52 protein-coding genes and 3 tRNA genes are annotated in these 55179 nt (G+C 68.7%); 9 read left to right on the plus strand and 46 right to left on the minus strand.

The genetic code is table 11. The features are described from left to right. The 16 genes from C693_RS0117540 to queA all read right to left on the minus strand — a co-directional run. A partial coding sequence (locus tag C693_RS0117540; protein WP_026107525.1) for an Hpt domain-containing protein occupies window positions 1-693 on the minus strand: 693 nt, incomplete at its 3' end. Between the two features lie 94 nt (window positions 694-787). Then, window positions 788-1432, minus strand: coding sequence for a protein phosphatase CheZ (locus C693_RS0117545; protein ID WP_017463591.1), 645 nt, complete (start codon window positions 1430-1432; stop codon window positions 788-790). Continuing rightward, window positions 1429-1836, minus strand: coding sequence for a chemotaxis response regulator CheY (cheY, locus tag C693_RS0117550; RefSeq protein WP_017463592.1), 408 nt, complete (start codon window positions 1834-1836; stop codon window positions 1429-1431). Before cheY ends, C693_RS0117545 begins: the two co-directional genes overlap by 4 nt. A 60-nt stretch (window positions 1837-1896) precedes the next feature. Beyond that, window positions 1897-2631, minus strand: coding sequence for an RNA polymerase sigma factor FliA (locus tag C693_RS0117555; protein WP_017463593.1), 735 nt, complete (start codon window positions 2629-2631; stop codon window positions 1897-1899). A gap of 1 nt (window position 2632) precedes the next feature. Next, window positions 2633-3625, minus strand: a complete 993-nt coding sequence (locus C693_RS0117560; protein ID WP_017463594.1) for a MinD/ParA family protein — start codon at window positions 3623-3625, stop codon at window positions 2633-2635. Next, window positions 3622-5235, minus strand: a complete 1614-nt coding sequence (gene flhF / locus C693_RS0117565; protein WP_017463595.1) for a flagellar biosynthesis protein FlhF — start codon at window positions 5233-5235, stop codon at window positions 3622-3624. Before flhF ends, C693_RS0117560 begins: the two co-directional genes overlap by 4 nt. Before the next feature lie 199 nt (window positions 5236-5434). Further along, on the minus strand, window positions 5435-7522 hold the full coding sequence (gene flhA, locus C693_RS0117575) for a flagellar biosynthesis protein FlhA (RefSeq protein ID WP_017463597.1): 2088 nt from the start codon (window positions 7520-7522) through the stop codon (window positions 5435-5437). Window positions 7523-7532: 10 nt separating this feature from the next. Beyond that, window positions 7533-8672, minus strand: a complete 1140-nt coding sequence (gene flhB / locus C693_RS0117580) for a flagellar biosynthesis protein FlhB (RefSeq protein ID WP_017463598.1) — start codon at window positions 8670-8672, stop codon at window positions 7533-7535. Further along, complete coding sequence (fliR, locus tag C693_RS0117585) at window positions 8669-9445, minus strand: flagellar biosynthetic protein FliR (protein ID WP_017463599.1); 777 nt, start codon at window positions 9443-9445, stop codon at window positions 8669-8671. The genes flhB and fliR overlap by 4 nt, the downstream gene beginning before the upstream one ends. Beyond that, window positions 9442-9711: a flagellar biosynthesis protein FliQ gene (gene fliQ, locus C693_RS0117590; RefSeq protein ID WP_017463600.1), complete on the minus strand. Its 270-nt coding sequence runs from the start codon at window positions 9709-9711 to the stop codon at window positions 9442-9444. The genes fliR and fliQ overlap by 4 nt, the downstream gene beginning before the upstream one ends. A 118-nt stretch (window positions 9712-9829) precedes the next feature. Next, on the minus strand, window positions 9830-10666 hold the full coding sequence (gene fliP / locus C693_RS0117595) for a flagellar type III secretion system pore protein FliP (RefSeq protein WP_017463601.1): 837 nt from the start codon (window positions 10664-10666) through the stop codon (window positions 9830-9832). Beyond that, window positions 10663-11064, minus strand: a complete 402-nt coding sequence (gene fliO, locus C693_RS0117600) for a flagellar biosynthetic protein FliO (RefSeq protein WP_017463602.1) — start codon at window positions 11062-11064, stop codon at window positions 10663-10665. Before fliO ends, fliP begins: the two co-directional genes overlap by 4 nt. Before the next feature lie 13 nt (window positions 11065-11077). After that, a complete protein-coding gene (gene fliN / locus C693_RS0117605) occupies window positions 11078-11350 on the minus strand; it encodes a flagellar motor switch protein FliN (RefSeq protein WP_236886551.1) in 273 nt (90 codons plus the stop codon). A gap of 53 nt (window positions 11351-11403) precedes the next feature. Further along, a complete protein-coding gene (gene fliM / locus C693_RS0117610; RefSeq protein WP_017463604.1) occupies window positions 11404-12420 on the minus strand; it encodes a flagellar motor switch protein FliM in 1017 nt (338 codons plus the stop codon). A gap of 16 nt (window positions 12421-12436) precedes the next feature. Continuing rightward, on the minus strand, window positions 12437-12937 hold the full coding sequence (locus tag C693_RS0117615; RefSeq protein ID WP_017463605.1) for a flagellar basal body-associated FliL family protein: 501 nt from the start codon (window positions 12935-12937) through the stop codon (window positions 12437-12439). A 212-nt stretch (window positions 12938-13149) separates the two neighbouring features. After that, window positions 13150-14193 carry a tRNA preQ1(34) S-adenosylmethionine ribosyltransferase-isomerase QueA gene (queA, locus tag C693_RS0117620; RefSeq protein WP_017463606.1) on the minus strand — a complete coding sequence of 348 codons (1044 nt, stop codon included), beginning with the start codon at window positions 14191-14193 and terminating at the stop codon, window positions 13150-13152. 115 nt (window positions 14194-14308) lie between these two features. Here queA and C693_RS0117625 point away from each other — a divergent pair, with 115 nt between their 5' ends. Further along, window positions 14309-15649 carry an MATE family efflux transporter gene (locus tag C693_RS0117625; RefSeq protein WP_017463607.1) on the plus strand — a complete coding sequence of 447 codons (1341 nt, stop codon included), beginning with the start codon at window positions 14309-14311 and terminating at the stop codon, window positions 15647-15649. Window positions 15650-15698: 49 nt separating this feature from the next. On the opposite strand, the gene C693_RS0117630 is transcribed toward C693_RS0117625, so the two are convergent. The 8 genes from C693_RS0117630 to C693_RS0117680 form a co-directional block, all read right to left on the minus strand. Further along, entirely contained in the window at window positions 15699-16919 is a 1221-nt protein-coding gene (locus C693_RS0117630; protein WP_017463608.1) for an RtcB family protein, read from the minus strand. A gap of 150 nt (window positions 16920-17069) precedes the next feature. Continuing rightward, complete coding sequence (locus C693_RS0117635) at window positions 17070-18194, minus strand: slipin family protein (RefSeq protein WP_017463609.1); 1125 nt, start codon at window positions 18192-18194, stop codon at window positions 17070-17072. Window positions 18195-18609: 415 nt separating this feature from the next. Beyond that, a tRNA-Leu gene (locus C693_RS0117640) sits at window positions 18610-18685 on the minus strand. A 729-nt stretch (window positions 18686-19414) separates the two neighbouring features. Further along, window positions 19415-20017 carry a response regulator transcription factor gene (locus C693_RS0117660; RefSeq protein ID WP_017463612.1) on the minus strand — a complete coding sequence of 201 codons (603 nt, stop codon included), beginning with the start codon at window positions 20015-20017 and terminating at the stop codon, window positions 19415-19417. Next, complete coding sequence (locus C693_RS0117665) at window positions 20014-21243, minus strand: sensor histidine kinase (protein ID WP_017463613.1); 1230 nt, start codon at window positions 21241-21243, stop codon at window positions 20014-20016. The genes C693_RS0117660 and C693_RS0117665 overlap by 4 nt, the downstream gene beginning before the upstream one ends. Further along, complete coding sequence (locus tag C693_RS0117670; RefSeq protein ID WP_083868355.1) at window positions 21240-22457, minus strand: sensor histidine kinase; 1218 nt, start codon at window positions 22455-22457, stop codon at window positions 21240-21242. Before C693_RS0117670 ends, C693_RS0117665 begins: the two co-directional genes overlap by 4 nt. A 41-nt stretch (window positions 22458-22498) precedes the next feature. Next, window positions 22499-23260: an ABC transporter permease gene (locus C693_RS0117675; RefSeq protein WP_017463615.1), complete on the minus strand. Its 762-nt coding sequence runs from the start codon at window positions 23258-23260 to the stop codon at window positions 22499-22501. Then, window positions 23260-24165 carry an ABC transporter ATP-binding protein gene (locus C693_RS0117680; RefSeq protein WP_017463616.1) on the minus strand — a complete coding sequence of 302 codons (906 nt, stop codon included), beginning with the start codon at window positions 24163-24165 and terminating at the stop codon, window positions 23260-23262. The genes C693_RS0117675 and C693_RS0117680 overlap by 1 nt, the downstream gene beginning before the upstream one ends. A gap of 293 nt (window positions 24166-24458) precedes the next feature. Between C693_RS0117680 and C693_RS0117685 the strand changes: the two genes are divergently transcribed. Continuing rightward, entirely contained in the window at window positions 24459-25958 is a 1500-nt protein-coding gene (locus C693_RS0117685) for an aminotransferase class III-fold pyridoxal phosphate-dependent enzyme (RefSeq protein ID WP_017463617.1), read from the plus strand. A gap of 54 nt (window positions 25959-26012) precedes the next feature. On the opposite strand, the gene C693_RS0117690 is transcribed toward C693_RS0117685, so the two are convergent. Continuing rightward, window positions 26013-27290 carry an MFS transporter gene (locus C693_RS0117690; protein WP_017463618.1) on the minus strand — a complete coding sequence of 426 codons (1278 nt, stop codon included), beginning with the start codon at window positions 27288-27290 and terminating at the stop codon, window positions 26013-26015. 176 nt (window positions 27291-27466) lie between these two features. Here C693_RS0117690 and C693_RS0117695 point away from each other — a divergent pair, with 176 nt between their 5' ends. The 3 genes from C693_RS0117695 to C693_RS22145 all read left to right on the plus strand — a co-directional run bounded on the left by C693_RS0117695 (window position 27467) and on the right by C693_RS22145 (window position 31525). Further along, complete coding sequence (locus C693_RS0117695; protein WP_017463619.1) at window positions 27467-27784, plus strand: PsiF family protein; 318 nt, start codon at window positions 27467-27469, stop codon at window positions 27782-27784. Between the two features lie 101 nt (window positions 27785-27885). Beyond that, a complete protein-coding gene (upp, locus tag C693_RS0117700) occupies window positions 27886-28530 on the plus strand; it encodes a uracil phosphoribosyltransferase (RefSeq protein WP_017463620.1) in 645 nt (214 codons plus the stop codon). A gap of 175 nt (window positions 28531-28705) precedes the next feature. Further along, window positions 28706-31525: a lamin tail domain-containing protein gene (locus C693_RS22145; protein ID WP_083868356.1), complete on the plus strand. Its 2820-nt coding sequence runs from the start codon at window positions 28706-28708 to the stop codon at window positions 31523-31525. Window positions 31526-31608: 83 nt separating this feature from the next. Here C693_RS22145 and pip read toward each other — a convergent pair whose 3' ends face one another. The 3 genes from pip to C693_RS0117720 are packed head-to-tail and all read right to left on the minus strand — an operon-like array spanning window position 31609 to window position 34253. Continuing rightward, window positions 31609-32586: a prolyl aminopeptidase gene (gene pip / locus C693_RS0117710; RefSeq protein ID WP_017463621.1), complete on the minus strand. Its 978-nt coding sequence runs from the start codon at window positions 32584-32586 to the stop codon at window positions 31609-31611. Window positions 32587-32646: 60 nt separating this feature from the next. Then, complete coding sequence (locus C693_RS23870; protein WP_017463622.1) at window positions 32647-32814, minus strand: hypothetical protein; 168 nt, start codon at window positions 32812-32814, stop codon at window positions 32647-32649. Between the two features lie 41 nt (window positions 32815-32855). Next, window positions 32856-34253 carry an FAD-binding oxidoreductase gene (locus C693_RS0117720; RefSeq protein WP_017463623.1) on the minus strand — a complete coding sequence of 466 codons (1398 nt, stop codon included), beginning with the start codon at window positions 34251-34253 and terminating at the stop codon, window positions 32856-32858. A gap of 122 nt (window positions 34254-34375) precedes the next feature. On the opposite strand from C693_RS0117720, the gene serA reads away from it, so the two are divergent. Next, on the plus strand, window positions 34376-35608 hold the full coding sequence (gene serA, locus C693_RS0117725) for a phosphoglycerate dehydrogenase (RefSeq protein ID WP_017463624.1): 1233 nt from the start codon (window positions 34376-34378) through the stop codon (window positions 35606-35608). 197 nt (window positions 35609-35805) lie between these two features. Further along, complete coding sequence (locus C693_RS0117730) at window positions 35806-37407, plus strand: methyl-accepting chemotaxis protein (protein WP_017463625.1); 1602 nt, start codon at window positions 35806-35808, stop codon at window positions 37405-37407. Window positions 37408-37468: 61 nt separating this feature from the next. On the opposite strand, the gene C693_RS0117735 is transcribed toward C693_RS0117730, so the two are convergent. From C693_RS0117735 to C693_RS0117795, 13 genes are all read right to left on the minus strand, one after another. Further along, window positions 37469-37545 (minus strand) — tRNA-Pro (locus C693_RS0117735). A gap of 51 nt (window positions 37546-37596) precedes the next feature. Then, on the minus strand, window positions 37597-37953 hold the full coding sequence (locus C693_RS0117740; RefSeq protein ID WP_017463626.1) for a MerR family transcriptional regulator: 357 nt from the start codon (window positions 37951-37953) through the stop codon (window positions 37597-37599). Next, the gene (ihfA, locus tag C693_RS0117745) at window positions 37934-38233 is read right to left on the minus strand and encodes an integration host factor subunit alpha (RefSeq protein ID WP_017463627.1); all 300 of its coding nucleotides are present in this window, start codon (window positions 38231-38233) and stop codon (window positions 37934-37936) included. Before ihfA ends, C693_RS0117740 begins: the two co-directional genes overlap by 20 nt. A gap of 1 nt (window position 38234) precedes the next feature. Beyond that, entirely contained in the window at window positions 38235-40613 is a 2379-nt protein-coding gene (pheT, locus tag C693_RS0117750) for a phenylalanine--tRNA ligase subunit beta (protein ID WP_017463628.1), read from the minus strand. A 21-nt stretch (window positions 40614-40634) separates the two neighbouring features. Further along, window positions 40635-41630, minus strand: a complete 996-nt coding sequence (gene pheS / locus C693_RS0117755) for a phenylalanine--tRNA ligase subunit alpha (protein WP_017463629.1) — start codon at window positions 41628-41630, stop codon at window positions 40635-40637. A 103-nt stretch (window positions 41631-41733) separates the two neighbouring features. Next, entirely contained in the window at window positions 41734-42093 is a 360-nt protein-coding gene (gene rplT, locus C693_RS0117760; protein ID WP_017463630.1) for a 50S ribosomal protein L20, read from the minus strand. Window positions 42094-42108: 15 nt separating this feature from the next. Further along, the gene (gene rpmI, locus C693_RS0117765) at window positions 42109-42306 is read right to left on the minus strand and encodes a 50S ribosomal protein L35 (RefSeq protein ID WP_017463631.1); all 198 of its coding nucleotides are present in this window, start codon (window positions 42304-42306) and stop codon (window positions 42109-42111) included. A gap of 258 nt (window positions 42307-42564) precedes the next feature. Further along, a complete protein-coding gene (gene infC / locus C693_RS0117770; protein ID WP_338390727.1) occupies window positions 42565-43092 on the minus strand; it encodes a translation initiation factor IF-3 in 528 nt (175 codons plus the stop codon). A 45-nt stretch (window positions 43093-43137) separates the two neighbouring features. Further along, window positions 43138-45039, minus strand: coding sequence for a threonine--tRNA ligase (gene thrS, locus C693_RS0117775; RefSeq protein ID WP_017463633.1), 1902 nt, complete (start codon window positions 45037-45039; stop codon window positions 43138-43140). 248 nt (window positions 45040-45287) lie between these two features. After that, window positions 45288-46625, minus strand: a complete 1338-nt coding sequence (locus C693_RS0117780) for a porin (protein WP_017463634.1) — start codon at window positions 46623-46625, stop codon at window positions 45288-45290. Between the two features lie 157 nt (window positions 46626-46782). Then, window positions 46783-47703: a glycine betaine ABC transporter substrate-binding protein gene (locus C693_RS0117785; RefSeq protein WP_017463635.1), complete on the minus strand. Its 921-nt coding sequence runs from the start codon at window positions 47701-47703 to the stop codon at window positions 46783-46785. A gap of 16 nt (window positions 47704-47719) precedes the next feature. Continuing rightward, the gene (locus tag C693_RS0117790) at window positions 47720-48580 is read right to left on the minus strand and encodes an ABC transporter permease (protein WP_017463636.1); all 861 of its coding nucleotides are present in this window, start codon (window positions 48578-48580) and stop codon (window positions 47720-47722) included. Next, window positions 48577-49803, minus strand: a complete 1227-nt coding sequence (locus C693_RS0117795) for a quaternary amine ABC transporter ATP-binding protein (protein ID WP_017463637.1) — start codon at window positions 49801-49803, stop codon at window positions 48577-48579. Before C693_RS0117795 ends, C693_RS0117790 begins: the two co-directional genes overlap by 4 nt. A 293-nt stretch (window positions 49804-50096) precedes the next feature. On the opposite strand from C693_RS0117795, the gene C693_RS0117800 reads away from it, so the two are divergent. Next, a complete protein-coding gene (locus C693_RS0117800; protein WP_017463638.1) occupies window positions 50097-51104 on the plus strand; it encodes an NAD-dependent epimerase in 1008 nt (335 codons plus the stop codon). Between the two features lie 22 nt (window positions 51105-51126). Here C693_RS0117800 and C693_RS0117805 read toward each other — a convergent pair whose 3' ends face one another. From C693_RS0117805 to uvrB, 3 genes are all read right to left on the minus strand, one after another. After that, entirely contained in the window at window positions 51127-51576 is a 450-nt protein-coding gene (locus tag C693_RS0117805) for a CopD family protein (RefSeq protein ID WP_017463639.1), read from the minus strand. A 121-nt stretch (window positions 51577-51697) separates the two neighbouring features. Then, a tRNA-Val gene (locus tag C693_RS0117810) sits at window positions 51698-51772 on the minus strand. A gap of 70 nt (window positions 51773-51842) precedes the next feature. Next, complete coding sequence (gene uvrB, locus C693_RS0117815; protein ID WP_017463640.1) at window positions 51843-53873, minus strand: excinuclease ABC subunit UvrB; 2031 nt, start codon at window positions 53871-53873, stop codon at window positions 51843-51845. Window positions 53874-54029: 156 nt separating this feature from the next. On the opposite strand from uvrB, the gene C693_RS0117820 reads away from it, so the two are divergent. Then, a complete protein-coding gene (locus C693_RS0117820) occupies window positions 54030-54602 on the plus strand; it encodes a GspH/FimT family pseudopilin (protein ID WP_017463641.1) in 573 nt (190 codons plus the stop codon). Window positions 54603-54691: 89 nt separating this feature from the next. On the opposite strand, the gene C693_RS24060 is transcribed toward C693_RS0117820, so the two are convergent. Together C693_RS24060 and C693_RS24120 are read right to left on the minus strand one after the other, a co-directional pair. Further along, entirely contained in the window at window positions 54692-54892 is a 201-nt protein-coding gene (locus tag C693_RS24060) for a hypothetical protein (RefSeq protein ID WP_198506899.1), read from the minus strand. Continuing rightward, the coding region (locus C693_RS24120) for a hypothetical protein (RefSeq protein ID WP_206740663.1) at window positions 54889-55179 on the minus strand (291 nt) is incomplete at its 5' end. The genes C693_RS24120 and C693_RS24060, both read right to left, overlap by 4 nt.

Raw genomic sequence — 55179 nt, forward strand, 5'->3', positions numbered from 1 at the left:
CGAATCGAGCAGCGCCTCGAACTCGTCGTCGTTGATCGCGCCGGAGGCGGTCGCCGGGGCCGCGGCAGCGGCGGGCGGTTGCCCCCCCGGGACGGCGCCACCGTGCAACTGGTCCAGCAGGGCTTCGAACTCGTCATCGCCGATGCTGCCGGACGGCGCGGCAGCGACCGGTTCGGGCGTCACCGCGCCGGGCGCGGCAGTGCCATAAAGCGAATCGAGCAGGGCCTCGAACTCGCTGTCGTCGATGGTGCCGTCACCCGCCTGCGGCGGCGGCGCGACCGGCTTGGGCGTGGGCGCCGGGGCGGGCTTCGCGGTGCCGGGCGTCAGACGCGCCAGCAGGTCGGCCGGCGGCATGTCCATCGATTGGCCCGCGGCCAGCGCGGCCATCATCGCCTGCAGCAGGTCCAGCGCCTCGAGCAGCGCGTCCATCCGCGGCGGATCGATCAGCAGCGCGCCATTGCGGGCGGCGTTGAGCAGATCCTCGGCGTGATGGCACAGCTGCACCATCGGCTCGACACTGAGGAAGCCGGCGCCGCCCTTGACGGTGTGGAACGCGCGGAACACCGCGTTGAGCAGCTCGGCATCCTGCGGCGTCGACTCCAGGTCCACCAGCTGCTCGCCGAGACGCTCGACCAGCTCACCGGCTTCGACCAGGAAGTCGTCGCGCAATTCGGCATCGAAGGAGGGATCCATCTAGATCTCCCTCCCCGACGGGCGCATCGCTTCGCCCCCCGCCGTGGCGGCGGTCGGACGTCGCGGCAAGGGCGGCATCGGCATCATGTGCGCCTCAGAAGCCGAATTCGCTGAGCAGGCGGTCGGCCTCGTCCTGGCTGTTGATCTTCTCGACCGCTTCTTCGGTCTCGCGCCCGGACAGCGCACCGGTGAGCCGCACCAGTTCGATCATGGCCGACTCCACCGAGCTGATGAATCCGACCACTTTCTTGATGCGCTGGCCGGAAAGATCCTGCCAGGACTGCGCCATCACCATGTCGTTGAGACCGGCCGTGCAGTGCTCGGCGAACTCGGTAGCCTGTTGCGCCAGCGCCACCACCGGCGCGGGCGAGGACTCGCCGGAGGCCTCCAGCATGGCCTTGGCGCCGCTGGCCAGCGACTCGGCCTCCGGGCGCATGCGCTCGGCGAAGTCGATGGTGCGGTGGGCCGCCTGCGAGCTCATCTCCAGCACGTCCTGCAGGTGCTTGCGCGCGTCGGTGACGTTGTCCGGATAGCCGTCCTGCACCAGGTCGCCGCCGAGGCGGCTGACCGCGTCGTGCAGGTCGCGGGCGAGCACGCCCAGCGCGCGGAACAGTTTCTGCTCGCGCTGGCGCACGAGGGAGTCGAGCGCGTGTTCGAACGCAGGGCCGTCCGGGCTGGTCAGCAGCTGGTGCAGCTCGTCCGGCAGGGTCTCGCGGGTCAGGGAAAGTTGGGCGCTCATGCGGCTGCTCCTGCGGCAGCCAGCCGCTCGAAGATCTTGGTGAGTTTTTCCTCCAGCGTGGCGGCGGTGAACGGCTTGACGATGTAGCCGTTCACGCCGGCCTGCGCGGCGGCGATGATCTGGTCGCGGTTGTTTTCCGCCGTGACCATCAGCACCGGCATGGTCTTGAGCGTGGGCTCGGCGCGGATCGCGCGCAGCAGGTCGATGCCGGTCATGTTCGGCATGTTCCAGTCGGTCACCACCATGTCGAATGGCTGGGCCTTGAGCATCGCGATGGCCGCCTCGCCGTCGTCGGCTTCCTGGATCAGGTTGCCGGCGAAGCCGAGTTCCACGAGGAGGTTCCTCACGATGCGCCGCATGGTGGAAAAGTCGTCCACCACCAGGATTTTCATGTTCTTGTTCAAGCCCGTCTCCACTTGCACGCCTCGCGGTCGTGCGCCAGCCCTAGTGTTTCCGTGCGTTGCTCAGTCGTCGTCCCGCCATCCGGTCATGCGCGCGCGCAACCGGATGATGGCCTGGCCGTGGATCTGGCAGACCCGCGACTCGGTGACGCCAAGCACCGCGCCAATCTCTTTCAGGTTGAGTTCCTGCTCGTAGTACAGCGACATCACCAGTTGCTCGCGTTCCGGCAGGGTGGTGATCGCATCGATCAACGCCTGGCGCATGCCCTGCTGCTCCAGTCCCTCCGCCGGACCGAGGCCACTGGCATCGGCCACGTCCATCGCCGGGCTTCCGTCGCCGTCATCCGGCGCCGTGAGGCTCAGCAACCGGGCGCTGGCGGCATCGGCCAGCACCTGGTGGTACTCGTCGGCGGTCATGCCCAGTCGCTTCATGACCTCCGCATCGTCGGCGTCCGCACCGGTCTCGATCTCGACCTGGCGCACCACGTCGGCGACTTCACGCGCCTTGCGGTGAACCGAGCGCGGGGTCCAGTCGGTCCGTCGCAACTCGTCGAGCATCGCGCCACGGATGCGGATACCCGCATACGTCTCGAAGCTGGCCGAGCGATCCGTCGCGTAATTACGCGCCGCCTCCAGCAGGCCGATCATGCCCGCCTGGATGAGATCGCCCACGTCGACGCTCGGGGGTAGTCGCCCCATCAGGTGATAGGCGATGCGCCTGACCAGCGGCGCATGCGTTTTCACCAGTTCGTCGGCGCTTTGCCGTTGAAGTTGCAGATATTCCGTTGCCACGCTCATCTCACCACCCCGTCGCCGGTGCAGCCTGACCACTGAAGAAAGCGATGCGGCCGAGCCCCTGACGATCGGGTTCTGCCCATGTATCGGCCGCACCTGCCAATTGCTTGAATGCCTGTGACGAACGGCTGCCCGGCGCCATGTCCACCACCGCGTTCTGGCGGCGGATGGCCTGGCGCAGACGCTCGTCCTGCGGCACCCAACCCATGAAATCCAGCATCACATCGAGGAACCGGTCGGTCACCCGGGCGAGCTTCTGGTGCAGCGCGCGGGCCTCGCCCAGGTTGCGCACCATGTTGGCCACCATGTGCAGCCGCTTCACCCCGAAATCCCGGCTGAGCACCTTGGCCATCGCATAGGCGTCGGTGATCGAGGCCGGCTCGTCGCACACCACCAGCAGCACGTCGTCGGCCGCGGCGGCGAACATCGACACCGAATCGGAAATGCCGGCGGCGGTGTCCACCAGCAGGAAATCCGGTACCTGCGGCAGCTCGTCGAAGGCGCGGATCACCGCCGCCTGCTCGCCCGAGCCCATCTGCGCCAGCCGGCGCGCGCCGGAGCCGGCGGGGATCACCTTCAGCCCGTGCGGCGCCTCCATCACCAGGTCCTGCAGGCTGCACTGGCCGTCGAGCATGTGGCCGAGGTGGCGCGAGGGCGCCAGGCCGAGCAGCACGTCGACGTTGGCCAGGCCCACGTCGGCGTCCAGCAGCAGCGTGTCGCGCCCCATCATCGCCAGGGTCATGCCCAGGTTCACCGCCACGGTGGTCTTGCCCACGCCGCCCTTGCCGCCGCATACGGCGATGGTGCGGCAGCGGTGGCCGGAAGTGCGCCGATCGAGATTGGCCGCCTGCGTCCCGACACCATGGTCGGGGGTGACGATGCCGGTGTCGGTGATCGACGAAACCATCTGCTTGAGTCCCCAGGCCTGATTCATGGAAGGCGCGTGCGCAACCGCCGCGGCGCCGGAAAAGTCGTTGAGGGTGGACAACGCGCTCATGCGTGGGCCACCTGGAAACCGAAGCGCTCGGCCAGCATGCCGTCGTCCAGCGGTGGCGCGACGGTCTTCAGCGCGTGTGCGGCGCGCAGCACCAGCACGCGGGCGTCGGCCACGGCGAGGTCCTCCGGCACGCGCTGGCCGTCGGTGGTGTAGTCCAGCGGCAGCCTGTGGCGGATCAGCACCGACAGCGCACCACCGAGGTTCGGCGCCTCGTCGAGCTTGGTCAGCACCACGCTGGCCGGCTCCAGCGGCATGTAGGCGCGCACCGATTCCTCCAGCGACTGCGACTGCGAATTGGCCGCCAGCACCAGCGAGATGCGCAGCGCGATGCCGTCGCTGTGGGCGACCTCGTTGAGCACGTCCATCTGCTGCTCCAGCCGCGGATCGGTGCCGGACACGCCGGCGGTGTCGATCAGCACGGTGTGCTTGCCCTTCAACATCTCCAGCACCTGGCGCAGGCTCGCCGCGTCGTCGGCCGGGTACACGCGCACGCCCATCAGGCGGCCGTAGTGCTCCAGCTGGGCGGCGGCGCCGATGCGGTAGTGGTCGGTGCTGACCAGCGCCACGTTGGCGGCGCCGTGACGCACTACCGCCCTGGCGGCGAGTTTGGCAATCGTCGTGGTCTTGCCCACGCCGGTCGGACCGACCAGGGCGGTCATCCCGCCATCGCTGTCGCCGCGACCGCTGATCGCCACGCTGCGGCTGAGCATGCCCAGCGGCAGGTAGCGCGCCTGTTCGGCGCTGATCTGTTCGGGCAGGTCGTCGGCGAGCTTGCGGGCGACGTCGGCATCGATGCCCAGGCGGGTGAGTTCACGCAGCACGCGGGCGCGCAGCGGGTGGCGGCGCTCCATGTCGTTCCAGGCCAGGCTGGACAGCTGCATTTCCAGCATCTCGCGCAGGAAGCCCAGCTCGGCGCGCATGCGCGCGGTGTCCTGCATGGCGCGCTCGATCGCCGGGTGCACGGTCGGGGCCTCGTTCGCGGCGGCCTTCGCCTCGGCCGGCGCGGGGGCGGGGACCGGAGCCGGGGCCGACGGGATCGCCGCGGCAGGCTTCGGCGCCGGCGCAGTCTCCGCGGTCACCGGGGCGGCGCTGCGACGCGCCACCGGCATGGCGATGCGCGCCGGGGCGTTCGAGGCGTTCGAGGCATTCGATGCGGGCGCGGCCGGCGGAACCGGGGCGCGGCGGACCGCCTGCGACAGGGCCACGGTGTCCTCCGCTACATCCTCACCATAGGGACGCGTCGGCGCCGCCGGCCGGGATGCCGGCTGCAGCCGATCGGCCGGCGCAGCGGCGGCGGGCGTTGCCTCGGCGGTCGGCTCCGGGGTGTCCTGCAGCAGGCGACGGCCGAGGCGACCGTGACGGGCGGCCGGCACGTGTTCGGCCGGCGTCGGCAGTTTGACTTCCGGCGTCGGCGCCACGTCGCCGGACGGCGGCGCGCCGTGACGGGCGGCCTCGCGCACCAGCGCCTCGTCGTAGTCCAGCGCGGCGATGATCTCGATGCCTTCGGGCAGGCGGCGGGTCGACAGGATCACCGCATCCGGGCCCTGCTCCTCGCGCACCAGGCGCATGGCCTGGCGCATGTCCGCGGCGACGAAACGTTTGATCTTCATGCGTGCTTGCTCCGCGGCGAAGGCCGAAGGACCGGCGCCGGCGCACGGGTGGCGGCGCGGCGAACCGGGGTGTCGGTCAGGACGAGGATCCCGGCGGGATGACCCGCCACGCGGTGCCAGTCCTGCGCGGCCGGACCGCGGTGACCCGCGTTCGGCTCGCTCGTGACGTCTCGGTCAGTGCTCATGTCGGATTCCTCGCTCAGCGTCCCAGCGCCTGCACCAGCCGCACCCGGCGGTTGTCAGGCACCTCGTTGTAAGCGAGTACGTGCAGGTTCTGTGCCACGTGGCGGGTGAAGCGCGCGAGCCACGGCCGCAGCGGCGGCGAAACGAGCAGCACGGCCGGTTCGCCGCTCATTTCCTGCTTGCGCGCGGCCTCGGCCACGCCCTGCTGCAGGCGGTCGGCCAGGCCCGGCTCCACCGCGGCGCCGGTGCCGCCGCTGCCGGTGAGCGACTGGGTGAGGATCTGCTCCAGTTCCGGCGCCAGCGTGATGACCGGCACCTCGGTGCCCAGCCCGGTGATCTCCTGCACGATCTGCCGGCCCAGGGTGACGCGGACGGCGGAGGTGAGGACGCCGGGATCCTGACTCTGGCTGGCGTGCTCCGCCAACGATTCGACGATCGAGCGCATGTTGCGGATCGGCACCCGCTCGGCCAGCAGGTTCTGCAGCACCTTGACCACCGTGCCCAGCGGCAGGCGCTTGGGCACCAGGTCTTCCACCAGCTTCGGCGCGCTCTGCGCCAGACGGTCGAGCAGCTGCTGCACGTCCTGGTGGCTGAGCAGCTCGTGGGCGTGGTTGCCCAGGATATGCGACAGGTGGGTGGCGACCACGGTGGCCGGATCGACCACCGTGTAGCCGAGCGACTGCGCGTTGTCGCGCTGGCCCTGCTCGATCCACACCGCCTCCAGCCCGAACGCCGGGTCGCGGGTGGCGATGCCGGGCACCTGCCCGTGCACCTGGCCGGGGTTGATCGCGAGCAGGCGCTCGGTGTGCACCTCGGCCTCGCCCATCGGCACGCCCATCAGGGTGATGCGGTAGGTGTTGGGGCCCAGGTCCAGGTTGTCGCGGATGTGCACCGGCGGCACCAGGAAGCCCAGTTCCTGCGAGAGCTTGCGGCGCACCGACTTGATCCGCCCCATCAGCTCGCCGCCCTGGTGGGTGTCCACCAGCGGGATCAGACGGTAGCCCACTTCCAGGCCCAGCGGATCGACGCTGGCCACATCCTCCCAACCCAGCTCCAGGCGCTCGGCGGGGGCGGCCGGGGCCGGCACCTCGGCGGCCTGCTGCGCCACGCGGGCGGCGGCATCGCGCTCGCGCCGGAGCATCAGCCACGCCGCCGCGCCGCAGGTGCAGGCGAGCAGCAGGAAGGCGATGTTCGGCATGCCCGGCACCAGGCCCATGACGCCCAGCACCGCGCCGGCCACCGCCAGCGCGCGCGGCTGGCCGAAGATCTGCGACACCAGCTGCTTGCCCATGTCCTGCGCCTTGGACACGCGGGTGACGATCACCGCGGCGGCGATCGACAGCATCAGCGAGGGCACCTGCGCCACCAGGCCGTCGCCGATGGTCAGCAGGGTGTAGGTCCTGGCCGCCTCGCTGGCCGACAGGCCGTGCTGCAGCACGCCGACGAAGAAGCCGCCGACGATGTTGATGATCAGGATCAGGATGCCGGCGGTGGCGTCGCCGCGGACGAACTTCGACGCACCGTCCATCGAACCGTAGAAGTCCGCCTCCTCGCGCACTTCCTGGCGGCGCTCGCGCGCCTGCTCCTGGGTCAAGAGGCCGGCGTTGAGGTCGGCGTCGATCGCCATCTGCTTGCCGGGCATCGCGTCCAGGGTGAAGCGGGCCGTCACTTCCGACACGCGGGTGGCGCCCTTGGTGACCACCACGAAGTTGATGATGGTGAGGATCGCGAACACCACCAGGCCGACCGCGAAGTTGCCGCCGATGACGAACTCGCCGAACGCCTCGATCACCTTGCCGGCGGCGCCGGGGCCGTCGTGGCCATGCATCAGCACCACGCGGGTGGAGGCGATGTTCAGCGCCAGGCGCAGCAGCGTGGCCATCAGCACCACGGTCGGAAAGGCCGCGAACTCCAGCGGCCGCATCACGTAGATCACCGCCAGCAGGATCACCAGCGACAGCGCGATGTTGAAGCTGAACAGCATGTCCAGCAGGAACGGCGGCAGCGGCAGCATGATCATCGCCAGCGCCGCCAGCAGGATCACCGGTGCCCCTATGCCACGTCGTCCGATCTGCTTGAGGTTATCGAGTGCGACGGTGGCCATGCGCGTATCCCTAGAGCTTGTATGGACCCATCAGGTCCGGATCGATGTCCGGCTGGGGCGGCTTCGGCGGGGCGTCGCCCCGCGTGGTTGCCGTCTTCAGCTGGTAGACGTAGGCCAGGATCTGCGCCACCGCGACATACAGCGACGCGGGGATTTCCCGGCCCAGCTCGGTCGTTGCATACAAAGCGCGTGCCAACGGCGGCGCCTCGACCAGCGGAATGCGGTGACCGCTCGCCACGGCGCGGATCTGCTGGGCCATCACGTCCACGCCCTTGGCGATCACGCGGGGCGCGCCGAAGCGGTTTTCGTCGTATTTCAGGGCCACCGCGAAGTGGGTCGGGTTGGTCACCACGACGTCGGCGGTGGGCAGGTCCTGCATCATCCGGCGCTGCGCCATCTGGTACTGCACCTGGCGGATGCGGCCCTTGAGCTCGGGGTTGCCCTCGGTCTCCTTGGCCTCGTCCTTCAGCTCCTGCTTGGTCATGCGCAGGCGCTTGTTGTGGTCGAAGCGCTGGTACAGCGCGTCGAAGCCGCCGATCAGTCCCAGGATCACTCCGAAGGTGAGCGCGGCGCGGCCCAGCAGGCCGATCGCGGAGGCGATGCCGAAGCCGACGTCACCACGGCCGGTCGTCAATAATTCGCCTTCCCAGTGACGTAAAAGCAGCACCAGCGCGAAACCGATCAGCGCCAGCTTGACCAGCGCCTTGCCCAGTTCCACCAGGCCTCGCATGGCGAAGATCCGGCCCAGGCCGGCGATCGGGTCCATCCGCTCGAACTTCGGCTGCAGCGCCTCGGCGCTGAAGTTGAGGCCACCGAGCAGGATCGGGCCGGCCACCGTGGCCAGCACCGTGGCGATCGCCACCGGCGCGAACATCGCCAGCGCCTCGCTCAACGCCTCGTGCAGCGCCCGGCCGGGCAAGGCTTCGGAGAACAGCGCGTCGCGGCTGTAATGCAGGCCCAGGCCATAGATCGCGCGGGCATGGCCCATCGCCGACGGCGCGGTGGCCATCAGCGCGGCCACGCCGGCCAGCACCACCAGGGCGCCGGACAGGTCGCGCGATCGCGGAACGTCGCCTTTTTCGCGCGCTTCCTTGAGGCGTTTTTCGGAAGGTTGTTCGGTGCGGTCTTCGGCGCTGCTCTCTTCGCTCACGGCGCGCCCCTCGCCAGATCGCCCATCAGCGACCAGGCCTTGTCGGTCAACGATTCGAAGGCACCGGGCAGGCTGCGCAGCGACAGCCACAGCACCACCATGCCCAGCGTGACGGTGATCGGAAACCCCACCGCGAACAGGTTCATCGACGGCGCGGCGCGGCTGATCGCGGCAAAGCCGATGTTCACCACCAGCAGCGAGGTCACCGCCGGCAGCGCCACGCGCACGGCGCCAGCGAACAGCTGGGTGCCGAACATCACCACCGCATGCAGCGCGTCGGGCCCCAGGATGCCGTGCCCCGGCGGTAGCGTGCGGAAGCTCTCGGCCAGCAGCGCGACCAGCTGCAGGTGGCCGTTCATCGCCAGGAAGATCAGGGTCACCAGGATCATGTAGAGCTGGCTCAGCGATGGCGTGCTGCCGCCGCCCTCGGGGTTCACCACCTCGGAGAAGCCCAGGCTCATGCTCTGCGCCACCAGCTGGCCGCCGAAGGTCACCGCCTCGAACACCAGCCGCAGCACGAAGCCGATCGCCGCGCCGATCAGCACCTGGCCGACCATCGTGCCCACGCCCGCGGCGGACAGCGGATCGACCGCGGCCGGCGACAGCGGCGAAAGCACCAGCGTGAGCATCACGGTGACGCCGACACGGATGCGCGCCGGCAACATGGGGTTACCGAACACCGGCGCCACCAGCACCAGCCCGCCGACCCGGCCCAGCGCCCACAGCAGCGAGCCGACCCACTGCTGCAGCTGGGCCAGGTCGACCTCGGTCACTTGATCGCCCCGGGCAGGCCGGTGATCAGGTCATGCGTGAAGCGCACCAGGGTGCGCAGCATCCACGGGCCGGTGATCAGCGCCACCGCGGCCATCGCGATCAGCTTCGGAATGAAGCTCAGCGTCATCTCGTTGATCTGGGTGGCGGCCTGGATCACACCGATCAGCAGGCCGACGGCCAGCGCGGTGAGCAGCAGCGGTGCGGCGACCAGCATGGCGACGTACAGCGCGTGCTGGCCGAACTGGATGACCGATTCGGGCGTCATGGCAGCTTCGCTCCTTCTCCCCTGGCCACGCCGGGGAAGAGGGTTGGAGAGAGGGGGAGGCCTTTGGAGAGCATCGCCCGCGAGCGGGCTCCTACGGGGCGTCGATGGCGGGCGGGCGTCATGTGTAGAAGCTCCCCGCCAGGGTGCCGATGAGCAGCGTCCAGCCGTCGACCAGCACGAACAGCATGATCTTGAAGGGCAGCGAGATGATCATCGGCGAGACCATCATCATGCCCATCGACATCAGCACGCTGGCCACCACCAGGTCGATGATCAGGAACGGAATGAACAGCAGGAAGCCCATCTGGAAGGCGGTCTTGAGCTCCGAGGTGACGAACGCCGGCATCGCCACGCGCAGCGGCACGGCGTCCTTGCTGGCGTAGGGCTGGTCGCCGGCCAGATGGGTGAACATCTGCAGGTCGGCGTCACGGGTCTGGTCGAGCATGAAGCGCTTGAACGGCGCGGTGGCCGCCGGCAGCGCCTGCTCGGCGGTGAGCTGGCCGTCCATGTACGGCTTCACGCCGTCGACGTAGGACTTGTTCAGCACCGGCGACATCACGAACAGGGTCAGGAACAGCGCCAGTCCGAGCAGCACCTGGTTCGGCGGCGTGGACTGGGTGCCCAGCGCCTGGCGCAGGAAGCCGAGCACGATGATGATCCGGGTGAACGAGGTCATCATCAGCAGCACCGCCGGCAGCAGGGTCAGCACCGTCATCAGTGCCAGCACCTGCAGCGACAGCGTCCAGTTCTGGCCGCCGCCCGGAGCGGTCTTCACGGTGAGCACCGGGATGCCGGCGCCCGTGGCGGACGGCAGGGTCGGCATGCTGATCGCCGACGTCGAGGGGGCCGCGGCCGGTGCGGACTGCGGCGCGGCGTGGCCGACCAGCGGCAGCAGGGCCAGGACCAGCAGCAGCACCAGCTGCGAGAGACGGAGGGAGAGGCGCGACGCGATCATGGCGTGCGCTTCCAGCGATGGAGCAGCTCGGCGAAGCCGGGCACCGGGGCGGCCGGCGTGGCGGCCTCTTCCGGCGGCGGCAGTTCGCCGTCGAACACGTGCAGGGTGCGCAACCCGCCCGGGCCGGCCCCGACCAGCAGGCGCTTGCCGTGGGCCTCGAGCAGCAGCACGCGGTCGCGAGCACCGACTGCCAGCGTCTCCACGCAGCGGATGCGCCGGCCGCCGGGCACGGTACGCGCCTGCAGGCGCTTGCTGAGCCAGCCGGCGGCGAAGATCAGGCCGATGATGCCGGCCAGGCTGAGCACCACGCGCAACAGCTCGGCGCCGACATTGAAGTCGGTGGCGGTGTTGGCGGCGGCAGCCGCTGCCGGAGCGGCCTGGGCAAGGAGGGCGAGCACGATGCGGTCCGCCTCAGCGCAGCTTGCGCACGCGCTCGGCGGGGCTGATCACGTCGGTCAGGCGGATGCCGAACTTCTCGTTGATCACCACCACCTCGCCGTGGGCGACCAGGGTGCCGTTGACGAACACGTCCAGCGGCTCGCCGGCGGCGCGGTCCAGCTCCACCACCGAGCCCTGGTTGAGCTGCAGCAGGTTGCGGATGCTGATGCGGGTGCGGCCGACCTCCATCGCCAACGTGACCGGCACGTCGAGGATCATGTCGAGGTTGACGTCGTGGTGGTCCATGTTTTCCAGCGGAACGCGCTCGGCGGCGGCCTGGGCGGCTTCGGGCGTGGTGCTCATGACGGGTTCTGCTCCATGGAGAAATCACTGTTCAGGCGCGCCTCGCGGCGGCCGGCGGGGGCTTGGAAACGCACGGCCTTGTGGCCGTTGGTCTGGCCGTAGCGGCCGCGGAAGATCGGCACGTCCTCGGCGAATACGGTGGTCAGGTCAGGCATCTGCACCGGGATCACGTCGCCCGGGCGCAGTTGCAGGAAGTCGCCGATCGCCAGCTCGGTCTCCAGCAGCAGCGAGGTGATCTCGACCTCGGCGTCGAGGATTTCCTCGTGCAGGGTCTCGCTCCAGCGGTCGTCGCGGTCGACGCGGTCGCTCTGCACGCCGGCGTCGAGCAGGGTGCGGATCGGCTCGACCATGGCGTACGGCAGGGTCAGGTGGATCTCGCCGCCGCCGCCGTCCAGCTCCACGTGGAAGCGCGACACCACCACCGTCTCGGTGGGGCTGACGATGTTGGCGAACTGCGGGTTGATCTCGGAGTTGAGGTACTCGAACTCCAGCGGCAGCACCGGCGCCCAGGCCTCGACCATGGCGGCGAACAGCTCGACCAGCATGATCTGGATCACGCGGTTCTCGGTGGCGGTGAAGTCGCGACCCTCGATGCGCGCATGGAAGCGTCCGTCGCCACCGAAGAAGTTGTCGATCACGGTGAACACCAGCCGCGGCTCCATCACCACCAGCGCGGTGCCGCGCAGCGGCTTGATCCGCACCAGGTTGAGGTTGCTGGGCACGGCCAGGCCGTGCACGTACTCGGCGAACTTGACCATCTTCACGCCCAGCACCGAGACCTCGCAGGTCTTGCGCAGCACGTTGAACACGCCGGTGCGGAAGTAGCGCGCGAAACGGTCGTTGACCATCTCCAGCGTCGGCAGGCGGCCGCGCACGATGCGGTCCTGCTGGGTGAAGTCGTACTGGATGACGGCATCGCGCGGCATCGGCTCGTCGGTCTCGGTCTCGACCGCGCCGCCCTCCACGCCGTTGAGGAGGGCATCGATCTCGTCCTGGGAAAGCAGGTCGCTCATCGCCGGTCTCCGTCGATCACTGCATCACGAAACTGGTGAAGTACAGGGCGTCGATACCCGGCTTGCCGGTGCGCTCCTGCACGATCTTCTGCACCGCGGCCAGCGCCTGCGCCTGCAGCTTTTCCTTGCCGGCCGCATCGATCAGGCTCGTGTAGCTCTGGCCGCTGAACAGCAGCAGCAGCTGATTGCGGATCACCGGCTGGGCCTCCTTGGCAGCGTCCAGGGCGGACTGCTCGTGGCTCATCAGGGTCACGCCCACCTGCAGGTAGCGCGCGGACTGGTCGTCGCGGAAATTGACCACGAAGGCCGGATCCAGCGGCAGGAACAGCTCGGGCTTCTTCTTCTCGGCGGCCTGCTCGGCGGACTTGTCCGCCGGCGCGTGCTTGGGTCCGAAGGCGGCGTACAACCCGGCGCCCGCGCCACCGAGCACCAGCAAGGCGACGATGATGAGGATGATCAGCCGGCCGCGCTTCGGCTTGGGCGGAGCGCTGGCAGATTCGGGTGCGTCGTTGTCCATGTAGCCCTCGGATGGATGCGGATGTGACGGGTCCCGCGCCGGGCGGGACATTCCGAGGGGGAATTAGCAAACGGCGTGCCATGCGGACCGAACCGCACGGGAATGCGCCATGGCGGCGGTCGCGGCAGTTTCTTGACGCCCGCCGGAAAGCCCGCGCGTCGACTTCGCGACGGCATCGTGCCGAACCCGACGGGTCCGGCGTCAGCGTTCCGTCAGCGCAGCGCTTCGGGCACCGGCGGCAGGATCAGCATGGCATCGCCGTAGGAGAAGAAGCGGTAGCGCTCGGCGACCGCGTGGCGATAGGCCGCCAGCATGAACTCGCGCCCGGCCAGCGCCGACACCAGCATCAGCAGGGTCGACTGCGGCAGGTGGAAATTGGTGATCAACCCGTCGATGCTGGAAAAGCGGTAGCCGGGGAAGATGAAGATCTGGGTCTCGCCGGCGAACGGGTGCAGCTCGCCGTCCACGCTGGCGCTTTCCAGTGCCCGCACCACGGTGGTGCCGACCGCGATCACCCGGCCGCCGGCCGCCCGCGTGCGACGTACCTGTTCCACCAGGTGGGCGCCGACATTGAGCCACTCGCGGTGCATCTGGTGGTCCTTGATGTCGTCGGCCCGCACCGGCTGGAACGTGCCTGCGCCCACATGAAGCGTCACGTAGCCGGACTGCACGCCCATGTCGCGCAGGCGCGCGAGCATCTCCTCGTCGAAGTGCAGGCCGGCCGTCGGCGCGGCCACGGCACCCGGCTCGCGGGCGTAGACGGTCTGGTAGCGCTCCAGGTCGCTGTCGTCGGCACCGCGCTCGATGTACGGCGGCAGCGGCATCTCGCCGAGCTTGTGCAACAGCTTCTCCAGCGGCTCGTGCGATTCGAAGCGCAGCCGGAAGAACGCATCTTCGCGGCCCAGCACCACCGCGTGGCTGCCATCGCCGAGCTCGATCCGCCCTCCCTCCTTCGGCTTCTTGCTCACGCCCAGCTGCACCACCGCCTCGTGCGCACCGGTGACCCGCTCGATCAGGATCTCCACCGCGCCGCCGGTGTCCTTGCGCCCGTACAGCCGCGCCGGCAGCACGCGGGTGTCGTTGAACACCAGCAGGTCGCCCGGGCGCAGGAAGTCGGGCAGCTCGCGGAACATCCGGTCCGTCATCGTGCCGACGGCCGCGTCCAGGTGCAGCAGGCGGCTGGCCGAACGCTCCGGCAACGGTGCCTGGGCAATCAGCTCGGACGGGAGATGGAAATCGAAATCGGACTTCTTCACGGCTGGCTTCGCAACGACCCCGCGCGGCGCGGGAAAGCGGCGATTATCCCGCACCGGGCCGTGAGGGGCACGTCCGCGTGGAACAATGGCCACTCCGCCTGCCACCGTCCACCGCATGTCCCGATGGCTTTCCGACTGGCGCGACCGTCCGACCCATCGAAAGGTGTGGGCGCTGGCCGCGCCGATGATCGCTTCCAACCTCACCGTGCCGCTGGTGGCGCTGGTGGACAGTACCGTGGCCGGCCACCTCGCCCACGCCGGCCAGCTCGGCGCGGTGGCGGTGGGCAGCGCGGTGTACGGGCTGCCGATCTGGATCTTCGGCTTCCTGCGGATGGGCACCATCGGCTTCGCCGCCCAGGCCGGTGGGCGCCGCGACGGCGATGCGCTGCGCCAGTTGCTGGCGCAGGCCCTGGCGCTGGCGGCCGGCCTGGCGCTGGCCACGTGGCTGCTCGCGCTGCCCCTGCTCGGCCCGCTGCTGCACCTGATGAAGCCCTCCGCCACGCTGGGCGTGCTGGCGCGCGACTACCTGCACATCCGCCTGCTCGGCTTGCCCGCCGCGCTGATGAACGCGGCGCTGGCCGGCTGGTTCCTGGGCATGCACCGGCCACGGCTGGCACTGCGGGTGACGGTGCTGACCAACCTCGCGAACATCGTGCTGAACCTCATCTTCGTGCTGGGGCTGCGCTGGGGCGTACCCGGTATCGCGGCCGCTTCGGCCTGTGGCGAGTGGCTGGGCACGCTGGCCGGGCTGGCCGCGATTCGCGGCCAGCTGACACGCTTCCCTGGCCAGCTGCATCCGTCGGTGCTGCGTCGCTGGGCCGCCTGGCGGCCGCTGCTCGGGGTCAACCGCGACATCCTGGTCCGCAGCCTGGCGCTGCAGGGCGTGTTCTTCGCCGTCACCGTGCTGGGCACGCGGCTGGGCGACACGGTGGTTGCCGCCAATGCGCTGCTGCTGAACGGGTTGATGGTCGCCGCCTTCGCGCTGGACGGGCTGGCCAATGCGGTGGAAGCGCTGGCCGGCCACGCCGTGGGCGCCAGCGACGGGTCTGCGCTGCGCCGCGCGCTGGTGGTCGCCGGCGGCTGGTCGCTGCTCGGCAGCCTGGCGTTCGCCGTGCTCTTCGCCGTCGGCGGGCGCCTGTTCGTCGACCTGCAGACCGACATCGCGCCGGTCCGTGCGGTGGCCTACGCCTACCTGCCCTACCTCGCGGTGCTGCCGCTGGTCGGGGTGTGGAGTTATCTGCTCGACGGGCTGTTCGTCGGCGCCACCCGTGCCCGCGAGATGCGCGACACCATGCTGTTCGCCGGCGCGGCGTTTCTGGCGATGGCGGTTGTCCTGCATCCGCTGGGCAACCACGGGCTGTGGCTGGCGTTCCTCGGCTTCATGGCGGTGCGGGCCGGCGCGATGGCGTGGATGGCCCGGCGCATCGCGCGCCGCGGTGGCTGGGTCGCCGCGTAAAAAAACGCCGCCCCTCGCGGGACGGCGTCCGGTCTTGCCCGTGGGCCGGTCAGCCCTTCACGCACAGCACCTGGCGCAGCGTGTGCACCACCTCGACCAGGTCGGTCTGGGCGGCCATCACCGCGTCGATCGACTTGTACGCCGCCGGCGACTCGTCGATCACCGCCGCGTCCTTGCGGCATTCCACGTGCGCCGTGGCCTCGCGGTGCTGGGCCAGGGTGATCTGCTGACGCGCGGCGGTACGGCTCATCACGCGGCCGGCGCCGTGGCTGCAGCTGTGGAAGCTGTCCGGGTTGCCCTTGCCGCGCACGATGTAGCTGCGCGTGCCCATCGAGCCCGGGATGATGCCGAGCTCCCCTTCGCGGGCGCTTACCGCGCCCTTGCGGGTGACCAGCAACTCCTGCCCGCCGTGCGTCTCCTTCTGCACGTAGTTGTGATGGCAGTTCACCGCCATCGCGGCGAGCTGGAACTTCGGCAGGCGGTGGCGCATCTCGGCCAGCACGCGGGCCATCATGGCCTCGCGGTTGGCGCGGGCGTAGTCCTGCGCCCAGGACACTGCCTCGACGTAGTCGTCGAACAGCGGCTCGCCCTCCATGAAGAAGGCGAGATCCTTGTCCGGCACGTGGTAGCCCAGCACGCGCTTGCCCAGCTCCTGCCGGGCCTGCTCGATGAAGTAGCTGCCGATCAGGTTGCCGGTGCCGCGCGAACCGGAGTGCAGCATCACCCACACGGCGTCCGACTCATCGAGGCAGACCTCGATGAAGTGGTTGCCGCCGCCGAGCGTGCCCAGCTGCCTATCGACCTTGTCGGTACGGATCTTGCGGTGCTTCGCCTTGACCATTTCCAGTCGCGCGGCCAGGCCCGACTCGACCAGCCGCGTGTGGATGCTGTCCGGCAGGCGGTGGTGATCGCCGCCGCGGCCGTTGCCGACCGGCACGCCGCGCTCGATGCTCGAACGCAGCTGGGCCAGGTTGTCCGGCAGGTCCTTGGCGCTCAGCGTGGTACGCACCGCGGCCATGCCGCAGCCGATGTCCACGCCGACCGCCGCCGGGATGATCGCGCCCTGGGTCGGCACCACCGATCCCACGGTGGCACCCTTGCCCAGGTGCACGTCCGGCATCACCGCGACCCACGGCCCGACGAAGGGCAGCGTGGCGATGTTCCGCAGCTGCTGCCTGGCCTGGTCTTCCAGCGGCACGCCGTGCACCCAGCCCTTGATCGGCGTGGTGCTGCCTTCGGCGTGGAGCCATTCGTAGTGTTGATTGCTCATCTTTTCCATTCCTTCGGTGAAGCAAGGCGCCTCCTCACCGTCATCCCAGCGCACGCTGGGATCCAGTGCCTGTCCCGTCAAGCTCGGGAGAAAGTCGCTGGGCCCCAGCGTTCGCTGGGGCGACGGCAAGGAAGCGCTCCGCCATGTGGCCTACGTCTTCAGACTCACCAACTGCTTCAGCACGCCGTCCAGGCCACCGAACACGGTCAGCTTGTCGATCTTCTCGGTGACCTTTTCCAGCGCCTCGAGCTCCTTCAGGCGCATCAGCACCGGGCTCTCCTCGATCAGGCGGGCGGTGTTGAGCAGCGAACGCGTGGCGTTCGACTCCTCGCGACGACGGATCACGTTGGCCTGGGCCGCCTTCTCCGCCTGCACCACGCTGTTGAGGATGTCCTTCATCTCGCCCGGCAGGATCACGTCCTTCACCCCGACACCGAGTACCTCGATGCCCAGCTCGACCACGCGACCACGCGCGTAGGCAAAGATGTCCGCGTCCAGCGAGGCCTTGTCGCCGAGCAGCTCGTCCAGCGTCTTGGCCGAGACCGCCTTGCGCAGGCCGTACTGCAGTTCGCGGTAGACGTAGTCGCCGTACTTGGCCACCTTGGTGCGCGCGGCGACCGGATCGGTCACGCGCAGGCTGGCGGCCAGGTTCACCCGCAGGCTCACCTTGTCGCGGGTCAGCAATTCCTGGCCCGACACCTCCAGCGACTGCACGCGCAGGTCGATCACCTCCAGCGAGACATTCCTGCGGAAGTTCCAGAACGCGTACGCGCCGGGCGCCAGCGTCTCGACCAGGGTGCTGTCGACGAACAGCAGGCCGGCCGACTCGGTCGGCACGTCCACCGTCACCGCCACCTTGGCCAGCACGCCCAACTGACGCAGGCGCTCGGCCACGCGCGGATCCACCCGCAGCGAGTCGACCAGCGATACCGTCACCACCTCGACCGCCACCAGGCCCTTCCAGTACAGCCTCCGGGTGCCCGGTGCCAGCACGTCTTCCAGCTTGCCGTTCTTCAGCACCAGACCGACCTGGTCGGTGCCGATGTCGGCGAGCACGAAGTGCTCGGCCAGCGGGCCATCGATCCGCGCCATCAGCACCTCGGCATCGCTGCCGGCGTACTCCGGGCGGACCAGTGGGTGCACGGTCACGGCCACGCGGTTGCGCGGGTCGAACACCCGGTACACGCCGGGCGCCAGCACGCGCTCGAAGCGACGGTTGCGGTACAGCAGGCCGCGCTCGCCGTCGCCGACCACGATCTGCTTGATCCAGAACATGGGGAAACTCCTTCTTCATTGACGGTTTCGATCCGCGGACAAAATCCTCCCGGCGGCAGCGGATCGAGTCGCCACCGGGATTATCTTTATCGGGGCAAAAACCACCCCTTCCCTTGCGGGATGAAAATCGCCGAGTTGATCCCGTCGGCGATTATTCGAATTAGGCGGAAACGCCCCTTGACGCGAACGGGACGGAGCTATCGCGCTGTCCACGGAGAGCCGACGCGGGAGAACCGGCCCGGCGATGTGCTGCCGATGCCCGGGTCCCGGCGGCCGTCCGCTTCGAGGGCGGCGGCCCGGTCCCGCCCCCGCTGCCCCGCACGAACCGGCTGCCTTCCTGGCGGCCGGCCCGTGCGGGGCACGGGGCGTTTCCTGGTCGGGACTTGCGTCCCTGGTGTCATGACGTGACAAGTCATGCTTGGAGCGGGAGTCGAACCCGCGACACTCGGTATCTGAAACCGATGCTCTACCCGACTGAGCTATCCAGTAGCTGACGTTGCCGGAATCGAACCGGATGCAGCCTGCGCTGCTGCCCTCCCCTGGACCAACGTCATCGTGGAACACCGTCCGCCGGCCCTCGGCATACGCATCACGGCAGCGCCGCGCGCACCGGGCGGGCCTTGGGAACCCGCACCGCTGAAGGCTTTTGAGTCGATGCTTCGCATGACCGGCTGTCGCCAACCGGCCATTCGTGCAGGTCGCAAGCGACCCTGTCCGTGGGAATCCATTTCAAGCACAGCCCGCGCCGAAGCATCGGGACGCAGCGCACCTGCGCCGGTAGCAGCCGTGCCCCTGCCCCGGCTGGATACAGCCGGATGCTTCAGGGCGAGATGGATGACCTCAAAACTTTTCGGGGCATGAAGATCCCTTTCGAACGCCACAAACAAAACGCCCCCGGGTGGGAACCCGAGGGCGTTCGCTTGAGCCTCGGGAGATCGGGGTGACCGATCTCCGCAGGCGGGATCAGTCGAGGTGGGGCAGACGCCCTTCGAACCAGCGGCGCAGCGGCAGCGCGCACACGCCCGCATCGCGCTTCAGGAGCGATGTGCTTGGCATATGGGCGATGAGGCAATACGCGTTCATGGCTCGACTCGAAGAAAAGGGAATTACCGCCCACAAGGGGTCGGAGGCCGCGAAGATTACGCGCGGCATTTCGTCATTGCAAGCACTTTTTTCGATTAATTTTCGGGACGCCGATTAATCGACCGAAAAAGCGGGCATTACAGCCAGCCTTTCTGCCGTGCCAGACGATACGCCTCGATGCGATTGCCGACACCGAGCTTGCCGATCGCCTCGGACAGGTAATTGCGCACGGTGCCGTGCGACAGGTGCAGCTGGGTGGCGATGTCGCTGGCACTCTGGCCTTCGCCGGCCAGGCGCAGCACCTGGCGCTCGCGATCGTTGAGCGGATCGGCCTCCGACCAGGCGTCCAGCGCCAGTTGCGGATCGATCGAGCGCCCGCCGCGATGGACCATGCGCAGCGCCTCGGCCAGGTTCTCCGCCGGCGCGTCCTTCAGCAGGTAGCCGGACACGCCCGCCTCCAGCGCGCGACGCAGGAAGCCGGGGCGGGCGAAGGTGGTGACGATGATCACCTTGATCGGCAGCTCGTGACGCTGGATGCGCTGGGCCAGCTCCAGCCCGGTGAGCCCGGGCATCTCGATGTCGGTGACCAGCACGTCCGGCTTCAGCCGCTGGAGCTCGCGCCAGGCCGCCTCGCCGTCCGGCGCGCTGCCCAGCACCTCGATGTCGCTTTCCAGGTTGAGCAGCGCCGAGAGCGCGCCGCGCACCATCGCCTGGTCCTCGGCCAGCATCACGCGGATCATGCGGCGCTCCCGGCCGCGTGACGGCGCGTGCCAGCATCGGCTGGCGGTTGTGCGGAGATCGCCATCGGTACGGCAACGGTGATCGTGGTGCCTTTGCGCAGCGGGGAATCGATGACCAGGCTCCCGCCCAGGGCACGCATCCGCTCGCGCATGCCACTGATGCCGTTGCCATGCGCGGCCAGCCCGCCGCAACCGTTGTCGCTGATCCGCATCCTGAATTCGCCTTCCTCGCTGGAGATCTCGATGCGCGCCTCGGTGGCGCGCGCGTGTCGGTGGATGTTGGTGACTGCCTCGCGCAGCACCAGCGCGAGCGGCGCCTCGACCTCGCGTGGCAGCGCCAGCGATTCGGGCGTACCGCCGCCGAGCAGGATGCCGGACGCCTCAAGCATCAGGCGCGCGGAAATCAGTTCGGCGGCCAGGTCGCCACGACGCATGCCGGTGACCGCGGCGCGCACCTCGCCCAGCGCATGGCGGGCCACGCGCTCGACCTCTTCCATCTCGCGCTGCGCCGCGTTCGCATCACGCAGGGCCAGCTTGCGCGCCAGCTCCGACTTGATCGCCACCAGCGACAGCGTATGGCCGAGCAGGTCGTGCAGATCACGGCCGATGCGCTCGCGCTCGGCCAGCGTGGCCAGCCGGCGCACCTCCTCCTGCGACAGCCGCAGCTCGGCGTCGCGGCGCACGCCACGCATGTAGATGAAGTTGCTGAAGCCGCCGAACAGCGAGGTCATGGGCACCACCAGCAGCAGGCTCTTGTGGCCGTCGATCAGCAGCACCTCGGGCACGGCAAGCAGCGACGCCACCGCCACCGCGAGCAGCCACAACCGCCAGGAAGGATGAAACGCCAGGTTGATGCTGGCGATCATCAGATAGATGAAGGCGGCGCTGTTGAGCGGCCACAGCAAGAGGCCGATCGCCACCAGCCCGGCGGCGTTCACCACCATCTGCCGTACCGGCATGATGTACATGCGGATGTAGAAGAACAGGTAGAACACCAGCGAGAGCAGGGTCGGACCCATCCAGTGCCAGCTGAAGCCTTTCTCCAGGGGGAGCATGATCACCGCGATGAACGAAAACAGCTGCAACCCGGCCTGCCAGCGCAGGTAGGTGGGTGAGCGCAGCTGGCCGAGCAGCGACTCGGGATCGGGCCGGAACAGGCGGTGGAAGGCCCCGGCGAAAGGCCTTTGCCGGACGCACGGCGCCACGGAATGCATCGGCGTGCTCATGCGGCACTCCTGCCCGCGGCGGGGAGAGACACGACGGCCGCGGCCTCTGCCTCGCCCTGTTCCGGCGCAACGATCGGCTCGACCGCCGGCGCGCGCACCCGGATGGTGAGATGGGTGCCGCGCCCGCGCGGCGAATCGATCGCCAGTTGCCCGCCCAGCGAACGCACCCGCTCACGCATGCCGCGCAGACCGTTGCCGTCCTCGGCGATGCCGCCGCGGCCGTTGTCGCAGATCTCCATCACCACGTCGCCGTGGTCGCAGCGCAGACGGATCCGCGCCTCGCTGGCGCGGGCATGCCGCACGATGTTGGTCGAAGCCTCGCGGATCACCAGCGCCAGGTGGCGTTCCACGTCTTCGGGCAATGCCGACACGCCCAGCTCGTAATCCAGGTGCACCCGCGACGAGGCCAGCAACAGGCGCGCCGAGGCCAGCTCCGCGGCAAGGTCGGTGGCGCGGATGCCGGTCACCGCCGCACGCACCTCGGCCAGCGCGTGCCGGGCCACCGCCTCGGCCTCGCTCATCTCGCGCCGCGCCGCCTCGCTGTCGCGGTCGAACAACTTGCGCGACAGCTCCAGCTTCAGCGTGATCAGCGACAGCGTGTGACCGAGCAGATCGTGCAGGTCGCGACCGATCCGCTCGCGCTCGGCAGTGGCGGCAAGCCGGCGCACCTCTTCGTGCGACAGGCGCAGCTCGGCATCCTTCTCGCTGCTGGTCGTCTCGGCGTTGATGATCAGGCCGATGATGTAGGTGACGATCGGCATCGTGAACGTGGCCTGCCATGGGTAGTGCAGCAGCCAGGCCTCGGCAAGCAAGGCCACGTTGAGCCCGGCGAGGGCCAGCATGTAGGTGCGGAACGACATCCGGCAGACGCGCAGCATCACGCAGCCGAACACGAAGTAGGTCAGGCCGCTGGGATACCAGGGCAGCAGCACCATGCACAGCACCAGCATCCCCGCCGCGTAGATGGGCGAAGCGCGGCGCGAGGCGATGCAGCACATGCCGTACAGCGCCAGGAACACCGGGTAGGACAGCAGCGTGAGCAATACCCAGCGCAGGTTCCACGCGTCGCGGTCGAACACCGGGGTGATGAAGATCCAGGCCGACCACAGCAGGTGCACCGCATCGGTCCACGGCGACTTGCCGCGAGACACGCTTTCGGCCACCAGCGAGTCCGGCGCCGGCTTCATCCAGGCAGGCAGGTTTGCAAGGCGCATGATCGGTCCCCTGCCGGTCGGGCGCACGGAGGCGGAAGCCATCAGCCTACCCGGCGCAGGCGGCGGGCCGCCAGCACGAGGAAAGCCGCCGCGAACGCAGCCAGCGCCAGCACGTGCGGCCACAGCGCGCCCTGGCCCATGCCGACCGCCGCCAGGGTGAGCTGGTTCAGGTGGTAGCTCGGCCACACCGGCGCCATCGCCTGCAGCGGCTTGGGCAGCATGCTCAACGGCAGCCACAGGCCGGACAGGAAGGCCATCGGAAGGTAGACCAGGTTGAGCAGGCCGGGCGCGCCCTGCCCCTTGATCAGGGTGCCGACGAACATGCCCAGCGCGCAGAACGGCAGCACGCCGAAGGCACCGGCCAGCAGCATCGCCAGCACCCGCGCCGGCGACAGGGTGACCCCGCCGAGGGTCAGGCCGAGGGTTAGCAGCAGCGCCGCCACCAGTGTGGCCATGCCCATCGCCATCACCATCTTGCCGAGCAGGTAGGCCCCGGGCGGCATCGGCAGCGCGCGCTTGAGGGTGAGCAGGCCGCCCTCGCGTTCGATCGCCAGCGACGCACCGAAGCCGAACAGGCCCGGGCCGATCACGCCGAAGGTGGTGTAGCTGGCCAGCAGATAGCGCGAGGCATCGCTGCCGGAATGGTTCAGCAGCACGCCGAACATCAGGTAGAACACGGTGGAGAACAGCGTCACCGGCAGGATGAAAGAGGGCGCGCGCAGGTAACGCAGGCACTCGCTGCGGATCTCTTGCAGGTAGGCGCCGGCGACTCGGCGCGGCGACATCGTGATTGTGGCGTCCATCAGGCGGCCTCCCGGTCCTGGCGGCTGAGTTCGACGAAGGCTTCGGCCAGGCCGGCACGACGCACTTCCAGTTCCGACAGAGCGGTGTCGGCGTCGAGCAGGCGACGCAGCACCGACTCGGCGGCGGCGGTGGTGACCACCAGCCGCCCCTCCTCGCGCTGGGCGGCGGCAACGTGGGTCCAGCCCGCCACCGCCTCGGCGTCGAGGTCGCTCAGGCAGCGGATGCGGGTCATGCCGACGCGACCGCGCAGGTCGTCCACGCTGCCTTCGGTGAGCACCCGCCCCTGCCCCATCACCACCACCCGCTGGGCCAGCGCTTCGGCCTCCTCCAGGTAATGCGTGGTCAGCACCACGGCGCAGCCCTCGCCGACCAGCGTGCGGATCGCCGCCCACAGCTTCTGTCGGGCCTCGATGTCCATGCCCACGGTCGGTTCATCCAAGAACAGCAGGTCCGGCCGCCCGCACAGCGCCAGCGCGAACTGCACCCGCCGCTGCTGGCCGCCGGAAAGCTTGCCGTAGGGCCGGGTCAGCAGGTCGTCGACGCCGGCCAGCCCGGCGCTCTCGGCCAGCGGCCGCGGCGCCGGGTAATAGCTGGCCGTCAAGCGCAGCAGCTCACCCACGCGCAGTGTCGCCGGCAGCGCCGCCGATTGCAGCATCACGCCGATGCGGCGACGGGAGGCGACATCCTGCGGATCCCGACCGAACAGCCGTGCCTGGCCGGACTGCGGCCGCACCAGGCCGAGCAACACGCCGATCGAGGTGCTCTTGCCGGCCCCGTTGGGGCCGAGCAGGGCCAGCAGCTCGCCGGGGCGCACGGCCAGGTCGAGCGCGTCCAGGGCGGTGAGCGCGCCGTAGCGCTGGGTGACGCCGACGAGCTCGGCAACGGGGGGCATCGAGGGGTTCATGCAGGCCTCCTTGGGATGGTCACAAAACTAGCCATGGCAGGCACTTGCGGCCACTCGCGGACATCAGCCGACGCACCTGACAGGCGTCATGCGGGGTACCGGGAAAAGGCCCCTCGCGCTATGCTCGGGGGATGCCTGAAGCCCGTCAGCCCTTATGCGGCGGTGCGTCAGACGGCCCGAAAGGCCTGCGGGAAGCGCGCCGCGCGCGGTGCGGCGTTCCCGCCCATATCACGAATCCACCGGCCTGCTTTGCGTTGGGAGCGAGGCGCCGTTGGAGGTTGAGGAGGAGCGTTATGCACGTCATTGAACAGCTGCGCGAACTGCGCGATTTCGGCGGCAAGCCGCGGACCACCGGTCTGGACGATGCCACCATCGAGCGCATGGCCGCGCAGGATCCGATGCTCGGGCAGGCGGTATCCGAGGCGGTGTCGCGCCATCGCGAACTGCGCGCGGACCTGGCCGATTTCCTGAAGCTCGACGAGGCCGAGCAGTTGGCCCGCGCCCAGGCCGGCTACGTCAATTTCTATCCCGACGACGCGATCAACCCGTACCTGCCGGCCGCCGCGCGCGGCCCGTGGGTCGTCACCCTGAAGGGTGCCGTGATCCACGACAACGGCGGCTACGGCATGCTCGGCTTCGGTCACAACCCGCCGGCGGTGCTGGAGGCGATGAGCCGGCCGCAGGTGATGGCCAATGTGATGACCCCGAGCGTGGCGCAGATGCGCGCCTCCGAGGCGCTGCGCCGCGAGATCGGCCGCACCCGCGGCGGCTGCCCGTACGACCGCTTCCTGTGCCTGAACTCCGGCTCCGAGGCGGTCAGCCTGGCCGGCCGCTTCGCCGACGTGAACACCAAGCTGATGACCGACGAGGGCGGCGCCCACGCCGGCCGCAAGGTCAAGCGCATCGCGGTGCGCGGCGCGTTCCACGGCCGCACCGAGCTGCCGGCGCTGTACTCGGACTCCACCCGCAAGACCTACCTGCAGCACCTGGGCAGCTTCAAGCATCACAACGACCAGCTGATCATCGTCGAGCCGTACAACGTCGAGCAGCTGGAGCAGGCGTTCGCCGAGGCCGACAAGCAGGGCTGGCACATCGAGGCGATGTTCCTCGAGCCGGTGATGGGCGAAGGCGACCCCGGCCGCGCGGTGACGCCGGAGTTCTACGAAGCGGCCCGCCGCCTGACCCGGGCGCACGGCACGCTGCTGCTGGTCGACTCGATCCAGGCCGGCCTGCGCGCCCACGGCGTGCTGTCGATCGTCGACTACCCGGGCTTCCAGCAGTTCGAGGCGCCGGACATGGAGACCTACTCCAAGGCGCTGAACGCCGGTCAGTACCCGATGTCGGTGCTGGCGGTGAACGAGCGCACCGCCAAGCTGTACCGCAAGGGCATCTACGGCAACACCATGACCGCCAACCCGCGCGCGCTGGACGTGGCCTGCGCCACGCTGGGCATGCTGGACGACGCCGTGCGCACCAACATCCGCGAGCGCGGCCAGGAGTTCGTGGCCAAGCTCAACGCGCTGAAGGACGAGCTGGGCGGGCTGATCACCAAGGTGCAGGGCACCGGCCTGCTGTTCTCCTGCGAGCTGGCGCCGCAGTTCAAGTGCTACGGCGAGAACTCCACCGAGGAGTACATGCGCGAGCAAGGCATGGGCGTGATCCACGGCGGCACCAACTCGCTGCGCTTCACCCCGCACTTCCAGGTGACCAGTGCCGAGGTGGACCTGGTGGTGGCGAGCGTGAAGCAGGCGCTGCTGCACGGGCCGAAGCGCGCGCAGGCCGAGGCGGCGTAACGCCCCTCTCCTGCCGTCGCGACGAAGGGCGCGCCCGGCCGGGCGCGCCCTTTTTCATGCCGGTCGCGGGCCCACCTTCACCGGCGGGGTCTCCGGCACCTGCACGATCGCGAACAGCCCCAGCAGCGCCGCGCCGGTCATGTACCAGGCCGGCGCCAGCGGGTTGCCGGTGACCCGGATCAGCCACGCCAGCATGAACTGGGTGGCGCCGCCGAACACCGAGATCGCCAGCGCGTACATCAGCGCGAAGCCGCCGGAGCGGATCCGCGCCGGCAGCGACTCGGTGACCGACACCAGCATGGTGCCCGTACACAGCGTGGAGGCCACCGTGAGGATGCCGGTGACCGCGTAGAGCACCGGACCGCCCGGCGCGTGCTGCAGCCACCAGAACGCCGGCAGGATGGCCACCAGCAGCACGATCCACGGCGCCAGCATCACCGGCTTGCGGCCGAAGCGGTCGGACAGCCAGCCGCTGAGCGGGTCGCAGCACAGGCCGCACAGGCCGACCATCGCCGTGGCGCCCAGCGCGATGCGCTCGGGCAGGCCCAGCGTGGTGCTGGCGTAGGTGGTCATGTACTCCAGCACGTAGTTGGCGGTGGTCGCCGCCGCCAGCATCGCCAACCCGAGCAGCGCCAGCCGCAGCGGATGGGCGCCGTGGCCGGCGGCGGCTGCCGGCTGCAGCTGCGGCACGTGGGTTTCGGCCAGCGTGCGCCGCATCACCAGCGCGAACGGCACGATCACCGCGCCCAGCCCAAGCGCCACGCGCCAGCCCCAGGCGTCGAGCTGGGCCGGGGTCAGCAGGTGCGCCAGCGCCATGCCGACCAGCCCGGCGACCAGCACCGCGAAGTCCGCGCTCATCGCCTGCATCGCGATGTACAGCCCGCGCCGGTGCAGCGGCGCGGCCTCCATCAGGAAGGCGGTGCTGGGGCCCACCTCGCCGCCCAGCGCGAAGCCCTGCAGCAATCGCAGCAGCACCACCAGCACCGGTGCCGCCACGCCGATGGACGCATACGGCGGCACCAGCGGCAGCCCGATCACCGCCACGCCGATCAGCACGAACGACAGCAGCATCGCCGGCTTGCGGCCGCGCCGGTCGCCCATGCGCCCGATCACCCAGGCGCCCAGCGGCCGGGTCAGGAATCCGGCGCCGAAAGTGGCCAGCGAGGCGAGCAGGCTGACCGCCGGCTCGTCGGAGGGAAAGAAGCTGCGGCCGATCTGCACCGCGAAGAACGCGTAGGTGACGAAGTCGTAGAGCTCGATCGCGTTGCCTGCCGCCACGGCGGCGATCTGCCGCGCCGGCAGCCCGGCCGCGGCGGTCGCTGATCCGGCCATACCCGTCCCCCCTGCGCCCATCCCCGGCCGGCAGCATGGGCGACACCCGGCATGGCTGGCAAACACACGCCCACACCCGGCCCGGCGCCACGCATGAAATTGCGGTAGCGCGCGCCGGGCTTCCGGCGCGAGACTGCGCTGCCGGCAGCCGCCGGTCACTTCGGGAGGATCGCACCATGGGCAAACCGTTCCGTCTGCTGCTAGCCGCCTCGCTCACCGTCGCCGGCGCCCTCGTCCTGTCCACGCCGGTGGTCGCGGCCGCCAAGCCGATGACCGCGCAGCAACAGCGCATGACCGACTGCAACAAGCAGGCTGCCGGCAAGAAGGGCGACGAGCGCAAGGCCTTCATGAAGTCCTGCCTCAAGGGTGGCGCCGCGGCGCCGGGCAAGATGACCCAGCAGGAAAAGATGAAGAAGTGCAACGTCGACGCCAGCAAGCAGGGGCTCAAGGGCGACGCCCGCAAGAGCTTCATGAGTACCTGCCTGAAGGGCTGAAGCCACCCGCGCAGGCCGGTGCGGATGCACGCGCCGGCCTGCGTCGATAAGCTTGGGCGCTGCCCGCGACGCGCCGCGTCGCCTCAATGCCAGGTTGCCCCATGTCCGTCGTCGAAGTGCGCCACCCGCTCATCCAGCACAAGCTCGGCCTGATGCGCCGGGCCGGCATCAGCACCAAGGATTTCCGCGAGCTGGCCTCGGAAGTGGCCGCCCTGCTGACCTACGAGGCGACCAAGGACCTGGAGACCGTCGAGCAGGCGATCGACGGCTGGGCCGGCCCGCTCACGGTGCAGCAGATCAAGGGCAAGAAGATCACCATCGTGCCGATCCTGCGCGCGGGCCTGGGCATGCTGCCGGGCGTGCTCGACCTGATCCCCGCCGCCAAGGTCAGCGTGGTCGGGCTGCAGCGCGACGAGGAAACGCTCAAGCCGGTGACCTACTACGAGAAGCTCACCGGCCGCATGGACGAACGCATCGCGCTGATCGTCGACCCGATGCTGGCCACCGCCGGTACCCTGCTGGCCACCGTGGACATGCTCAAGGCCGCGGGCTGCAAGCGGATCAAGGGGCTGTTCCTGGTCGCCGCGCCGGAGGGCCTCGCGCGCATGGAAGCCGCGCACCCCGACGTCGAGATCTTCACCGCGGCCATCGACCAGCGGCTCAACGAGCACGGCTACATCCTGCCGGGCCTGGGCGATGCCGGCGACAAGATCTTCGGTACCAAGCAGTTGCCCGACGGGGACTGAACCGACACCCCCTTTCCTCCGGCGCCGACTCGGCGCAGAGTGTTGCGATGTCGACGGGCGTCGGCATCGCCGTACGCAACGCTCCGGGGGGAGCTTTAGCGAAACTGTCGCAATAAGTTGCTAGCGTCCGGCGCGTCACGGATCCACAAGGGATCCCGCCAGAGGGGACTACAACATGCAGGGAATGAACGTGCGGCGCGCCGTGATGGCGACGCTGACCGGATTGGCGTTGTCGTTTTCGGCCTACGCCAGCGATCTGGAAATCAACCAGTTCCGCGTCCGCGGACCGGCCGGCGGCAACGACGAATTCGTCGAACTGATCAACGCCGGCCCGACCGCGATCGACGTGTCGGGCTACAAGCTCAACGCCTCCAATGCCAGCGGCACGGTCGGCACGCGGCTGACCTTGCCGGCCGGCACCAGCATCGCGCCGGGCTGCCACCTGCTGCTGACCAACGCGGCCAGCAGCGGCTACTCCGGCAGCGTGGCCGGTGACCTGACCTACAACACCGGCGTCACCGACACCGGCGGCCTGGCGATCCTGGATGCCGCCGGCACCGTGCTCGACCAGGTCGGCCTGAGCAGCGGCTCGGCCTACCAGGCCGGCACGCCGCTGGCCTCGCTGGGCTCGAGCAACTCGGACACCTCCTACATCCGCACCACCAATGCCGCCGGCCTGCCGAACAACAGCGGCGACAACAGCGCCGACTTCGTCACGCTGAGCCCGAGCGCACCGCACAACAGCGCCAGCCCGTGCGTGGCGATGGGCGCCAGCGTGTCGATCGCCGACGCCAGCGCCACCGTGACCGGCGCCGGCGACGTGCAGATGCCGTTCACCGTGACCCTGTCCGAACCGGCTCCGGCCGGCAGCGGCGTCACCGTGCACGTGGCCACCGCCGACGACACCGCCTCGGCCGCCGCGGGCGACTACGACGCGCTCGACACCGACGTCACCGTCGCGCCGGGCCAGAGCTCGGCCAGCTTCGATGTCACCGTGCACGGCAGCAGCGTCGGCAAGGCCGATCGCGCGTTCACCGTGAACCTCAGCAACCCGAGCGGCGGCTACACCCTGGCCCGTGCCAGCGCGATCGGCGCGATCCTCTACGACATCCCGGTCACCGCCGAGCTGTACGAGATCCAGGGCCGCGAGCAGACCTCGCCGCTGCTCGGCAAGCGCGTGATCACCCACGACAACGTGGTCACCGCGGTGGGCCCGGCCGGCTTCACCATGCAGACGCCGGACGCCCGCGCCGATGCCGATCCGCTGACCTCCAACGGCCTGTACGTGTTCACCGGCAGCGCCCCGACCGTGGCGGTCGGCGACGTGGTCGACGTGAACGGGCGGATCGACGACTACTACCACCTGACCGAGCTGAAAAGCCCGGAGATCACCGTGGTATCGCACGGCGCGAAGCTGCCGAAGGCGGTCGAGTTCGACGCCGGCACGCCGTCGATGGATCCCGACCACCTGTCCTGCGGTGCGACCAACTTCCAGTGCTTCATGAGCATGCGCGTGCATGTGCGCCACGGCATGATCAACACCGGCAACAAGCGCTTCAGCGGCGAGCCGTATGCCGAGGTGAGCATCACCGCCAGCGGCCGGCGCTCGCTGCGCGAGCCGGGCGTGGTGTACGGCGTGCCGGTGCCGGCGGGCGTGGACCTGCCGAACTGGGACGGCAACCCGGAAGTGTTCAAGATGAACACCGCCGACTTCGGCGCGGTACCCATGAACACCCCGTTCAATGCCGGCTCCACCTTCGAGGCCACGGGCGTCATCTCCTATGACTTCGGCGCCTACACCCTGATCCCGACCACGTTCCGCCTGACCCGCGCCGTCGAACTGCCGCGCCCGGTCGACAAGGCGCCGCCGATCGCCCTGCGCATCGGCGCGCTCAACACCGAGCGCTTCTGCGACTCGACCTTCGACACCACCTACACCTGCAGCGGCGCCAGCTCCGAGCCGACCGAGGCCGAGGTGCAGCTGAAGATCGAGCGGCTGTCGGCCTATATCGGCGGCGTGCTGCGCCTGCCGGACGTGCTGTCGGTGGAGGAGGTGAAGAACCTGCCGCTGCTGCAGCGCCTGGCCAAGCAGTTGGGCGACGACTACGGCGCGAGCTACGACGCCTACCTGATGGAAGGCCACGACCCCAGCGGCATCGATGTCGGCTTCCTGGTCCGCACCGACCGCGTGAAGGTGCTCTCGGTACGCCAGCTGGCCGCCGACGAGACCTGGGACGACAACGGCAGCACGGCGTACATCCATGACCATCCGCCGCTGCTGCTGACCGCCCAGGCCGGCCTGATGCGCTTCCAGGTGATCTCGGTGCACACCAAGGCGCGGCAGAAAGTCGATGGCAGCGGCAGCGCCACCGATCGCGACCGCGAAAAGCGTTTTCTGCAGGCCAAGTCGATCGCCACCCAGGTGCAGTTGCTGCAGCAGGCCTCGCCGCTGACCCCGCTGATGGTGGTGGGCGACTTCAACAGCTACCAGTTCAGCGACGGCTTCGTTGACATGGTCGGGCTGATCTCCGGCCGCTACCAGGACAGCCAGAACCTGCTGAAGCTGGGCGAGCCGAACATCGTGCATCCGGCGCTGTGGAACGCGGTGGAGTCGGTGCCCAGCAACGATCGCTACTCGTTCCAGTTCACGCAGAACTTCGGCGAGATCCAGGGCTACACCAAGGCCGGCTCGGGCAACTCCGGCCGCTCGGTGCCGACCTTCCAGGTGCTGGACCACGCGCTGCTGAACCTGCCGGCCCGCTGGCGCTTCATGCGCATGCAGTACGGCCGCGCCGACCTCGACGCGCCGGTGCAGACGGCCGATGACGCGGCCAGCGCCACCGGCATCGACAAGGCGATCGGTGTCTCCGACCACGACGGTTTCGTGGTGGAGCTGCTCGATCCGTCGCTGGTGTTCGGCCACGGCCATCACCGCCACGATCGCCATGGCGATCACGACAGGGATCACCGCGACAACGGCCACCACATCCACTGATCTGGCCGCGCTTCAACGCAAAAGGCCACGCCCGGCAACGGGCGTGGCCTTTCCTTTTGCGGCGAAACGCTGCCGGGTGGAACTCAGGCCCGGTGCGCGACGGCCGCCCCGGCAAAGCGGTCGGTGGCCTCCACCAGCTCGTGCAGGATGCCCGGCTCGAACGCCGAGTGACCGGCGTCCTGCACGATGCGCAGATCCGCCTCCGGCCAGGCGCGATGCAGGTCCCAGGCGCTGCGCAACGGACACACCACGTCGTAGCGGCCCTGCACGATCACCGCCGGGATCCTGCGGATGCGATCGACATGGCGAAGCAACTGGTCGTCGTGCTCGAAGAAGCCGCCGTGCACGAAGTAGTGGCACTCGATGCGGGCGAAGGCCAGTGCGAATTCGTCTTCGCCGCTGGCGTCGATGTGGCCCTGGTCCTGCCACAGGAAACTGGTGGCCCCTTCCCACACCGACCACGCGCGCGCCGCAGCCAGCTGCCCGGCGCGATCGCCACCGGTGAGGCGGCGGTGATAGGCGCTCATCAGATCGCCGCGTTCAGCCTCCGGGATGGCCGAGAGATAGGTCTCCCAGGCATCCGGATACAGCGCGTCGGCACCCTTCTGGTAGAACCACTCCAGCTCCCAGCGCCGCAGCATGAAGATGCCGCGAAGCACCAGTTCGCTGACCCGGTCCGGATGGGATTCGGCATAGGCCAGCGCCAGCGTCGAGCCCCACGAGCCGCCGAACACCTGCCAGCGGTCGATGCCCAGCTGCTCGCGCAACCGCTCGATGTCGGCGACCAGGTGCCAGGTGGTGTTGTCGGTCAGCTCCGCGTGCGGAGTGGAGCGGCCGCAGCCACGCTGATCGAACAGCACGATGCGGTAGCGTGCCGGATCGAAGAAGCGCCGGCACTTCGGGTTCACGCCGCCGCCCGGGCCGCCATGCAGGAACACCACCGGTTTGCCGTTCGGATTGCCGCTCTGCTCGTAGTACAGCGTGTGCAGGTCCGATACCTTGAGGAAGCCGCTGTCGAACGGCTCGATCTCGGGATACAGCGAACGACGCTCCTGCGACATGCGGTGCTCTCCTTCCGGCGGATGGGGGCCGATTAGGCTAGCACGCAGCCGCCGTCGGGCTCATCGCGGTACGCGCAGCGCCGACTCCCGCAGCGCCTCGTCATGGCGTACCTCATCGGTTTCGGCCAGGTTCTCCGCTTCCAGCACCTGGGTGCCGGGCAACGGGTGGATACCGCCGTGCGGCGGGTGGGCGCCCTCGATGGACTCGGGGTCGACGGGTGTCTTCATGGTTGCTTCCTTGTCGGATCAGGTCAGGCCCTGAGCCGGCCCTAGATCGGCTCAGGTGCGAACAGCTTGCCGGGATTGAGTATGCCCTGCGGGTCGAACGCCCGACGCACGCCACGCATCAGCGCGATCTCCGCCGCGCCACGGGTACTGTCCAGATACGGGAGCTTGACCAGGCCGATGCCGTGCTCGGCCGAGATGCTGCCGCCGAACTGCTGCAGCGTGGCGGCCAGCCGCTTGGTGACCTGCTCGCACTGGGCGATGAAGGCCGCGTCGTCCAGGTCGTCCGGTTTGAGCACGTTGATGTGCAGGTTGCCGTCGCCGATGTGGCCGAACCAGACCACCTCGAACTGCGGGTACTCGCGGCCGAGCAGCTCCTGCATCGCCTGCAGGAAGGCCGGCACCGCGCTGATCCGCACCGACACGTCGTTCTTGTACGGCTTGCGCGGCGCCACGCTCTCGGTGATGCCCTCGCGCAGCCGCCACAGCGCGGCAGCCTGGGCCTCGCTCTGGGCAATCACCCCGTCGAGGATCCAGCCCTGTTCCACGCCCGCCTCGAAGGCGGCCAGCGCGGCCTCCTGCGCCGCCTCGTCGGCGGCGTCGAACTCGGTCACAACGTAGTACGGATAGTCGCCGTCCAGTGCGCGCTGGGCGCCGTGCGCCAGCACGTGGCGCAACGCCACATCGGTGAAGAACTCGAACGCCTGCAGCAACAGCCGCGACTGGAACAGCGCGAACACCTGCATCAGCGCATCCAGGTCCGGCAGCGCCAGCAGCATCACCTGCGCGGGCGGCGGCGGGTTGGTCAGCCTGACCGTAGCCTCGACCACGATGCCCAGCGTGCCCTCCGAGGCGATCATCAGCTGGCGCAGGTCGTAGCCGCTGGAGTTCTTGATCAGGCCGCGGTTGAGCTCGAGCCGCTCGCCGGCGGCGGTGACCACGGTGAGTCCGGCGATCCACTCGCGGGTGTTGCCGTAGCGGATCACCCGGATGCCGCCGGCATTGGTGGCGATGTTGCCGCCGATGGTGCACGAGCCGCGCGCGGCGAAATCGACCGGATAGACCAGCCCGTGCGCCTTCGCCGCGTCCTGCAGGGCCTGCAGGGGCATGCCGGCCTGCACGGTGAGCGTGCGGTCGACCGGGTCGAAGGCCAGCATCCGGTTCATCCGTTCCAGGCTCAGCACCAGCTCGCCGTTCGCCGCCACCGCGCCGCCGGACAGCCCGGTGCGCCCGCCCGAGGGCACCACGGCCACGCCGTGCCCGCTGGCCCAGCGCATCACCTCCTGCACCTCCTCCACGCTGGCCGGCAGCGCGATGGCCAGCGGCGCGGGCGCCCAGCGGCGGGTCCAGTCGCGGCCGTAATGCTCCAGGTCCGCCGCGTCGGTGAGCAGGCGCAGGGCTGGCAGGCGGGTGGCGAGATCGGCGAGTCGGGAATCGGTCATGGAGTCGTCCTGGCGCAGGCGGTTAGGGTGACATCGGGCCGCAGGCCGGTCCAGTGGTGCGGTGCCGCATTCCCGCCGCGGCTCTGGCATAGTGGTGACTTTCCCGCCCGTCCGGACCCGGCATGAAGACCTCGTTCCCGAAGCAAGACATCAAGGTGCTGCTGCTCGAAGGCGTCAGCCAGAACGCCGTGGAAACCTTCCGCCAGGCCGGCTACACGCAGATCGAGTACCACCAGAAATCGCTGCCGGAGGCCGAGCTGAAGGCCCGCGTGGCCGAGGCGCACATCGTCGGCATCCGCTCGCGCAGCCATCTCACCGCCGAGGTGCTGGCCGAGGCCAAGCGGCTGATCGCGATCGGCTGCTTCTGCATCGGCACCAACCAGGTGGACCTGCAGACCGCCAAGACACTGGGCGTACCGGTGTTCAACGCGCCCTACTCCAACACCCGCAGCGTGGCCGAGCTGGTGCTGGCCGAGGCGATCATGCTGCTGCGCGGCATCCCGCAGAAGAACGCGCTGTGCCACCGCGGCGGCTGGACCAAGTCGGCGCTGGGCAGCTACGAGGCACGCGGCAAGACGCTCGGCGTGATCGGCTACGGCCACATCGGCACCCAGGTCGGCGTGCTGGCCGAATCACTGGGCATGCAGGTTATCTTCCACGACATCGAGTCGAAGCTGTCGCTGGGCAACGCCCGCGCCGCGGCGAGCCTGGACGACCTGCTGGAGCGCTCCGACGTGGTCACCCTGCACGTGCCGGAGACGCCCGCCACGCAGAACATGTTCGGCGCCGCGCAGATCGCCAGGATGCGCAAGGGCGCGCTGCTGATCAACGCCTCGCGCGGCACCGTGGTGGACATCGATGCGCTGGCCGAGGCCTTGCGCACGGAGCACCTGGCCGGCGCGGCGATCGACGTGTTCCCGGCCGAGCCGAAGGGCAACGACGATCCGTTCGTCTCGCCGCTGATCGGCATGGACAACGTGATCCTCACCCCGCACATCGGCGGCTCCACGCTGGAGGCGCAGGACAACATCGGCATCGAGGTGGCGGCCAAGCTGGTGCGCTACAGCGACAACGGCTCGACCCTGTCGGCAGTGAATTTCCCCGAGGTGTCGCTGCCCGAGCATCCGCGCAGCCGCCGCCTGCTGCACATCCACCGCAACGTGCCGGGCGTGCTCTCGCGTATCAACGAGCTGTTCTCGGCGGGCAACATCAACATCGATGCGCAGTTCCTGCAGACCGACCCGGACGTCGGCTACGTGGTGATCGACGTGTCCGCCGACGAGGCCCAGGCCAGCGCGCTCAAGGACCAGTTGGCCGCGATCCAGGGCACGTTGCGCACGCGGGTTCTCTACTGACGCCGGTTGCCGGATGCCTGCCCCGCGAGGCAGGCATCCGGCACCATCCAACGGCGTATGGTGCCGCTACGGTCACTCGCCGGGAGCGCCGGAAACCGGGATCTGGTTCACGCGGGCAGGCCGTTCCTGGCCCCGGCATTCAAGTCCGGGGCAGTGCATGCCGATAGGCCGCCTCCCCCGCTTCCCTGCGATCTCCCATGCGTTTCCGCTTTCGCGACCTCCGTATTGCCGTACGGCTGAGCCTGCTTGGCCTGATCATGCTGATCGCCACCGCCCTGGTCGGCATCGGTGGCTGGCGTGGTCTGGTCCGGACCCACACCCTGCAGCAGGACTCCGCCAGGACTGCCGCGGCCTTTGCCGCTGCGGTCGACACGGCCCGCGTGGCCCAGGTGGATTTCAAGAAGCAGGTGCAGAACTGGAAGGACACGCTGCTGCGCGGCAATGACCCGGCTGCGTTCACCAAATACCACGGCGAGTTCACCTCCCAGAGCGACCGCGTGGACGCCGATCTGGCATCGCTGAAGAAACAGATGGCCGCGCTCGACCTGGACACCCGCGGCGTCGACGCCGCCCTGGCCACCCACGGCGAACTGCAGAAACGCTACGAGGAAGCCCTGCAGCATTACGACGGCCGCAAACCGGACAGCGTGCATGTGGTCGATGGCCTGGTCAAAGGCATGGACCGGCCGCCCACCGATGCGATCGACGCGCTGGTCAACGGCATGAAGACCGCGGCTACGGCGGCGAGCCGCCGCATTGACGGTCAGAGCGAGGACGCCTATCGCAGCGCCGCCCGGCTGCTGGCCATGGTCGTGCTTTGCTCGCTGGTCGCCTGTGCCGTGCTGATCTGGCTGCTGGCGTACAGCATCACCGCTCCGATCGGGCGTGCAGTGAAACTGGCCGAGGCGGTCGCCGAAGGCGACTTGAGCATGCAGATCGAAGCGACCACCCGCGACGAGACCGGCCAGCTGCTGGCGGCACTGGATCGCATGGTCGAGCAGTTGTCGGGCGTCGTGGGCACGATCCGCAGGGGCTCGAACGAAATCTCCGCATCGACCCGGCAGATTGCCAGTGGCAACCAGGATCTCTCTGCGCGCACCAGCGAGCAGGCCGCCGCACTGGAAGAGACCACCGCGTCGATGCAGGAATTTACCGGCAGCGTGAATGCGAATGCGCTGCGGGCCCGGGAGGCGAGCCAGATCGCAGCTTCCGCCTCGGACATCGCGCGCCAGAGCGGCATGGCAATGACCGAGGCGGTCGACGCCATGGCACGCGTGCAGGGCGTGGCTGACCGGATCGCCGAGATCACCGCAACGATGACCCGCATCGCCAGCCAGACCCACATCCTGGCCCTCAATGCCTCCGTCGAGGCCGCCCGCGCCGGGGAGGCGGGCAAGGGCTTCAGCGTGGTCGCGTCCGAAGTGCAGGCGCTGGCCCGCAGCTCGCGCTCGGCATCCGACGAGATCAAGGCGCTGATCGAGGAGTCGGTGGACATCATCGGCGGGGGCAGCCGGATGATCGGGCAGGCCGAGTCGATGGTAGGCCGGCTGCTGGACAGCGTCGGGCAAGTGGTTGATACGGTCGGCGCGATCGCCTCGCAGAGCCAGGAGCAGGCGGCAGGCATCCAGCAGGTCAACCGCGCGATCAGCCAGATGGACGAGGTCACCCAGAGCAACGCAGCCCTGGTCGAAGAGGCCGCCGCCGCCGCGGATGCGGTCCAGCAGCGTGCCCGCTCACTGGTCGACAGCGTGGCGTTCTTCAGGGTCCAGGACCATGGCGGACTGGCAAAGGCCGCCTGAGGGTCGATCCACGGAAACGGAAACGGCGCCCGAGGGGCGCCGTCTTCATGAAGCGGTTGATTGGTCGGGGCGGCCGGATTCGAACCGACGACCCTCTGCCCCCCAGGCAGATGCGCTACCAGGCTGCGCTACGCCCCGACGATCAAACAAGTCGGCAAGTCTAACAGCTTGCCCGGTGGTGCCGGAAGCCTAGCGGCGCAGCAGGCCGAGAATCTCCTCCAGCTCCATGCGCACCTGGCGCACGATCTGGTGGGACATGCTGGCCTCCATCCGCGCCTGCGGACCTTCCAGACGAGCGCGCGCACCGGTAATGGTGAAGCCCTCGTCGTAAAGCAGGGAGCGGATCTGGCGGATCATCAGCACGTCGTGGCGCTGGTAGTAGCGGCGGTTGCCCCGGCGCTTGACCGGATTGAGGGCAGGAAACTCCTGCTCCCAGTAGCGCAGGACGTGCGGCTTCACCCCGCACAGGTCGCTGACCTCACCGATGGTGAAATAGCGCTTGGCCGGGATGGCTGGAAGCTCGGTGTTATTCCCTTGGTCCAGCATAGCCCTCGACCCGCACCTTGAGTTTCTGACCCGGACGGAACGTCACGACCCTGCGGGCGGAGATCGGAATCTCTTCGCCCGTCTTCGGGTTGCGTCCCGGACGCTGGTTCTTCATGCGCAGGTCGAAGTTGCCGAAACCGGACAGCTTGACCTGCTCCCCCTTTTCCAACGCTTCGCGGACCACCTCGAAGTAGGCGTCCACGAACTCCTTCGCCTCACGCTTGTTGAGGCCCACCTCGAGGAACAGGCGCTCGGCCATTTCCGCCTTGGTCAGCGCCATTTCAACCCCGCAACCTTGCCTTGCATGACTTCTCCAACGCAGAGACCGCATCACGTACGCAGCGGTCCGCGTCGTCGTCGGTAAGCGTGCGTGAAGCGTCCTGCAAAATCAAGCCCATAGCGAGACTCTTTCGGCCGGCTTCGACCCCCTTGCCGCTGTACCGGTCGAACAGCCGGAGCTCGCGCAGCAGCCCGCCGAGGGTGGCACGGACCACCTGGTCGATCTGTGACCAGGCGACCGCTTCGGGCAGATCCAGGGCGATATCCCGACGCACCGCCGGGAAGCGCGCCACTGCTGCGGCCCGCGGCAGGCGACGAGCCAGCAGCGGCTCCAACGCCACCTCGAGTACGTGCACATCGGGCCCCAGGTCCAGCGCCTTGGCCAGTTGCGGATGCAGCGCCCCCAGGTAACCGGCCGTCACGCCATCGCGGGCGATACGGGCACCACGCCCCGGATGCAGCCACGCGGGCAGGTTGTCGGTGTGAACGGCCCAGCGATGCGGTTCGCCGCCCCAGGCGATCAGGGCGTCCAGCTCGCCCTTCAGGTCGAAGAAATCGAACGGGCGGCTCGGCTCGCCCCACTGCTCGGCACGGGCGCTGCCGCAGGCGGCGATCGCCAGGCTCGGCGTCTCCACCGGCGGGTCGCCGGCGCCGAACACCCGGGCAAGCTCGAACAGGCGCACGCGCTCCTGCTGGCGGGCTCGGTTATGCCGCAGGGCCTCGATCAGCCCCGGCAGCAGCGACGGCCGCATCACCGCCAGGTCCGCCGAGAGCGGATTGGCCAGCGGCACCAGATCGCGTTCGAAGCCCCAGCGCGCCAGCAGCTCGGCCGGCACGAAGGACAGGTTCACCGCCTCGAAGTAGCCGCGGGCGGCGAGCTGCTCGCGCACGGCGAGCTCGCCGAGCCGGGCCTCCGGTTCCGGCGACAGCGCCAGCGCGCCGGCCGGCGTGTGGGTGGGGATCCGGTCGTAGCCGTGGATGCGGGCCACTTCCTCGATCAGGTCTTCCTCGCGCTCGATGTCGAAGCGGCTGCTCGGGGCGGTGACCGACCAGCCGTCCGCGGTCGCCGTCACCTGCATGCCCAGCGCGGTGAAGATGCGCGCCACCTCGGCATCGTCGACGACGATGCCGAGCACGCGGCGCAGCCGGTCGCGACGCAGCGGCACCGGCGCAGCCTGCGGCAGGTCACCAGCGCGTTCGGCCACCAGCACCGGGCCGGCCCGGCCGCCGACGATGGACAGCAGCAGCTCGGTAGCGCGTTCCAGTGCGCGCTGCGGCAGCGCTGGATCGACGCCGCGCTCGAAACGGTGCGAGGCGTCGGTGTGCAGCCCGAGCTTGCGCGCCTTGCCCATGATCGCGGCGGGCGCGAAATGCGCGGACTCCAGGAAGACGTTGGCGGTGCCGTCGGTCACGCGCGAGTCGAACCCGCCCATCACGCCCGCCACGGCCAGTGCCTTCGCCTCGTCGGCGATCACCACGAAGGACGGATCCAGCACGGCCTCGCTGCCGTCGAGCAGCCTGAGCGTCTCGTCGACGCGGGCGTGCCGGACCACCACGTCGCCGCTGAGCGCATCGTTGTCGAACGCGTGCATCGGCTGGCCCAGCTCGAGCATCACGTAGTTGGTCACGTCGACCACGGCGCTGATCGGGCGCAGGCCGGCGCGACGCAGGCGCTCGGCCATCCACAGCGGCGTGCGCGCGGTGGCATCGATGCCCTCGATGACCCGGCCCAGGTAGCGCGGCGCATCCTTGCCGGCCTCCAGCCGGATGCCGCGACGGGCATCGCTGGTCACCGCCGCTGGCGACTGCGCCGGCACCTTCACGTGGCTGCCGAACAGCGCCGCCACGTCGTGGGCGAGGCCGACCAGGCCGAGGCAGTCCGGCCGGTTCGGGGTGAGCTTGAGTTCGAAGCTGGCGTCCGGCAGGCCGAGGCAGGCCGCCAGCGGCTGGCCGACCGGGGCGTCCAGCGGCAGCTCCAGCAGGCCGGAGGCATCGGCGTCGACGCCCAGCTCCTTTGCCGAACACAGCATGCCGGACGAAGCCACGCCCCGGAGCTTGGCGGTCTTGATGCTGATGCCGCCGGGAAGGGTGGCGCCGACCGTGGCCAGCGGCACCTTGATGCCGACGCGCGCGTTCGGCGCGCCGCAGACGATCTGCAGCGGCTCGCCCTGCCCCGCATCGACGCGGCAGACCTGCAGGCGGTCGGCTTCCGGATGCTTTTCGGCGGCGACGATCTCGGCCACGACCACACCGTCCAGGCCCTCGCCCAGTGCGGTGAGTTCCTCGACCTCCAGCCCCGCCATGGTCAGCGCGTGGGCCAGTTGGGCGCGGTCGGCGCGAATCTCGACCAGCTCGCGCAGCCAGTTCTCGGAGAATTTCATCGTTGTGGGTTCCTTGCCGGCTTACGCGAACTGCTTGAGGAAGCGCAGGTCGTTCTCGAAGAACGCGCGCAGGTCGGAGACGCCGTAACGCAGCATCGCGAAGCGCTCCACGCCCAGGCCGAAGGCGAAGCCGGTGTAGCGCTCCGGATCGATGCCGCAGTTCCTCAGCACGTTCGGATGCACCATGCCGCAGCCGAGCACCTCCAGCCAGCGGCTCTGGCCATCCTCGGTCTCCCAGCGGATGTCGACCTCGGCCGAGGGCTCGGTGAACGGGAAATAGCTGGGACGGAAGCGCATCTCGAAGTCGCGCTCGAAGAACGCGCGCACGAACTCGGCCAGCGTGCCCTTGAGGTCGGCGAAGCTGGAGGTCTCGTCGACCAGCAGCCCTTCGATCTGGTGGAACATCGGCGAATGGGTCTGGTCCGAGTCGCTGCGGTAGACCTTGCCCGGCGCGATGATGCGGATCGGCGGCTGCCGGCCCTGCATCGAACGCACCTGCACCGGGGAGGTGTGGGTGCGCAGCAGGCGGCCGTCGCCGAAGTAGAAGGTGTCGTGCATGGCGCGCGCCGGATGGTGCGGCGGGAAGTTCAGCGCTTCGAAGTTGTGCCAGTCGTCCTCGATCTCCGGGCCGTCGGCGCGCTGGTAACCCAGCCGCGCGAAGATCGAGGCGATGCGCTCGAGTGCGCGGGTGATCGGGTGGATACCGCCCCGTTCACCGTCGCGGCCGGGCAGGCTGACGTCGATGGTCTCGGAGGCGAGGCGGCGGTCCAGTTCGGCCTGTTCCAGCATTGCCTTGCGGGCAGACAGCGCGTCGGCGAGCCGCTCCTTGACGCGGTTGACCTCGGCGCCGCGCGCCTTGCGCTCGTCCGGCGCCAGCGCGCCCAGTGATTTCAATGCGGCGGTGACGATGCCGCTCTTGCCGAGCAGGCCGACGCGCAGGGCGTCGAGCGCGTCGAGCGAGGCAGCGCCTTCGATATCGGCCAGCGCCTGCGCGGCGCGGCGGTCCAGATCGTCCATCGATGCGATTCCGGTGAGTGCCCCAAACAAAAACGGGGAGGAGGCGTTGGCCTCCTCCCCGCTTGCTTTACATCATATCGTCGGCGCGCGAGCGCCTCGACGATCAAGCGGCCAGACTGGCCTTCGCCTTTTCCGCGATCGCGCCAAAGGCCTTGATGTCGTGGACGGCAATGTCGGCCAGCACCTTGCGGTCGACCGTGATGCCGGCCTTGGCCAGACCATTGATCAGGCGGCTGTAGGACAGGCCGAACTGACGGGCAGCGGCGTTGATACGCACGATCCACAGGGCGCGGAACTGGCGCTTGCGCTGCTTGCGGCCGATGTAGGCGTACTGACCGGCCTTGATGACGGCCTGGTTGGCAACGCGGAAGACCTTGCGACGGGCGTTGTAGTAGCCCTTCGCGCGGCCGATGATTTTCTTGTGACGACGACGGGCGGTAACGCCACGCTTAACACGAGCCATGGTTCGTCTCCTGCCTTAGAGGTACGGCAGCATGCGGGCCACCGACTTGGTGTCGCACGCTTTCACGTGGTTGGTGGCACGGAGACCGCGCTTACGCTTGGTCGACTTCTTGGTCAGGATGTGCGACTTGAACGCGTGGCCTGCCTTGAACTTGCCGGATGCGGTCTTGCGAAAACGCTTCGCCGCCGCCCGGTTGGTCTTGATCTTGGGCATGGGAATGCTTCCTGGGTGGGCTTGTGGGCCCGGTTTCTGACTGAGCCGGCGGTGGCCCGGTGAGCCACGCTTTCCATCCTGCCGGGATCGGTGCACGACCCGTCCTGGTGGGTCGAACCGGCGATTATACGGGTGACCGGGAGCATTTGCCATAGCCGCGCGGCACCCGACACGATCACCCCGCCGGTCATGCCGGCGGACGCGAAAACGGCCGGGAATCCCCGGCCGTCCTGCCTTGCCTGGTCCGATGGACCGGGCTTACTGCTTCTTCTTCGGGCCGATCATCATGACCATCTGGCGGCCTTCCAGGCGGGGGAAGGACTCGACCTGGCCATTCTCGCCCACGTCTTCCTGGATCCGCTTGGCCAGCGCCTGGCCGAGATCCTGGTGGGACATTTCGCGACCGCGGAAGCGGATGGTCACCTTGACCTTGTCGCCCTCTTCCAGGAAGCGGAGCATGTTGCGCAGCTTGATCTGGTAGTCGCCGATGTCGGTGACCGGGCGGAACTTCACTTCCTTGATTTCGACCTGTTTCTGCTTCTTCTTGGCGGCCGAAGCCTTCTTCTGGGCCTCGAACTTGAACTTGCCGTAATCCATGATGCGGCAGACCGGTGGGTCGCCGTTGGGCTGGATCTCGACCAGGTCGAGGCCGAATTCCTCGGCAGCACGCAGCGCCTCATCACGCGTGAGGATGCCCATCTGCTCGGAATCCGGACCGATGACTCGTACCCGCGGGACGCGGATCTCGAGGTTGCGGCGGTTGCCCTTAGTGTCGGTGGTAGCGATACCACTATCCTCCAGAAGATGTTTCGGTTGACCGGGTGGAGCGCCTCAGCGCTCCACTTCGGCCTTCAGTCGCTCGACGAAAGCGGCCAGCGGCATGCTGCCCAGATCTTCGCCGGAACGGGTACGCACGGAAACGGCGCCGGCCTCCTTCTCGCGATCACCCACGACAAGCAGGTACGGCACCTTCTGCAACGTATGCTCGCGGATTTTATAGCCGACCTTCTCGTTGCGCAAATCGGCCTCCACCCGGAAACCTTTGTCGACAAGGGTTTGCGTCACCTCGCGGACGTAGTCGGCCTGGGCGTCGGTGATCGAGAACACCGCCGCCTGCACCGGGGCCAGCCATGCCGGCAGCAGGCCGGCATGGTGCTCGATCAGGATGCCGATGAAGCGCTCCATCGAGCCGACGATGGCCCGATGCAGCATCACCGGATGGCGGCGCTGGCTGTGCTCGTCCACGTACTCGGCACCCAGCCGCTCCGGCATCATGAAGTCGACCTGCATGGTGCCGACCTGCCAGGCACGGCCGATCGAGTCCTTCATGTGGTACTCGATCTTCGGGCCGTAGAAGGCGCCCTCGCCCGGCAACTCTTCCCACTGGACGCCGGCCGAGCGCAGGGCCGCGCGCAGGGCCTCCTCGGCCTTGTCCCAGACCTCCTCGGCGCCGATCCGCTTCTCCGGACGCAGGGCGATCTTCAGCGCGATGTTGTCGAAGCCGAAGTCGGTGTAGACCTGCATCGCCTGCTGGTGGAAGGCGGTCACCTCGGGTTCGATCTGCTCGGGGGTGCAGAAAATATGGCCATCGTCCTGGGTGAACGCGCGCACGCGCATGATGCCGTGCAGCGCGCCGGAGGGCTCGTTGCGATGGCAGCCGCCGAACTCGCCGTAGCGGATCGGCAGGTCGCGGTAGCTGTGCAGCGAGTGGTTGAAGATCTGCACGTGGCCCGGGCAGTTCATCGGCTTCAGCGCGTAGGTGTGCTTCTCCGACTCGGTGAAGAACATGTTCTCGGCGTAGTTGTCCCAGTGGCCGGACTTCTTCCACAGCGACACGTCCAGCACCTGGGGGCAGCGCACCTCCTGGTAACCCGACTTGCGGTACACGCCGCGCATGTACTGCTCCACCTGCTGCCAGATCGCCCAGCCCTTCGGGTGCCAGAACACCATGCCGGGACCCTCTTCCTGCTGGTGGAACAGGTCGAGCGCCTTGCCGATCTTGCGGTGGTCGCGCTTCTCGGCCTCTTCCAGCTGGTGCAGGTAGGCCTTCAGATCCTTGTCGTTGAGCCAGGCGGTGCCGTAGATGCGGCTGAGCATCTGGTTGTTGGAGTCGCCGCGCCAGTAGGCGCCGGCGACCTTCATCAGCTTGAACGCGCGCAGCTTGCCGGTGTTGGGCACGTGCGGGCCGCGGCACAGGTCGGTGAACTCGCCCTGCGAATACAGCGACAGCTCCTCGTTCGACGGGATCGACTCGATGATCTGCGCCTTGTACTCCTCGCCGAGGCCGCGGAAGAACGCGATCGCCTCGTCGCGCGACTTCACGCTGCGGGTCACCGCCAGCTGCTCGTCGACGATCTTGTGCATCTCCGCCTCGATCTTCGGCAGATCCTCCGGGGTGAAGGGCCGCTCGTAGGCGAAGTCGTAGTAGAAGCCGTTCTCGATCACCGGACCGATGGTCACCTGCGCGCCCGGGAACAGCCGCTGCACGGCCTGGCCCATCAGGTGCGCGGTGGAGTGGCGCAGGATCTCCAGCGCCTCCGGGCTCTTGTCGGTGACGATCTGCAGGCTGGCGTCACGATCGATGAGGTGGCTGGCGTCGACCAGCTTGTCGTCGACCTTGCCGGCCAGGGTGGCCTTGGCCAGGCCGGCGCCGATCGAGGCGGCCACGTCCTGCACGGTGACGGGATGGTCGAACGGCCGCTGGCTGCCGTCGGGAAGGGTGATCTGGATCATGTCGTTGAACCACGGGCAATAAAAAAGGACGCCGCGCGCCCTTTTCGTCGAACGGAAACGGTGGCGCGGAAGGTCAGCGGGGGGGCCGGATAGTCTCCATGTCGCACGCTCGACCGGCAGTTGCCTGCGGGCCACCTTGTCGTTGAAGGAATCGCGGCAAAGCTAGCCCGGCCCCGGCAGGCTGTCAACGCCGCCGGACGCCGGGGCCAGCGGCGGACCGCTCCCGGAGACCCCGGCCCGCCGGTCCGTCAGAAATAGAAGCCGAGATTGATGTTGAAACGGTGCTCGACCTCGCCATCGCCGGCCATGCTGCCGCCGATGAACGGCTGGTTGCGGCCGATCACGTAATCGAAATACGTGTACAGGTCACCGGCGGAGACCCCCACGCCCAGCACGTTCATGAAGGTGCTGGGAAGCATCCCGGACTTGTGGGTGACCATCGAGTAGTCGTTGTAGAAGTCCAGGCCGTGGATCGGCCCCCATTTCACCGGCTGGTGGTACTTCACGTTGAACGTGTAGGAGTCCGCCCGCGCGGCGATGGTGTCGTAGAAGTGGTACGCACCGACCGCCAGCCGGGTCGCGCCGCTGTCGGTGTGGTAGCCGTAGTGCGCGGCCTGGGCCTGCACGTTCCACTGCAGGTAATTGGCGTTCAGATGCACGGCATAGGCGCTGTAGTGCCCTATCCGCGAGGTCGCCCCTTCCAGGCCTCCGTGCAGCGCCGAGGCGCCCAGCTCCAGCGACAGGTCGTCATCGGGGTGGAAGGTGTAGGCCACGCGCGCGGCAGCGGTGTTGGCGCTGCCCGCCGGCTGTCGCGGTGCGTCGTAGATGCCCTCACCGGGGGCGCGCACGCCGAGCACGTTGTAGGAGTAGCTGTCGGTGCGATTGCTGACATAGCCGTCGACGCCGCCCATCGCGTCGTTCTTGAAGAAGGCCAGCTGCACGTTCCACGGGCTGCCCGCGTACACGTACTCGACACCGGCGTGGTAGGTGTCCTCCAGCCCGAGGTAGTAGTTCGAGCTGAAGAAGTAGTTGTGCGAGTCGTACGGCTGGTTGCCGAACGGGATGCGGGTGATCCCCGCCTGGATCTGCGAATGCTTGCCGAAGTCGTAGCCCAGCCAGGCGTACTTGATCGCGCTCATGTACTGGAACCAGCGCCACTCCGCCTGCAGCTCGATGTTGTCCACCTTGCCGCGCAGGTTGAGCCGGAAGATGTCGAAGTCGGTGTCGCCGATGCGGCGGCGGTTGCCGTGGTTGTAGTCCTCGTACGAGTACTGGAAGCGCATCGCACCGCCGACGTGGATGCCGTCGGCGGAGGCATCGGCGGCCTTGGCCAGCTTGTCGACTTTCGCCGCCTGCACCTGCCGGCTCGTCGCCGCCTGCGACCGTTCGCTGGCCGCCTGGGCCTGCGCCTGCTTGAGCTGGAGCAGTTCCTTCTGCAGCTCGTCGATGCGCGCCTGCATCTGCGCGATCTTCTGGTCGACCGCCGTGGCCGGCGGGGCGGACACGTCGGTACCGGCCCGGGCCGGCAGCGACGCGGTCGCGCACAGCGTCGCGAGGATCGCTGCCCTGATCGGATGAATCGTCATGGTCGTCCCCTGGTTGGGAGGGAGTTCCGCGCCCCTGGACGCGCGGACCGGTTCGCCGCGTCGGCACGCAACCACCAAGCATCAGCGCGTGGCGACGCCCCCGGCATGGTCGGTGGCGGCAGGGCCCGGGCCGCCATCGACCCGGGCGCGAACGGGCTCAGTGGCTCCAGCCGGCCACCACGTCGGCGTGCTGCCGGACCCACTGCTTCGCCACCTCGTCCGGCCTGGCGTCCGGCTCGCGGTCGGCGTCCATCACCTGCTGCATCTGCTCCGGCGTCCAGTGGAAGCCGTCCAGCACCGCGTAGGCGTCGGGCGCATCCTGCTTCAGCCCACGCCGCGCGAGGGTGTCGATGTCCTCGGCCGTGCCATAGATGCCCTTCGGATCGGCCAGATACTTGAGCTTGAAGCGCGCCCACATCCAGTGCGGGGTCCAGCCGGTGACCACGATCCACTGATGATTGTCGATCGCGCTCTTCAGCGCCGCCGTCATCGTGGCGCCACTGCCGTCGATCAGCTTGAGCGGCAGCTTGTACTGCTCGACCACCTGCTGGGTCAGCCCCATCTCGCCGGCCCCCGGGTCAATGCCGACGATGCGCCCCTGGAACTGCTCGGCGTGGTCCGCCAGCTGCGGGATCGAATCGATGGTGACGTAGTCCGGCACCACCAGGCCGAGCCGGGTGCCGACCAGGTTCGGGCCGAGGTTGTCGAGCTTGTCCCTGGTCCGGGCGTAGTAGTTGGCCTGGGTGCTGGGCAGCCAGGCGCACACCGTCGCATCGGCGTCTCCGTCGGCCACCGCCGCGTACATGGCCGCGGCGCTGACCGAGACGGTCTGCACGTCGTAGCCCTTCTGCTCGAGCGCGGCGCGCGCCACGTTGGTCGCCGCCACGCAGCTGGACCACTCCACGTAAGCGAGCTTGATGTCCTTCTTGCCGAGGCCGGGGGCCGCCGCCGACGTGGCGGAGGACGCGGGGGCACCGGCGCCCTGCGACGAGGGCGCCCCGGACGGCGAGCAGCCGGCCGCGGCGACGGCCAGCGCGAGAACCGGCACGTACCGGCCGAAACGGGGTTTGATCTTCATGGATCGTCTCCTTTGACTACTTTCCGGCAGACGCCTGCGAACGACGCCCGATGCGTTGGGTAATGCGGTCCAGGATCATCGCGAGGATGACGATGGCGATGCCCGACTCGAAGCCCTTGCCCGGCTCCAGGCGCTGGATCGCCTTCCAGACCTCGCCGCCGAGCCCGCCGGCGCCGATCATCGCGGCGATCACCACCATCGACAGGGCGAGCATGATGGTCTGGTTCACGCCGGCCATGATCGTCGGCACAGCCATCGGCAGCTGCACCTTGAACAGCTTCTGGCGCGGCGAGGAACCGAAGGCGTCGGCCGCCTCGATCAGGTCCGCGGGCACCTGCCTGATGCCCAGCGCGGTCAGCCGGATCGCCGGCGGCATCGAGAAGATCACCGTGGCGACGCTGGCCGACACCGCGCCGAGCCCGAAGAACGGGATCGCCGGGATCAGGTAGACGAACGCCGGCATCGTCTGCATGAAATCGAGTACCGGCATCACCACCCGCGACGTCCGCTGGCTCAGCGCCGCCCCGATACCCAGCGGCAGGCCGATGACCACGGCGATCAGGGTCGACATCAGCACCAGCGTGATCGTCTCGAGGGTCGGCTCCCACAGCCGCAGGTTCCACAGGAACAGCAGACCGAGGGCCGACAGGATGGCCACGCGTCGACCAGCCATGCGCCACGCCAGCGCCGCCACGGCGAGGATCAGCAGCCAGGGCGGCAGCCACTCGAGCCCGGCGACCACCCCGTCGATGGCCACCGACGTGGCGTGGCTGAGCGCCTTGGTGATGAACGAGAAATGGCTGGTGAGCCAGTCCAGCGCCACGTCGATGAGGTGCGCCAGCGGGAACTTGGGAATCTCCGGAATCAGCAGGCTCATGCGGCGGCACTCCCCGGCTCGGCGTCCGGCGACGAAGCCGTCTCGCGGCCGCTCTCGGCCAGCGCCGTCAGCAGCCGCGCGCGGGTCACCACGCCCAGCAGCTTGTCCTGTGCATCGACCACCGGCGTGATGTAGCGCCATGCGGCCATCACGTTGATGATCCCCATCAGCGGCTCGTCGGGCGATACCGCCGGCGCCTCCTCGACCAGCCCCTCGATCGACGTGGCCCCGGACTTCACCGCCTCGGACACCCGCTCCAGGCTGATCGCGCCGAGCAGGGTGTAGTCGCGCCGCACCACCAGGATGCTGCTGAAGTTCTCCTCGGACATCTTGTGCAGCACCGTGCGCGGACCGTCCTGCGGGAATGCCACCACGCGGGCCCGCGACAGCACCGAACGGGCGGTGAGCACGCGCGACATGTCCACGTTCTCGACGAAGCGCTCGACGTACGCGTTGGCCGGGTTGTTGAGGATCTCCTCGGGTGTGCCGATCTGCACCACCCGGCCGTCCTTCATCAGCACGATGCGGTCGCCGATCTGCAGCGCCTCGTCCAGGTCGTGGGTGATGAAGACGATGGTCTTCTTCATGCGCTCCTGCAGCGACACCATCTCGTGCTGCATGTCGCGACGGATCAACGGATCGAGCGCACTGAAGGCCTCGTCCATCAGCAGGATGTCGGGATTGACCGCCAGCGCGCGCGCCAGCCCCACCCGCTGCTGCATGCCACCGCTGAGCTGGCCGGGGAAGTTGTCGCCCCAGCCCTTCAGGCCGACCAGCTCCAGCGCCTCCTCCGCGCGCCGGCGCCGCTCGTCCGGCTCCACGCCCTGGATCTCGAGTCCGTAGGCGGCGTTGTCCGCCACCGTGCGGTGCGGAAACAGCGCGAAGTGCTGGAACACCATGCTGATCTTGTGCTGGCGGAATTTGAGCAGCTGCTCGCGGTTGTAGGTGGTGATGTCCTCGCCATCGACGTAGATGTGGCCGCGGGTCGGCTCGTTGAGCCGGTTGAGGCAGCGGATCAGGGTCGACTTGCCGCTGCCGCTCAGGCCCATCACCACCAGCAGCTCGCCTTCGCGTACCTCGAAGGACACGTCGGCGATGCCCACCGCATGGCCGGTCTTCTCGCGCACGTCGGCGTTGCTGACGCCCTGCGCGACCATCTTCAGCGCCTGCTCGGGGCGAGGGCCGAAAATCTTGGTCAGCCGGTCGACTTTGATCTTGATCATGGGTGCGTCGCTCCCGCTCCATGTGAAGGCGGTGACCCCGCGGAAGGCGGGGTCGGGACGCAAGGCAGACAGCCTGACGGGGCCGGACACTCGAATGAGTGGGCCTTGCGTCGCGGATGTAGTGATCTTTTTACCTTAGTCGCTCGGGCGCGAAGGCTCAACCCGCGCGGGTCGCGCAGCGGCCTGCACGAGCACCATGGGCACCGCCTTCGAAGATCCCCGCATGCCGCTCGCGGCGACGGTGCGATGGCGCCAGCAGTTAGACTAGGCGGGATCCAGTACCGGACTTTCCCATGCGCATCCTCGTCACCGGCTCGGCCGGTTTCGTCGGCGCCGCGCTCGTCGAACGCCTGCTCGCGCGTGGCGACGAGGTGTGCGGCATCGACAACCACAACGACTACTACGACCCCGCGCTGAAAGAGGCGCGGCTGGCGCGCTTCGCCGGTCACCCGCGATACCGGCACGTGCGTGCGGACATCGCCGACCGCGACGCACTGCAGGCAGCCTTCGACGCGTTCGCACCCGAACGCGTGGCGAACCTCGCTGCCCAGGCCGGCGTGCGCTACTCGCTGCAGAACCCGCAGGCGTACATCCAGAGCAACCTGGTCGGCTTTGGCAACATCCTGGAAGCCTGCCGGCATGGCGGCGTGCAGCACCTGGTCTACGCCTCGTCCAGCTCGGTCTACGGCGCCAACCGCAAGCTGCCGTTCGCGGTGGAGGACGCGGTCGACCATCCGGTCAGCCTGTACGCGGCGACCAAGAAGGCCAACGAGCTGATGGCGCACACCTACAGCCACCTCTACGGCCTGCCGACCACCGGCCTGCGCTTCTTCACCGTGTACGGCCCGTGGGGCCGGCCGGACATGTCGCCAATGCTGTTCGCCGACCGGATCAGTCGCGGCGAGCCGATCGACGTGTTCAATTTCGGGAACCACAGCCGCGACTTCACCTACATCGACGACATCGTCGAAGGCGTGATCCGCACCCTCGACCACCCGGCGCAGCCGGATCCGTCCTACGACCCGATGCAGCCGAACCCGGGCACCTCCGCCGCACCCTACCGGGTCTACAACATCGGCAACGACCAGCCGGTGCAACTGCTGCGCTTCATCGAGCTGATGGAGCAGGCGCTGGGACGCACGGTGGAGAAACGCCTGCTGCCGATGCAGCCGGGCGACGTGCCGGATACCTGGGCAGACGTCTCGGCGCTGCGGCGCGACGTGGGCTACGCGCCGAACACCTCGATCGAGGACGGCGTGACACGCTTCGTCGCCTGGTATCGCGACTACTCCGGACGCTGACCGGTCAGCCGCCGGGCGGGACTCAGAACGGCTTGGCCAGCACCAGGTAGATCACCGCCAGCAGCAGCAGCACCGGCGGCTCGTTGAACCAGCGCAGCGCCCGCGACGCAGGCAGCGGGCCACCCTTCTCGCTGCGCTTGAGCAGGCGGCCGGCCCAGATGAAATAGGCCAGCAGCACGGCCACCAGGGTCAGCTTGGCGTCGATCCAGTGCATGCCCGCCACCACGTTCGGCAACTGCCGAGGAAACACCCGCCACCCCTGCCAGAGCGCCAGTCCGAACACGAAGGCGATGCCGAACATGCTGTGCCCGAACCTGTACAGCCGCCGCCCCATCAGGTGCAGCCGCGCCCGCACCGCCGCGTCGTCACCCGCCTCGGCCACGTTCACCAGGATCCGCGGCAGGTAGAACACCGTCGCCATCCAGGCGATCACGAACAGCAGGTGCAGGGACTTGATCCACAGGTAGGTCATCGCATCGGCTCCGGGACACGTCGGCAACGGGCAAACAAAAACGGCGCCGACCTCGCGGGCGGCGCCGTCTTGCTGGATCCTGCTTCGACCGCCCCGGCAGGAACCGGGACCGTCGGCATCTTGGTGGGCGGTACAAGGATCGAACTTGTGACCCCTACCATGTCAAGGTAGTGCTCTACCGCTGAGCTAACCGCCCAAGAGCCGCGAAGTATAGCCAAAGCCCTGAAACCGGCGCAACAGGGCCACGCCCGGACCGGCCAGACCGGCTAGCGCAGCGCCTGCTCCCGCAGCTTGCCGATCTGGTCGCGGATCCGCGCCGCCTCCTCGAACTCGAGGTTCTGGGCGTGCTTGTACATCTGCCCTTCCAGCTTCTTGATCGCCGCCGACAGCTGCTGCGGACTGAGCGATTCGTAGCCCGCCGCCGGCTCGGCCACCGCCTTGTCTCGGTCGCGCCCGGCACCGCGCTTGCCCCGTCCGCGGGCCGGCGCCTCGCTGCGGGCGCCCTCCATGATGTCGGCGATACGCCGGACCACGGTCTGCGGCGTGATGCCGTTGGCCGCGTTCCAGGCGATCTGCTTTTCGCGGCGGCGCGCGGTCTCGTCCATCGCCGCCTGCATCGAACGGGTCACCTCGTCGGCGTAGAGGATCGCCCGGCCGCGCACGTTGCGGGCGGCGCGGCCGATGGTCTGGATCAGCGAACCGGTGGAGCGCAGGAAGCCCTCCTTGTCCGCGTCCAGCACCGCGACCAGCGACACCTCGGGCATGTCCAGGCCTTCGCGCAGCAGGTTGATGCCCACCAGGACGTCGAACTCGCCCAGGCGCAGGTCGCGGATGATCTCGCTGCGCTCCACCGTCTCGATGTCCGAGTGCAGGTAGCGCACCTTGATGTCGTGCTCGGCCAGGTACTCGGTGAGGTTCTCGGCCATGCGCTTGGTCAGCGTGGTGACCAGGGTGCGGTCGCCCATCGCGATCTGCTTGCGCACCTCGCCGAGCAGGTCGTCGACCTGGGTGCGTACCGGCCGCACCTCCACTTCCGGATCGACCAGGCCGGTCGGGCGCACCACCAGCTCGACCACCGCATCGCCGGACTTCTGCAGCTCGTAGTCGCGCGGCGTGGCCGACACGTAGATCGCCCGCGGCACGCGCTGCTCCCATTCCTCGAAGCGCAGCGGGCGGTTGTCCATCGCCGACGGCAGGCGGAAGCCGAACTCCACCAGCGTCTCCTTGCGCGAACGGTCGCCCTTGTACATGGCACCGAGCTGCGGAACGGTGACGTGCGACTCGTCGATCACCAGCAGCCCGTCGGGCGGCAGGTAGTCGAACAGGGTCGGCGGCGGCTCGCCGGGCAGGCGGCGGGTCAGGTGGCGCGAGTAGTTCTCGATGCCCTGGCAGTAGCCGACCTCGGCCATCATCTCGATGTCGAAGCGGGTGCGCTGGTCCAGCCGCTGCGCCTCGAGCAGCTTGTTGGCGGCGTAGAGCTGGTCCAGCCGCTCCTTCAGTTCGACCTTCACCGTCTCGATCGCGTTGAGCACGCTCTCGCGGGTGGAGGCGTAGTGCGTGCGTGGGTACACCGTGTAGCGCGGCACCTTGCGCAGCACCTCGCCGGTGAGCGGATCGAACAGCGCCAGGTTCTCCACTTCGCCGTCGAACAGCTCGATCCGCAGCGCCTCGGTTTCCGATTCGGCCGGGAACACGTCGATGATCTCGCCGCGCACGCGGTAGGTGCCGCGGCGCAGCTCCATCTCGTTGCGGCTGTACTGCAGCTCGGTGAGCTGGCGGATCAGCTGGCGCTGTTCGATGCGCTCGCCGCGGGCGAGGATCAGTCGCAGCGACAGGTAGTCCTCGGGATTGCCCAGGCCGTAGATCGCCGACACCGTGGCCACGATGATCGAGTCGCGCCGCGACAGCAGCGCCTTGGTCGCCGCCAGCCGCATCTGCTCGATGTGCTCGTTGATCGAGGCGTCCTTCTCGATGAAGGTGTCCGAGGCGACCACGTAGGCCTCGGGCTGGTAGTAATCGTAGTAGCTGACGAAGTACTCCACCGCGTTGTGCGGGAAGAACTCCTTGAACTCCCCGTACAGCTGCGCCGCCAGGGTCTTGTTCGGCGCCATCACGATGGTCGGCCGCTGCACCCGCTGGATCACGTTGGCGATGGTGTAGGTCTTGCCCGAGCCGGTCACGCCCAGCAGCGTCTGCGCCGCCAGCCCGGCCTCGAAGCCCTCGCTGAGGCGAGCGATCGCCTGCGGCTGGTCGCCGGAGGGCTGGTAGGGGGAAACAAGCTCGAATCGTTCGGTCATGACCTGACAGCATGCGGGCAGCGACGCGCATTTTAAATTGCCCCTGCTGACAGCCTGCGTCAGCAGCCACCCACGGAACCGCCATGGACGCGACGGCATGCGCGATACCGCGCAGTGCCTACCCTGTGTCCGGTCACCCGCCCGATGGAGCCCGCCATGGACCGGCAGCCCACGCATGCAGGACAGCTTCGCCGTACACGAACGTCGCAGGGCTGGACCCTGATCGAGCAACTGATGGCCCTGGCCATCGTGGCCGTGCTGGCGACCGTCGCATTACCCTCGATGGGCGACATGCTGGCCAGGAGCCGGCTGCAGAGCGCCCAGATGGACCTCATGGCCGGGCTGCAGCATGCCCGCTATATCGCCGTCTCCCGGGGGTTGCCGGCAGTGTTCTGCCCGAGCAGGGACGGCTCGGACTGTGTACGCACTTCCCGCTGGGAAAACGGCTGGCTGATCGGAATGGACCGAAACGGCGACAACCATCCGGACCAGGCGGCGATCGTCACCGGGCCCCACGCGCCGGCCGGGATGCACGTGAGGAGCAGCGTCGGGCGATACCGGGTGCGCTTCCATCCGGACGGAAGCGCCGCGGGGACGAACCTGACCATCACCCTGTGCCTGCCGGGACGTGATGCGAAAGCCCTGAACGTGGTGGTTTCCAACGCGGGTCGGGTGCGCGGTGAAAGGGCATCCGACGCCCAGACCATGGCGTGCATCGGCAGCACATGAAGCTGCCTGACCCGCCCCGGCGCGGACGGGAACGTCGCGACCGGCGGCTGAAGGCTGCGGCCATCCCGGGCCGCAGCTGCCCGGGCGACTCAGGCCTTGACGTTGAGCAACCGGCCAACCGCCTGGCCGGAGAGATTGACGGATGCCTGCGGGGGCGATGCCGTGGCGGCTGCGGCGGCGCCGCCATCATCCTGATCGCCATCGTGATCGGCCATGCCTGCCGCTTCGGCGGACTCCGGCCGGCTTGCGGCAGGGGTCGGGAAATTCGAGCCAACGGATGAAACGTTCATGCAAAACCTCCAATTGCCAGGGAGCGGAGCGAAAAGGCTCCATGACCGGCGTCGGCCACCTCAAGGGTAACTTGAGCACCCCCTCGACATTTCGCAAATTGCTGTGAAATCAGCCGTGTAAGAGCATGAACTTGCGCCACTCTGGATGGATGAGCGCCCCTCATCGCATCGAGCGCAGCTTCCATCGCACGAAGCTGAATAGGCGACGCCCCCCCACTTTTGAGTAGCACCGTGGTTTGGAGTCCAATCCCCCAACTGATGGAGATTGGACGTGAAAAAGCGCTTTT

The sequence above is a fragment of the Dyella ginsengisoli LA-4 genome, from assembly GCF_000334915.1.
Classification (GTDB): Bacteria; Pseudomonadota; Gammaproteobacteria; order Xanthomonadales; family Rhodanobacteraceae; genus Dyella_A; species Dyella_A ginsengisoli_A.

Bases quoted from the DNA above. Each gene is read 5' to 3' on its own strand.
- C693_RS0117545 (WP_017463591.1), bottom strand. From the start codon at position 1,432: ATGAGCGCCCAACTTTCCCTGACCCGCGAGACCCTGCCGGACGAGCTG.
- C693_RS0117555 (WP_017463593.1), bottom strand. From the start codon at position 2,631: ATGAGCGTGGCAACGGAATATCTGCAACTTCAACGGCAAAGCGCCGAC.
- C693_RS0117560 (WP_017463594.1), bottom strand. From the start codon at position 3,625: ATGAGCGCGTTGTCCACCCTCAACGACTTTTCCGGCGCCGCGGCGGTT.
- flhF (WP_017463595.1), bottom strand. From the start codon at position 5,235: ATGAAGATCAAACGTTTCGTCGCCGCGGACATGCGCCAGGCCATGCGC.
- flhA (WP_017463597.1), bottom strand. From the start codon at position 7,522: ATGGCCACCGTCGCACTCGATAACCTCAAGCAGATCGGACGACGTGGC.
- fliQ (WP_017463600.1), bottom strand. From the start codon at position 9,711: ATGACGCCCGAATCGGTCATCCAGTTCGGCCAGCACGCGCTGTACGTC.
- fliP (WP_017463601.1), bottom strand. From the start codon at position 10,666: ATGATCGCGTCGCGCCTCTCCCTCCGTCTCTCGCAGCTGGTGCTGCTG.
- fliN (WP_236886551.1), bottom strand. From the start codon at position 11,350: ATGGACCACCACGACGTCAACCTCGACATGATCCTCGACGTGCCGGTC.
- fliM (WP_017463604.1), bottom strand. From the start codon at position 12,420: ATGAGCGACCTGCTTTCCCAGGACGAGATCGATGCCCTCCTCAACGGC.
- C693_RS0117615 (WP_017463605.1), bottom strand. From the start codon at position 12,937: ATGGACAACGACGCACCCGAATCTGCCAGCGCTCCGCCCAAGCCGAAG.
- C693_RS0117625 (WP_017463607.1), top strand. From the start codon at position 14,309: ATGTCCCGATGGCTTTCCGACTGGCGCGACCGTCCGACCCATCGAAAG.
- C693_RS0117630 (WP_017463608.1), bottom strand. From the start codon at position 16,919: ATGAGCAATCAACACTACGAATGGCTCCACGCCGAAGGCAGCACCACG.
- C693_RS0117635 (WP_017463609.1), bottom strand. From the start codon at position 18,194: ATGTTCTGGATCAAGCAGATCGTGGTCGGCGACGGCGAGCGCGGCCTG.
- C693_RS0117660 (WP_017463612.1), bottom strand. From the start codon at position 20,017: ATGATCCGCGTGATGCTGGCCGAGGACCAGGCGATGGTGCGCGGCGCG.
- C693_RS0117665 (WP_017463613.1), bottom strand. From the start codon at position 21,243: ATGAGCACGCCGATGCATTCCGTGGCGCCGTGCGTCCGGCAAAGGCCT.
- C693_RS0117670 (WP_083868355.1), bottom strand. From the start codon at position 22,457: ATGCGCCTTGCAAACCTGCCTGCCTGGATGAAGCCGGCGCCGGACTCG.
- C693_RS0117675 (WP_017463615.1), bottom strand. From the start codon at position 23,260: ATGGACGCCACAATCACGATGTCGCCGCGCCGAGTCGCCGGCGCCTAC.
- C693_RS0117680 (WP_017463616.1), bottom strand. From the start codon at position 24,165: ATGAACCCCTCGATGCCCCCCGTTGCCGAGCTCGTCGGCGTCACCCAG.
- C693_RS0117685 (WP_017463617.1), top strand. From the start codon at position 24,459: ATGCACGTCATTGAACAGCTGCGCGAACTGCGCGATTTCGGCGGCAAG.
- C693_RS0117690 (WP_017463618.1), bottom strand. From the start codon at position 27,290: ATGGCCGGATCAGCGACCGCCGCGGCCGGGCTGCCGGCGCGGCAGATC.
- C693_RS0117695 (WP_017463619.1), top strand. From the start codon at position 27,467: ATGGGCAAACCGTTCCGTCTGCTGCTAGCCGCCTCGCTCACCGTCGCC.
- upp (WP_017463620.1), top strand. From the start codon at position 27,886: ATGTCCGTCGTCGAAGTGCGCCACCCGCTCATCCAGCACAAGCTCGGC.
- C693_RS22145 (WP_083868356.1), top strand. From the start codon at position 28,706: ATGCAGGGAATGAACGTGCGGCGCGCCGTGATGGCGACGCTGACCGGA.
- pip (WP_017463621.1), bottom strand. From the start codon at position 32,586: ATGTCGCAGGAGCGTCGTTCGCTGTATCCCGAGATCGAGCCGTTCGAC.
- C693_RS23870 (WP_017463622.1), bottom strand. From the start codon at position 32,814: ATGAAGACACCCGTCGACCCCGAGTCCATCGAGGGCGCCCACCCGCCG.
- C693_RS0117720 (WP_017463623.1), bottom strand. From the start codon at position 34,253: ATGACCGATTCCCGACTCGCCGATCTCGCCACCCGCCTGCCAGCCCTG.
- serA (WP_017463624.1), top strand. From the start codon at position 34,376: ATGAAGACCTCGTTCCCGAAGCAAGACATCAAGGTGCTGCTGCTCGAA.
- C693_RS0117730 (WP_017463625.1), top strand. From the start codon at position 35,806: ATGCGTTTCCGCTTTCGCGACCTCCGTATTGCCGTACGGCTGAGCCTG.
- C693_RS0117740 (WP_017463626.1), bottom strand. From the start codon at position 37,953: ATGCTGGACCAAGGGAATAACACCGAGCTTCCAGCCATCCCGGCCAAG.
- ihfA (WP_017463627.1), bottom strand. From the start codon at position 38,233: ATGGCGCTGACCAAGGCGGAAATGGCCGAGCGCCTGTTCCTCGAGGTG.
- pheT (WP_017463628.1), bottom strand. From the start codon at position 40,613: ATGAAATTCTCCGAGAACTGGCTGCGCGAGCTGGTCGAGATTCGCGCC.
- pheS (WP_017463629.1), bottom strand. From the start codon at position 41,630: ATGGACGATCTGGACCGCCGCGCCGCGCAGGCGCTGGCCGATATCGAA.
- rplT (WP_017463630.1), bottom strand. From the start codon at position 42,093: ATGGCTCGTGTTAAGCGTGGCGTTACCGCCCGTCGTCGTCACAAGAAA.
- rpmI (WP_017463631.1), bottom strand. From the start codon at position 42,306: ATGCCCAAGATCAAGACCAACCGGGCGGCGGCGAAGCGTTTTCGCAAG.
- thrS (WP_017463633.1), bottom strand. From the start codon at position 45,039: ATGATCCAGATCACCCTTCCCGACGGCAGCCAGCGGCCGTTCGACCAT.
- C693_RS0117780 (WP_017463634.1), bottom strand. From the start codon at position 46,625: ATGACGATTCATCCGATCAGGGCAGCGATCCTCGCGACGCTGTGCGCG.
- C693_RS0117785 (WP_017463635.1), bottom strand. From the start codon at position 47,703: ATGAAGATCAAACCCCGTTTCGGCCGGTACGTGCCGGTTCTCGCGCTG.
- C693_RS0117790 (WP_017463636.1), bottom strand. From the start codon at position 48,580: ATGAGCCTGCTGATTCCGGAGATTCCCAAGTTCCCGCTGGCGCACCTC.
- C693_RS0117795 (WP_017463637.1), bottom strand. From the start codon at position 49,803: ATGATCAAGATCAAAGTCGACCGGCTGACCAAGATTTTCGGCCCTCGC.
- C693_RS0117800 (WP_017463638.1), top strand. From the start codon at position 50,097: ATGCGCATCCTCGTCACCGGCTCGGCCGGTTTCGTCGGCGCCGCGCTC.
- C693_RS0117805 (WP_017463639.1), bottom strand. From the start codon at position 51,576: ATGACCTACCTGTGGATCAAGTCCCTGCACCTGCTGTTCGTGATCGCC.
- uvrB (WP_017463640.1), bottom strand. From the start codon at position 53,873: ATGACCGAACGATTCGAGCTTGTTTCCCCCTACCAGCCCTCCGGCGAC.
- C693_RS0117820 (WP_017463641.1), top strand. From the start codon at position 54,030: ATGGACCGGCAGCCCACGCATGCAGGACAGCTTCGCCGTACACGAACG.
- C693_RS24060 (WP_198506899.1), bottom strand. From the start codon at position 54,892: ATGAACGTTTCATCCGTTGGCTCGAATTTCCCGACCCCTGCCGCAAGC.